This is a genomic window from Mucilaginibacter sp. 5C4, from assembly GCF_034345625.1.
Lineage (GTDB): Bacteria > Bacteroidota > Bacteroidia > Sphingobacteriales > Sphingobacteriaceae > Mucilaginibacter > Mucilaginibacter aurantiaciroseus.
Genome location: NZ_CP133775.1, coordinates 3,105,154 through 3,162,824 on the forward strand (window position 1 = coordinate 3,105,154; position 57,671 = coordinate 3,162,824).

Sequence of the window (57,671 nt, forward strand, 5' to 3'; positions counted from 1 at the left end):
GCAGGAAATACCACCCGGTTTTAAACTGGCAGATATTTCCTGTAATGGCTTGATGAAAATGTGGATCAAAACCTGACCAAATGGAAACAGTACAATTTTTACGTTCGCGATTTAGAAATTTTCAAACCCAAAGAAAAAACAGAAGAATGCTTAATGAGCTATTAAACCCTACGCTATTCCGTCATGATACCGCTTTTGATGATCTGTACCCCGAACATATCCAGGAACTGTCCCAGATGCATTGGACACCTGTGGACATCGCAAAAAAGGCAGGTGATTTTTTGTCTATTCCCAATACCAGTGTTTTGGATATTGGCAGCGGTGTAGGGAAATTCTGTATTACAGCAGGATTTTTTCACCCCGAAACATTTTTCTGTGGAAACTGGACTTTAAAAATTACGACCATTTTTATTTTTACAATCCTTTCTATGAAAATATTGAGCCCGATAGCCGGATAGATTATACGGTAAGGACTTCGTTTGAACTATATAACTTGTATAGCAGGTTTGTTTTCCAAATGCTGGAGGAAAAACCTCCTGAAACGAGGCTGGTAACTTTTCATGCCCCTGATACACAAGTTCCTCCGGGTTACCAATTGGTCAATAATTCCTATAGCAGGGTATTGAAAATGTGGATAATGAAATAGGACGGGGTGGTTTCATGCCCTGTTATAGGAATAATGATAAGTTAAAATAAAAATCATGTTTAAACCAAAGTTAATTGATACTTTAAAAAACTATCACCGGGATCAGTTTTTTAAAGATGTAATTGCCGGGGTAATTGTCGGCATTGTTGCGCTGCCCTTAGCTATTGCATTTGCTATTGCTTCAGGTGTTTCTCCTGAAAAGGGAATCTTTACGGCCATCATTGCGGGCTTGGTTATATCGGTTTTGGGAGGCAGCCGGGTACAGATCGGTGGGCCAACCGGGGCTTTTATCGTGGTGGTATATGGCATTGTCCAGCAATTCGGCATCAATGGTTTGATTATCGCCACTTTTATTGCGGGCATATTGCTGATTATTATGGGGCTAACCAAATTAGGGAGTGCCATCAAGTATATTCCTTATCCCCTGATTATTGGCTTTACTACCGGGATTGCAGTCATCGTCCTTTCATCCGAAGTAAAGGACTTGTTGGGATTAAAAATGGGGAACGTCCCGGCTGATTTTATCAGCAAGTGGGTAGCGTATGGCCGGCACCTGTCTGCTGTAAATCTATATGCAGCCGGCATAGGGGGTTTTACCTTATTGATTGCCTTTCTATGGCCCAAAATCACCCATAAGGTTCCAGGATCATTAATTGCCATTGTCCTAACTACGCTGGCTGTTTATTTTTTTAAAATTCCGGTAGAAACCATCGGCAGCCGGTTTGGTGCTATTCCCACCTCCCTACCCAAGCCTGTCATACCCGGAGTGAGCTTCGCCACTTTACAGCAGCTGATCCGGCCAGCATTTACGATTGCGCTGCTCGGCAGTATAGAATCATTATTATCCGCGTTAGTAGCAGATGGTATGATCGGTGGAAATCACCGCTCCAATACAGAGTTAATTGCCCAGGGATTTGCCAATATCTGTTCTTCCATCTTTGGTGGAATTCCGGCAACCGGGGCCATTGCAAGGACTGCTACAAATGTAAAAAACGGGGGAAGAACACCTATTGCCGGTATTGTCCATGCAATTACCTTACTCATCATTTTACTTTTTGTTGGCAAGTGGGCCGCGCTCATCCCGATGGCAACGCTTGCGGGTATACTCATCGTAGTGGCCTGGAATATGAGTGAAACAGAAAATTTTATAGATGTATTTAAAGGGGCAAAAAGTGATGCAGCAGTGTTGATAACCACCTTTGCCCTGACAGTATTCGTGGACCTGACGGTAGCTATTGAAATAGGAATGATAATGGCAGCCTTCCTGTTTATGCGAAAAATGATGCAGGCGAGTTCTGTAAAACAAGCGGTTTCTTCGGCAGATAATACTGACGAAGTGCTTATGCCGGAAAATATTCCTACAGGCGTTGACGTTTTTGAGATCAATGGCCCTTTATTTTTTGGCGCGGCTTATAAGTTTAAGGATGCCATGAAAGTTTTGGAGAGGCCTGCCAAGGTATTGATCATCAGGATGAGGAATGTGCCCGTTATCGATGCCACTGGTATCAGGGTATTAAGAGAAGTAAATAAGGAAATGAAAAGGCAAGGAACGAAATTGATCATTTCAGAAGTGGCCAACGAACAAGTCATGGGCGAACTGAAGAAAGCGCGCTTATTATTTCAAATCGGGAAAGGAAATATCAAAGATACCTTTGATAACGCTTTAAAGCGAGCAAATGACATTTCTCAACCTCGAATTATCGGAAGCATCTAAAGTAGATTCAATAAGGGTAAGCATCCCCAATCTACAGGGGTTGATACGGCTTGGCTATGGGAAACCGAAACCTAATGGTGGCTGGTATGATTTTGGTCGCACACGCCAGTATGGGCAGAGCTATCAGTTCGGGATTAAAATACCCTGATGGATTTTGGCATATTACTTTAAGCACAAAAAGATTTTGGTAGGAAATCGAATTAAAAAACGTCCGAATATCCATCCCGCTACCTATCGCTCTTTATGCGATTAAACTCCCTAATGTCTGTATATCCTCTAAAAAGCGTCCGGTTATTGATACCTTTTGGAGTACATCCGACCTCGCAAGTACAACGGTACTTGCGAGGTTTTTTATTAAAATCTATATTGAATATTATTTACGAAGCCTGAAAATCAAGGATCACATAGCCACTATTTAGCATATAGCATATTAAAGAGTGTCGACAGACGATGATTTGCAGCTACTGTTATTATCCCTTTTATGCCAATATTTTACATGGGCAAACAACAATGAAAGCCCGGTTAAAAAATAAACAACAAACAACCTAATACCTTTAGGGGCTCCGTAAAATCCAAGTCCCGCCTTAAATATATTGAGGTTAAGCATACAGCCTATACAATGATGAATGTAATTTTATAAAGGATCTTTTCCATGCCGTAGCATTTGTAAAACATAAAATAATAAACGGGTAAGATCAGGCCAAATAGCCAGGTCTTATACAGAATGAAATATACAAGGTAACTTATCAGATGTTGTAACTGCATTGTCAATGGTGAGAAATGTAGAATATTATCAACCAGATAACTATAGAGGCTTAAAAAGCTTACCCCTATGTAAACAGCCATCAGATACTGGGCTACAATTTTCATTTCATATAAATTAGTACACCGTTAAGCTTTAGGTTTAAATAGTTCCCTGCCGCGCACGACGACTTTCAAGCGTTGTCTTTTTAATGAAATGTGAGTATTTACCCGGTCATTCTCTTCGTGATAAAATTTGTATGCATTGATAATGTCTTTACAACTGATCACACCGGTTACCTTATTTTGTGCTACAACCGGCAATACTTCAACATTTCTCTCTGCCATTAACTCCACCGCCTTTCGTAAATTATCATTGCTTTTTACTGACTGATTAGACGATTGCAGGATACTTTTCAAAGGGGCAGTACCATCCATGTCATGTTTATTGATATCTGCAGCACTTACGATCCCCGAATAATTTCCCTGATCATCAGCTGCGATAAAATACTGCGTGTCGTTATTTTCAGATTTTATAATATCCCTTACCTCGCGGATTTCCAACCCGATATTGAAAATAAGGTCGTTCGCATTGCTGATTTCCGCTACTGTTAATTTACCCAGTACATCAGGTTCAAAAGAATCGGGTGTCGAAACGCCACGACGAGCAATTTTTTCCGTCATTATCGTATTTTCCATTAAAAAAAAAGATACCAGGTAAGAAGCGGTACATGCACCCAAAAGCGGCAGTAAAGCATGGAACTGTCCGGTTGATTCCAAAGCAAAGGTAATACTGGTCAGATAAGCCCTGGACGCGCCTGCGAACATAGCCGACATGCCGATCAGGGCGGCCATAGGTACACTGATACCAACGTTGGGGAAAACGTAAAGAATAATTGCCCCGATTAATGCCCCGCTTGCACCGCCAATTGTTAGTAATGGCGCTAAGGTGCCACCCGAAGTTCCGCTGCCTAAAGCAATAGCCCAAGACAAGAATTTAAAAAAGAATAACCGCAGTAACAGAATGATGGCAACTGACCCGGATAAGACACTGATAATATTGTCATATCCTACACCGAGTGTATGCGGTGCGAAATAGCCAATGAGGCCAACTGCCAATCCACCCAGAGCAGGCCACCACATCCAATGGATCGGAAGCTTTTCAAAAGCATCCTCGATGAAATAAACTATTTTGGTTACACCGATAGACAGAAATCCTATGAACAGACCTATGCCACTGTAAATGGCCAGCGCGCTGTTGGTAGGCGTATCTAAATTGGGCATCGGAAATACCGGCCCAGCTTCAAATAATAAATGATGTCCTGCCGCTCCTGTGATACAGGCCAAAGCAACCGGAAGTATCGATCTCGGGGAAAACTCAAAAAGCAATAGTTCTATCGCTAAAAAAACGGCAGCTATTGGTGTTCCAAAAATGGCTGACATGCCCGCGGTTGCCCCGGCAGCCAGGATGATTTTCCGTTCATTGGAAGTGATTTTAAATAATTGCCCGAGCGTTGACCCGAGTGCACCACCAGTAGCTATAATTGGCCCCTCCGCCCCAAAGGGCCCGCCTGTGCCAATGGCGATAGCAGAAGAAATGGGCTTTAATAAGGTAATTGATGGTTTGATCCGGCTCTGATTGGTTAAAATCTGCTCCATTGCCTCCGGTATACCATGTCCTCTAATCGCTTTTGAACCATACAACGCCATTAGTCCTACCAATACACCGCCGACAGCGGGCACAATGATGACCCATAGCCCTAAGTGATTACCCGCTGGGCTATGATAAGCCACAGCCAATTTTCCGAAGAAGGAGAGATTGGTAACGATATTGATAAGCGTAATCAAAAATTTGGCGATCAAGCTAATAGCCGCCGCCACCAGGATAGATAGGGCGGATATGCGCAACAACCTGCTTTTAGAAAAATTTGTGTTTGAGCCCGGTGAATCTGTACTTATACCGGACAATAATGGAGAAATAGGAATGCCACCTGATTGGTGTTGATTTTTCATGATTTGAAATATGGATACAATGCGAAAATATTTCGGGGCAAAAGTATGAATTATTTGAACCGATACCACAAGAAACAAAAGATTTATATTGCATGTGCAATTTTATTGTTATAAAAAAGGTTTAATTTTGCATAATTATATTGCATATAAAATCATCATTAGAAAATCTCTCAACTAATAATTACCGTTAGGGAAAGGATTTATTATTTTAGCAATTAGTTATTAAGCCCCACAAAGATCGAATGGAAAAAGCTAAATATAAGTGTGACCTTGATACCTGTTTTTTATGTAAAACCTGTGTTGGTGACTGGAAACCTGCTATCGAATTGAATAAGCAAAACTACAGGGTTAAAAAGGGCCAGGATATTTTCAAGGAAGGCGACCCGGTAACGGGGATATATTTTGTTTATGAAGGATTTGTCAAGGTCCATAAAAAATGGGATGATGAAAAGGATTTGATCATCAGGTTTGCCAAAAAGGGCGACATTTTAGGTCACCTCGGCTTAGAAGGTAATTTTATCTATCCCGTTACCGCAACCGCTCTGGATAAGGTAACCGTATGCTTCCTTCCGATGGATTTTTTTGAATCCTCCTTAAATATTAACAACGGGTTTGCTGTCAGGTTAATGCGTTTTTTTGCGGGTGAGCTCCAAAATTCAGAAAAGAGAATGCGTAATCTGGCCCATATGCCGGTTAAAGGTCGTGTTGCACAGGCTTTGATTACACTAAAAAAACAGTTTGGCGTAAATGAGGATAGGGTTATTAATATTGAATTGGCGAAACAAGATCTTGCTTCTTTTTCAGGTGCGGCCTATGAATCATTGTTTCGTACCATCAATGATCTGGTGGCCGATAATATCATATCAGTGGCAGGAAAAAGCATATCAATAAAAGATGATGGTAAGCTGTTACAATTGATTCAAAATAATGAGTATTAACTACATGCCATGCCATGCCATTAGGGAAAGGTAATATTATCTTAACATTAATCTATAAAGGCGAGAGTTATATCATCCATACTTATGCTAATGAATATTATAGCCGGATGACCCTGATTTCTGAGCGGTTGGCAATCACGGGTTTTGGTTTATGCTGTGGCATGGGAAGTTGTGGTACTTGTAGGGTTGAGTTGGGCAATCAATACACTTATATAACCAAACCTGTTTTATCTTGCGATATTCAACTGAATGACGAGCTATCAAATAAGCATATCACAATCGCCGATCAGACTTATTGACAACGCCATTCAACTCCCGTTACCACAATACGAAGAAGAGGGTATTGAAATCATGGCCAAAAGCCGCAAGCACATTTTACTTGTAGAGGATAACCAGGAGCTGCGCACCTTCTTAAAACAGGCCTTTGAAAAACATTACCATATATACGAGGCCGAAGACGGTAACGCCGGAATGCAAGTAGCGACCGAGAAGGTGCCAGACATGATCATTAGTGATGTAATGATGCCCGGGATGAATGGTATAGAGCTTTGTAAGCTTGTTAAAAATACTTTTGAAACCAGTCACATCCCTTTTGTAATTCTATCTGCTAAAGACGCCTTAGATACCAAAATTGAAGGAATGGAATCGGGCGCCGACTTTTATTTTGCCAAACCTATAAGCGTAGACCTTTTGCTGCTTACTGTACATAACATTTTTGAGCAGGGCGAAAAGCTAAAACAACGGTACACTAACGATTACCTGGCCGAAGCTACCGAATTGGTACACTCCGAAAAGGACAAAGAGTTTTTTAATAAATTATTAAAGGTAATTGAAGATAACATTCAAGACCTGAACTTGGACGTTGATTTTTTATGCAAGCACCTGTATATAAGCCGTACCAAGCTCTATCAAAAATTAAAAGGTATATCAGACCAATCGGTTGGTGAATTTATCAGGACTATCCGCTTAAAAAAGGCCATTCAGATTATGACGCATGAAGATATCGCGATGAATGAAGTAGCCGACAGGATTGGCCTGCAAAGCAACTCGAATTTTTCCAGGGCATTTAAAAAAAAATTTGGCAAATCGCCATTGCAGTTTATGCAGGCGTTAAAAAAGATATAAGCACAATTGAGACTACGCAATATCGGCAACGGATTTTGTAATTGAAACAGATGGTTTTTACCCGTATTGGGTACCGCTACATCCATTTATGACGTAAAGGGAAGTTCTCCGTGATAACGTGATTGCAGAACGGATGAATCGTGCCCTAAAGTTGGGTTGCTTGAGAAAGTGTACCCGAACTTTACTGAAGCAAGCCGGGCAGTAACATTGGCCTTTAAAAACAAATGAGGCGCTCATAGTGGAGATTCCGGAGCCATTGACACCTCGTTCCGGAATGTCAGGCAGACGATTCCGGAACACTTTGACCATATTAAATCCTTGATTATTAATTTCATTTTTTCTACCTGCTTACACAAATCGGTGCTCTGAAGCGCACGGAATCGCATGGTCAATGGATCCGGAATCTCCAGTTAATTATGAAAAGAATTGCCGCCTTTATCCTTTTCTTGACGCCCTTTTTCCTTTATGGCCAGGCGCCGGACGCCGCTTACGTAAAAGCGCTTTACAAAAAATACCCCACCCAACAATCCGACTTCTGCCCTTCCTGTAAATTGTGGGTCAATCCCTATTTCAGGTCTATCGCAGACACCCTGCAACACATGCCTGTACTTACTTTCTACATCTATACAAAAGCGCACCGGTTGGAACAGGAAGCCCTCGACCTGCCCCGGACAGGCATTTATGCGGCATGGCATGCCGCGTACGGACAGCCCGATGAAACAAAGGTTTACCGCAAAGCAAACCGTTTGATCGGAAAACCGAATTCGTCAGAAATGATCGCTAAAGGCCATTGCCAACCATGGATACTGCTTGCATATTCCGCAGATGCGGCCATACTCTCAGACACGTACACCTTTAACGCAGCCATGGAGTACCAGGGGCAGAATATCGGAACAGAATTAGCTACGGAAGACCTTTGCAGGAAACTTACCGGCCACAAAACGGTAGCTGTTACAGACAGCGTCATGATCTGGTGCGGTACTTTCGGCAGCAAGCAGGTTTATTCAAATGGCAAGCTTAACAATACTGTCCCCTCCCATTATTACAAGATCATCCGCTACTACGACGCTAACGTAGGCGGTATCATTCAATTATGCTATTGGATGCCGAATGACCCTGCTGAAAAACGATATGTTCTAAAAAAGAGGGAAATAGTATTTGACCAGCTGGTTCAAAATCTTGGCTTTGACCCGACGCTGATCTTCGGCAATTAGCCTGCTGCTCATCAAATAAATGCGCCATCTAAGGTTGGTATAGCAGTTATTTCTTCACAAGCTCGACTTCGCTAATTGCTACGTTTAATGCCTCAGCTACGTCCGATGCCTTTCTTTCATATCTGCCAAGGGAACACTCCGGCATAACTCGGCCCAGTCCCGCCTTGACAAACCATAAGTGATATAATCCTCGCAAATTTCGTTTTGGTCAGGGTAATCCAGCCAAGTGATAATTCTTTTGTAGTAGACTTTTTGCATTGAAAACAATTTTAGAAATTTGAAGATAAATTTGAAATCAAAAAGTTTTCGTCAATGAGGGAAATTGAACCGCCTTTTGAAATTGAATATCATGGCACCACAAAAGTCACAGAAGCAGAGTGCCTCGTCCTGAATTAGGTTGACCGTTATCCTTCCTGTGCACTTAGTTTACAGTGAAACAGTCTCTTAAAATATTTATTATTACAAGGATTTAACCATTGACGTTATAGTGTGTTTCATTTCCTGAAACCAGTCCATTTCCTGAATATAAAACCAATTACATTTACGATAATGCATATCCTCCCCGCAATAGCATATTGAAGTCTAGGTTTGAAAAAGTACTTTATGGATTAATAAAATTTTCGGTAGTACCGAAATACTTGTCAAAAGACATGGCAAAAACCCGGCATACTTGCAATAATGGATTCTTTTAATTTCAATGAACTTCCCGAAGTAATCCGTCTATTATTCGAAAAAGTCGAAAAGATTGAATTTATGATAATCAATCTGCAGCCCAAAGAAATAGACGAAAATGAACTAATGGACATTACAGAAGCTGCACAGTTTCTGAAGGTCACAGTTGCTTCGCTTTACACTAAAGTAAGTCGCAAAGAAATCCCTGTAAGTAAACCTGGAAAAAGGCTATATTTTAATCGTTCCGAACTTCAAAACTGGATAAAGCTTAGCCGAAAAAAACGTCGTTTCAAATCAACACTGAAGCAAATAATTATCAGAAAAGGAACCAGAAAAAGATTAATCACAATCTAGATAAGTTTAGCTAATATGGTTAACGATAAAAGCGTGTGCAAATACAACACTTAGTACCCGTACATTCTCATCCAGCTTACTTATTAACTCTTAACTTACCAAGATCAAGCTTTATCCTCCCAATCAATTGATACTTGATGAAATAATCATGAACCAAATCTACTATATACGCAACCAGAAGTATTATTAGATTTTGATTTGGCAATATTATATGAAGATCAAAGGTTCTTTAAATTATCATTAGGCATTTCGTCTATCAGTTTACCATAAGGATCAACACCCACGGATACCGGTTTGCCTTTTACAATAAGGGTAATGGTATGATTTCCGCTTTTTAATTTATGCTTTTTTATATATAAGGGGGTCATTAACATCCGCCCGTTTTTGTCCTTGGATGTTGGCCCAAATACAGCCAAATCTATATAATCATTCATGGGGGTAACTACGTAATTGCCTTTTCCCTGCAAATAAGACTTTTCTGCATTTAAATTGATAGTGACTTTGTAATTGTTATTGCCTAATGGGGAGGCTTTGGCGCTTACTATCTTATTGTTATAAAATGTTATTTTCTCCCAGGTATCTTTTAAATAGTATTGCAATGAATCCGGCGTATGCATTTTAAGATAGCGGTAAAGATCATTACTGCCTGCATAAGGCGGGGCTTTTTTAAAGGCATATTCATTTTTAAATGCTTTGAGCGCTGCGTTCATATTTTCGTCGCCGATCAGATCCCGTAACCCATATAATACCTGCGCCGCTTTTGTGTCCCATTCGTACCATTGGTTCGCCTTGATCAGCGAATGTTCTTCTTCTTCCTGGCCGCGGCTGTGCCAGAAAAGATAATTCCCGATCTCATCACGCAGCAACTCTCCAATATTATCTTTACCGTATTTATGTTCCATCAAGACAAAAGCGTCATACTTCGGCAAACCTGTAGAAATGACCTGTGCGCCGACTGTGCTATTGGGTGGTGCCTGAAATATCCACCATTGTCTTGAGATCAGTTTGGATGCATCGAAATAACAATAGTCAAATAAGCCCTTGTAACTAAAATCAGCATTCCAGCCTGTATTTTCATTATAGGTGTTTAAAGTAGGATAGGATGATGAACCGCCGCTGTAAACACTAGTTTCGGCAAGCCGCAGGTCTTTGTAAGGGTACGCGCCATAAACTTTGGAGTAATAACTTAAGCCATCTTTCACCGCTGCCATAAACCGCCCGGTATTGTCCGCGTGGGCCAGGTGATAGTAGATACTTGTTTTCACGTTATGCACGCTGTCGATTTTTAAATTGGCTGATAACACCGCATATTTTGCTGACAAAATTTTAAAAGAGGGATAGGCACGGGGTGCTTGCTGCACGTAATGATAATAGTTACGGCCGTTTTCTTTCCACTCTTTTTGCAACTCGCCCGGGGCGATTGCGATTTGATCGCCGGAAGTGCTGACGGTAATATCCAGCGTATAAATATCTGCTGCGGAACCCATGATCAACCTACTTTTTCCAACGGGATCATCCTGGGGTATTTCTTTGTCTGTTTTTGGGGCAAGCCCATAACGTTTCCGCTCATAATTACTGCCCAATTCTTCGCCTTCATCATAGCCTAACCCCGGTATGCCTCCGCTAAAGTAAGTACCGTTGTTGAGAATATCACCGCTGTAAGAGTTATTCTGAAATCCTTTACATTTTACAACGGAGGTCATTTCAACCACAATAGAATCATGCGGCGCAAGCGCTTTGGCAAAGGTGTAGATCCTAAAATCGGCGGTATCCCTTGCCGGCCTGAACCAGTTAAATTTGCCGCGGCGGTAGGTCAGGGGAACGATATAAGCCATATCTTTTCCGTCACTTTTTAGCGTATAGTCAACGCCTTCGCCATCAAGCAGCATTTGAGCGATTGGCTGATCTGTTTTATTGGTTAAGGTAAAATAGCCGTGTGTTTTAGCTTGCTGCTTATCCGGGAACAGATCTATCACCAATTTTATACCGGTTAGTTTTGGCAGGGGCAGGTTCTCGTAGCGCTTTAATGTTCTTTCGTAATCCACGGCGCGCTGGTCGGTCTCCGCACCTGTCAAATAGCTATTTAAATAGCTCACATTATAATATATAAATGACCCTACAGCCAGGAAACAAATTGTTAGCACAACGGCCATCAATTTGGTTTTGCGGTCAAAGCGTTCCCTGGCCAGTTGCCATCTTTCTTTAAAAGCCGACGAAATTCCACGATAGTAAAATAAGGCCGAAATAATAATTAATAAACCACCTGCCAGCAACCAATAGATATTAAACCATATGACCGGCGTCAGCATGTGCCCGATACCATCCATATCAGATATAGAATAATTGGGAGGGTAAGAATATAACAGCAAATTATAATTAAGCACACCGGTTACGTGAGCAAAAAACAAGATGATCCAAATGGCGATGCCCACACCGTGTGCAGCAAATTTATTGTTGATAATGACATGAATCACATAAGCAAACACCACCATTTCCAGGAAACGGGGAAGCATGAGCACAAATACTTCTAACAGGTAAACCGATATATTGAAGTGGTAATAGCCTTTAATTACCTGGATAAAAATCCCAAGGAACATGGGTACGGTGGACAGGAAAGCGCCCATTATAAGAAGGCTCAGAAGCCGGGAACCATTCAATACCCAGTTTGGTGCGGGCAATGAATCGTTAATGTAGACATATCGCGTTGTACGGTCTCGGTGAACGGTTTCGCCTGTATAAAAGATGATGATAAAAAATATGAAGAACAGGAAATTATCATAGAAGATGACCAGTAATGAAACTGTACGCGGCAGGTTGGGCACACGGTAAAAACTATCCCCCAGGTAAAATATGAAGCCAAGGAAGGTAAGCCCGCAACCAATAATGATCCAAAAGTAGTTGTCGCGGATGATGTTTGATAGTTCAGTTTTGGTGAGTGTTAGCAAAGTCCTGAAATTATAGCTGCCGGTAAAGCTGGTTGAGACTTGCGGCCGCTGGGCATTCCGGTTAACCTTTTCATCGGGGATGATTTTCTTATCCCTTTTTCCACTAAAAAAATCTTCAAAATTAAACCTGATATAGCTGAATAACAAAAGCCCGAACCCTATACCCGGCCATAGCAGGCGGTTAATTAAAAGCACACCTTCAAAGGCCACAGTAGAAATATTTTTAACATAGTCGTTAGCCTGATTGACCTGCATGCGTACACCGTTGAATGCAAATGGATCTGCCAGTTTTATTACTACCTCGTTATTGGAATGAGCAAGAAAGAACGTAGCTATTAAATAACCCAGAAACAAAATTATGCCCCCACTGTAGATCACCTTTATATTCCGAGTAAGTGCGACCAATCCGTAAAATAAGGATGATGTGAATACGAGATTGGGCACACCTATCAATAAAAAGGGTTGCAGGTAATAAGTTAATTTATTTGGTCCGTAACGTCCGGCATCATTTAGGCCAAGTAATGGCCCAAGAAAGGTGCCGATGTATGCACCAAACATCACCGCGCTACCTATAATTAACACAAACAGCAGCGAACTACAGTATCTTCCCCAAAAGTATCCCGCCTTGGTGATCGGGTAGGTGAGGTAATAATCTTTTGTATTATACTCTATATCTTTATACAAAGGCATACCCATGATGGCCGATGTGACCAGCATCATAATGATGCTTAACCATGCATAGGTACGTGCGATCATCATAGGGCTGTTAAAATGCTCTTTTTCGCCAACAGGTAATGCACCTGCTGAAAATGAGAAGGTTACAAAAAGCAATACGCCCAAAAAATAAACATAGACCGCCGGTCTCCGGAGGCGGTTCTGCGCCTCAAAAACAAATATTTTCCAAAACATAAATTTTATTTTTGTGGTAGTTTAAATGGTATTTACATCAACCCGGGTTGCAATATTGCTAAAGTATACATCTTCCAGATTTGGCGTTGCCGGTGAAAAGTCATTCCCCGGATCGCTTTCCTGCAACACTCGGATATGCAGTTGCCCCGTTTTAAGTTGGGTGGATATAACTGTAAAATCATCCTGGTAAAAACTCAGTTCCTGCTTGGATATCGCTTTCGTGAAGATCCTTCCTTCCATTTCTTTCACGGCATTATCCGGCTGGCCGGCATAAAGTACTTCACCCTGGCAAATGATCGCAAAGTTGGAGCAAAGTGTACTTACATCCTCGACAATATGGGTGGAAAGTATAACGATGGTGTTTTCGCCAAGCTGACTTAAAAGATTGTAAAAGCGGTTACGTTCGGCGGGGTCTAAGCCGGCTGTTGGCTCGTCGACAATAATAAGTTTCGGGTTGCCTATAAGCGCCTGCGCAATGCCAAATCGTTGCTTCATGCCCCCGGAGTAGGTACCCAGGCTTTTCTTTTTATCTTTTGAAAGGTTAACATTATCCAATAATGCGGCGACAAGCTCCTTTCTTTCGCTTTTGTTTCCTACGCCTTTCAGCTGGGCTATATGGTCCAGCATCCTTTCGGCAGATATCTTTGGGTATACGCCAAATTCCTGGGGCAGGTAACCCAGTAATTGCCTGACCTTTGTTTTGTCTTGTAATACATTCAGGTCGTCTAAAAAGACACTTCCGCTATCTGCCTCCTGCAAGGTAGCTATCGTTCGCATTAAAGATGATTTACCCGCACCGTTAGGGCCAAGCAAACCAAACATGCCGTTACTTAAATGAAGTGAAACATTTTTCAAGGCCTGCACGCCGTTGGAGTAGGTTTTCGAAAGGGAATTGATGGTTAATTGCATTTGATTTGGATAAGATGGTTATTGTTTTTTGAACAGGTTTTGCGATTGGGCGCCAATCGTTAATCTGGCACTATCGGCTAAATGATAATGTATATTTTCAATTCCTTCATTATTGAGCAAGAGCTCGCTTCTGTTTAAAATTTCAAAGTCTGCGTTCTTTAGCTGGTTGCCTTTCAATAAAGTAATCTTAGAACCGCTTCCTGCTCTTTTTCCTATTGTGGCAGTTACATTAGTCAAATGATTGTTTGCAAGCTCAACTGTACTGCCATAATCCTGGATGATCGTCAAGCTATCCTGTTTAAACCCATCAATCAATACCCCGCGCATGTTCCAGCTGGTATAATTTATCGTATCGGTAACTGCAATATTTTTGCTAACCGTATAGGTTGCACCGGCGTGTACAGCGGATAGTATAGGGCAGGAGATGACAATAAGGTATGGATTGGCATTCCAAAGATATTCTTTGTCATAAGCAGCCTTTATGGTTAGTTTTTTACCCTCTTGGGAAATTTTTATATTGGATAAAGCAGCAGAGTCAGCTATTATTTTAAATGGCCCCTGTACAAATTTAACATTAGCTGCGGTCGAAGACTCCAGGTCTACAACATCGAAGTCTTTATAGTTTAGCTTTACATAGTCCCTGTACGCATCCTTGTACCTGCCGCTGATAAATTCCGCCTTAAGCAGGTTATCATAACCCAGCTGTGTAAGCAGGATAAGCAGCAGCGCGCACACTATTAAACGGTTACTTGTTTTCATTGTCTTGGTTTAAAGGCTTTTTGTAATTATTTGTTATAAACGTTTCATAACGTTCCTGCAGGTCTTGCAAATCAATATCCAACAGGTATATATTGCGGAAAAATTCAGGGAGGTCCTGCGCCACGAAGCGTTCTTTCCGGTAAGCCTTTACTTTTTTAAGGCCGTCGACCGCAACAAACAGGCCGAGTCCTCTTTTATTGGTTACCACGCCCTGCTGCTGTAAGAATTCATAAGAACGCAAGATCGTATTGGGATTAACCTCCAGTTCAACAGCTAGGTCGCGTACGGAAGGTATTTTATGCTCTGCTTTCCATTTACCAAGCAAAATATGTTCGCTTATATAAGCGGCAATTTGCAGGTATATAGCTTCATTGTCTCTAAACTCCATATTTACACCTGCTTTTCTGTTAATCTAAAATACGCTGCAACCCACAAAATCAGGATGAATGCCATTACCGTGTATTGCGTTATCCAGTCATATTGAGGTGGTGTCCTGATCACGATGTTGTGCATCTGTTCGGTAAACCTCATTTCTCCGAAGGGGACATTAGGCCTTACTTTGTGGCCCGTCATCCAACCAAGCAAATACTTATTGCTTATCATGAGTACCGCAATGGTTATAAAGAAGGCAAATGCTGTTTTTATAAAGTGCAATTTATTGAAATAAATTGCCCCATAGAAAGCTACCGCTTGTAATAAGCCATAAACGATATATATCTTGAATCCCGCGGGATTATCAGAGATGACACTAAATATTCTTTCATGTTCACCACCCGGCTTTAAGCGGAGTAAAAAAATCAACACCCCATAAAAACTGGCAGTATAAACCATCACAAACAAGGGGACCGAATAAACCCATGCGACCAGGTATTTTTCGAAATGTGACGCGGGTAGGGTTAAAGTAGATATGGCTTTCTTTTTGTCTCCGTAGTCAGCAAAAAGGTTACTTGTAAAAATGGTTCCCGCTGCCAGCATCACCATAACGTATAGTGCAATTTGAAAACTGACATTCATTTCATCAGGGAGTGCGTAAATAAAAAGTATTCCCCCCAATAATAAAACACCGATAAGTACAGCCCAACTCATGAAGTAGGTTTTATAACGGTCTGCGGTGTGTTTGATGAACAGGCGGACGAAACGGATAAAACTAAATGACGGGATCATTAACATATTATTTGGATGATTTGATGAAGTCTAAAACAGATGTATTGCCGCTGATCACCGCGTTAAATAGCAGCTCCAAGTCTAACTTGCTGAATACGCCCGTTCGGTTTCGAAGGATCGCATTTTTACCACGAAAATCATGCTCTTCGTATAGCACCGATAACCCCTCCGTATCAGGGTAAACCCCGAAAGAAAGCAACTCTACAAGCTCATCAACGGAATGATTAACCACAATTTCGCGGTCGTTTAATATTAATAAAGTATCTATCAGATTATCCAGATCCCTAACTTGATGTGTGGAGATGACAATACAACGGTTTTCGGTCAATACGGATGCGATAAGCTTTCGAAACTGAACCTTGGACGGAATGTCAAGGCCATTGGTTGGCTCATCTAAAATCAGCAGTCCAGTGTTTGTTGCGAGACCAAAAGCGATTAAAGCCTTTTTTTGTTGCCCGAATGATTGCTGGTCCATCATCGCTGCCGGATCAACGTCAAACACTTTCAAATAATGGTAGAAATCTGACTTGCTGTATTTGGGGTAAAAAGTAGCAGTGCTTGCAGCGAACTGTTCACTGGTCAGCGAGGGCGTATAAAGATCCTCAGCTAAAAAATAAATGTCGGAAAGGACAGAAACCGGGCGCTTGGCAACATTAATACCATTATACAGGCAGCTGCCTTTTGTTGGGAAAGCAAGGCCGGTAATATTTTTTAATAAAGTCGATTTGCCGGCACCGTTTTTTCCCAGCAAGCCGTAGATATGGCCTTTCTCCAGTTTTAAATTAAGCCCTTGAAACAAGGGTCTCTTTTTTGCATAGCCGAATTCTAATCCTTTAACGTCTATCATATATAGTGTCTTAGTTACATAGGTCACTACAAAATTATTATATATAATTGAATTTGCAAGTAAATAAATAGGTTTATAAAAAAAGTCATGCAGTCGCTTGCTAACATGGATAAAAAAATCAAATCAGCTTTAAAAAGCTTTCAAGCTACATTAGGTTTATAGTAATTTAACGCCTTTAATAAATAAAAAAAGCAGTGCATTTTATGCAGTTAAATTTAATATACATCGCCTTTTCGTAAAATAACGCTTAAAACAAATAAACTAATGATGAAAACTGCTAATATAAATATGTACGTGTGAGCACCGATAAACAGGTGATGCCTAGCAGATAATTAACAGGGCAAGCAAGGAACCGAATTGTTTACAATAGTTCCTACACATACTCAGTTAGTTGGTGAATTAACTATGCCTTCATATGGTATAGGTAAAGTAAAGGTTGGCCAAGATGTCATTGTGAAATTAGACAGTTACCCATTTCAGGAATTCGGCACAATCCGGGGTAAGGTTAGATCAATTTCAATGACTTCTAACACGACCAGAGGACGCGACAATAGACTAATTAATAATTATTTGATACAGGTTGATTTACCTAGTGATCTTAAAACAACTTATGGCATAAAACTAAGCTTAAATTATGATTTGAAAGGTTCAGCTGATATTATTACAAATGATAAAAGGCTGATCCAACGATTATTTGATAATCTTAAGCCCAATCGATAGCTGTAAAAAAAAATATTTAGATGATACCATCATACGTTTATAAAAAGATTACTAAAATCCTCTAAAGCTATTCAAATTGAAGAAATTCCGTTATTATCAAATAAATAAAGATTTTCTTATTCCTTCACACAAAGCTTAAATTTAAATTCAAAGAGGGTAATTCTGGATAAGCCGATCAACACGTCACAACAGATTAGAGATGATTGAAAATTATTTTTTAGCTGTTATTTTACCAAAAAACGATAACGAATTCAGCATATGATGCTAACTGTCTCGTCCTGGTTTTACTTGTCGTTTTTTAATAGTATTTTGAAAAGACAGGTTAAGTACTCTGTGCCAGATGAAAAATAGAGCATCGTTTTAGGTAATATAGAAGCAGAGAACATAATAACTGTAGTTAGTAACCTTCATTGTCAACCCTGCGGTGTAACACATAAAGTCTTACATGATTGGCTTCTTAACGATCCTAACTTTCAATTGAGGATAATATTCAATGTTGCTAGCAAGGAGACTGACAGAAAAATGGCTATAATGCAGCACCTCATATCTTTAAATGAACTTGAAGATAAAAATAAAGTTAGGGACGCTCTCTATCATTGGTACTCCAATCCTAATGAAGATTATCAATATTGGATCGAGCAACACCCAGCAGATCCAAAGCCGACACAATATTACAAATTGGAAAGACAGCACAAATGGTGTGTTATGGCGGATATCAAATTTACACCGACTATATTAATTAATAATTATCGCTTACCTGATAATTACCTTATTAAAGACATTAAGTATTTAATTGCGGAGCAATTAGATACTTGCAACTAATAAAGGAACATGCACTTTGGTAATACATGTCGCTGAAGGCCGAAGCGATTATCGGTTAAATTTATAATTATGAACAATATAAAATTTGATTTCAGTAACGTCAAAAACGTTTTGAACAGAGAACAAATGAAACAAGTAAAAGGAGGAACGACAACAAAACCTCCGGGATGTGGTGCAAACTCCGGATGCAAAGAGGGATGTGTTGATGCCAATGGTTACTGTAGTACTTGCTGCATAGCATAGAAGCTATAAACTAAATGTATTAATCTGTCATTATTTGATAGATCAGTATATTTAGTTTATAATAATGAAACGGATATAATAGAATTGGTATGAAAAATAGAATTGGTACGAAGACGTTGTTATTGGTGTGCTCTTCACTTTTATCTTTCTATTTTAGTTTCGCACAAAAAGTTGAAAGAGAAAAATCTTTAATTATAGGTGAGATAACTGGAAGCACGGTGAGGGATGATTCTATATACTTTATACCAGCTAACATAAGTGATAAATATTATCAGACACCACAGTTAGCGGCACAAATATTGGATAATAAGTTTACTTTAAAAAACACTTTTAATTATCCTCAATTGTACCGGATAGTGTTCAAAAGTGATAAAAACATTAGAGCATGGAGAGGCGGTAAATATTTCCTAGATGCTTCAACAAAAAGTATAATTATTGATCTTTCTTCCGAAGAATGCAATACAATTGACGGAATAACATTTAAAGAATACAGAAGTAGTTATCATCAGTTCTTTTGTAAGAATCAGTTAATCAATTGTAAAACCGATTCATTATCCGAGATGGTTTTAAACGAAAACAATCTATATGATCAATTATTATTTGATTATACCGTTTTACATCCCGCTTCATACGTTTCTCTTTGGAGTTTAATAGAGAGGGTTGCTTTGTATGGGCACTCAAAAATAAGGGAGCGAACCTTAAATTTATTTTCAAACAGTATTAAGCGACAAATGCTATGGATTGCAATAAACGATGAAGTTAAGCAGGCGAAAATTAAAGAAGGCGGAAAGTTTCCATTAATACAACTAAAATCTGTGAATTTGACGGCCAGCAAGCTAAAATTACCAAAAGCTAAGTTTATACTAATTAATTATTGGTTCAGCAGATGCCGACCTTGTTTGGATGAAATCCCTTCTCTCAAAAAGATTTATAGTAATTTTAAGGCAAAAGGATTTGAAATCGTTGGTTTATCTACTGATAAAATAAAAGACGTCCCGATATGGCAAAGAAGGGTCAAGGAATATGAATTATCCTGGTATCAGTATATTGATGAAAATGGACATGAAGCGAATCAACTGAACGTTAAAAGTTTCCCTACTACATTTCTACTTGATAGTACGGGAACAATTATTAGAAAGAACATGTCAATGAAAGAATTAGATATTTTCCTGACTCAAAATCTTAATTTGAATAATTAATGTAGCCATGTCATTGGGCATACTGTGGCAGACAGCTTTATTTTGCTTGCACATTTTCATTTGGCACATCATTTACAATCTTACTGGGAATCAACTAAATGATTAAAATTATAGATGGGAACCGGTATTTTTTCAACTTTAATTGTTTTCAATAGCAAGGACAAAAAAAGACCCGACCGCGGTACAACAGCTAACAAAAAAACTAATGCCCAAGCCTGACAGGAGAGAAATGAATCTTGAATATAATCTTGAAGAACTATCAAGTAAACTGCTAAAGTAGCTTTGCCGCAAAGTGCTGAGCTTTATTTGTCCTAGTGACAATGGCGTCCAAATCGATCAGAAAAATTTTACTACAAAAAAGATTTTTATCAGCCATGCTTCTTCAGATTCTGCTATTGTCGAAGAAATCATTGATTTGCTTGAAAATATAGGGTTAAGCAATCCACATTGACGTTATAGTGTGTTTCATTTCCTGAAACCAGTCCATTTCCTGAATATAAAACCAATTACATTTACGATAATGCATATCCTCCCCGCAACAGCATATTGAAGTATAGGTTTGAAAAAGTACTTTATAGATTAATAAAATTTTCGGTAGTACCGAAATACTTGTCAAAAGACATGGCAAAAACCCGGCATACTTGCAATAATGGATTCTTTTAATTTCAATGAACTTCCCGAAGTAATCCGTCTATTATTCGAAAAAGTCGAAAAGATTGAATTTATGATAATCAATCTGCAGCCCAAAGAAATAGACGAAAATGAACTAATGGACATTACAGAAGCTGCACAGTTTCTGAAGGTCACAGTTGCTTCGCTTTACACTAAAGTAAGTCGCAAAGAAATCCCTGTAAGTAAACCTGGAAAAAGGCTATATTTTAATCGTTCCGAACTTCAAAACTGGATAAAGCTTAGCCGAAAAAAAACGTCGTTTCAAATCAACACTGAAGCAAATAATTATCAGAAAAGGAACCAGAAAAAGATTAATCACAATCTAGATAAGTTTAGCTAATATGGTTAACGATAAAAGCGAGTGCAAATACAACACTTAGTACCTGTACATTCTCATCCAGCTTACTTATTAACTCTTAACTTACCAAGATCAAGCTTTATCCTCCCGGCCGCTTCTATCTTCATTTTGTCTTTTACTTTAGTATAAATTAATGTTGTTTTAAGACTTTTATGGCCAAGCATTTTTGAAACAGTAAGCAGTTCAGTACCGAATTCAAGCTGAAGTGTGGCATAAGTATGCCTAAAGCTGTGAAAAGTTATGTTCTTAACTATACCGGCATCATTCAACCAAACTTTAAAACATTCACGCATACTGGAATAAGCTAGTCCTGGGAAAACTCTTTCGTTTGGTTCACCACGTTCGCCCATCACCTCAACCGCCTGATCAGATATCGGAAGAATTTCCGCTCCTTCTGTTTTTTCCTGGGTAAACTGGAGATGGTACCTGCCGGATGTACCACGCACTTCCGACCAGCATAGAGTTTGTATGTCAGAGAAACGCAGCCCTGTTAGACCTGAACAAACTGCCGCACTTTTAATTAGTTCAGATTTTGAAGGGGTGTCCACTAAAAGCTGAAATTCATCCAGTTCTAGTTGCTCCCTGTGCGTTTCTTTAAGTTTGATAGGGTCGACTTGGCTGTGCAGGTCGACTGTTAACAGACCCTGTCTACAGGCTCGTTTAAGGGCATTTCGGAATTTGGCGAAATAGCTGGCAGCAGTATTCCGTGAAATCGGCCGACCACGTCGGCTAATACCCGGTCCGCTGAGCATGAAGTTTTTATAATCATCACACATAAATTCATCAAGGTCATTAAAAATTAAATCATGACCTGCAAAAGCGACAAAATATCGGTAAGACATGGCGTTATTATCACATTCCGAACGGGTTTTGTTACTGATAAATTCTTGAAAAAAATCAACAAAACTGGAACTGCGATCCCGATTGGAGACGAAACCATACTTGCGGTTTTGAATATCTAGCAAACGATTAGCCCGAATATTTTCGATTAGTTCATTTGTTTCGGAGTTATGATTTCTTTCCCAGACATTTGAGGGTTTTGAAAAAAGGAAAATATCGAGATACTCATATCTCTGCGGCTTTCCCGTTTTCGGATTCCGTAACGGCGGTGAAAAATCTAAATAAACAGATTGTCGCCCTTTAGTCAGCGTTTTTTTTCTGATGTGTACTTTGGCCATGAATTATAGCTTCATATTGAAAATTGTATCGAGATCCGATTTAGCGACGTAGGTGTATCGACCTTCCTGAAATTTGAATAGCTCGTGTCTTTTAATCATATTAAAAAGCGTTGATTCTGAAATATTAAAAATCTTCTGGGCTTCTGCCATGGTGTAGCATTCGGAAATCGGTAGAGGTTTGAGCTCCTTCAGTTGAACTACCTGAGGCAGCTCAAATAACTTGTCGATATCTTTACGGTAGACAAGTGTTTTTCTTTTAGATAAATTAACAGCGTTTAGTTTGCCGATATTGATCAGGTGATATATCATTTTATCAGACGCGCGAAGGAGTTTAGCCGCATTTTTCACATTCAGGAATTCCCCTTCAGTCGGATCCTTAACCTGCTCACCGATTACTTTTCTAAGCATCTGATCAAGCGGAGCAATCTTTTTGTTACGGCTTCGCAACTTATTATTTTTGCTGTTGCAATCTTTACTGCAGAAGCGTGTTACCGTGGTTTTGGCTGAAAATACCTTCCGGCATTGCTCACAAATTCTGTTTACCGTGAAATTTGAACTCATAACATCATTCTTTTAAAACCGACCAATCGTTAAAATTCCGGCAAAACAATTCCTTGCGATTATTTCGCCTTTTTTAAGTCATTAATAATCAGATTATTATCACCTATTGGCGACATAACCGGCGAGTTAACAACCGATGATATTTTAAATCGATATCGGTTGTAATTTCTCCATTTTTAAGAGTAACTAAGCGTGTTTAAGACGCAATTAGAGTAAATAGGGGTAAATAAGCGCCCTAATTTCTTCCTTGATTTTAATTCTCAAAAAAAATTCATTTTGAGAACCATCTTAGAACCAAATATAAGAAATACATCGCTAATTATCCAAGAGTTTGGACAATCTAAATCACCATAACTTATTAACAATGAGTTATTTACTTGTCGTAAGTTGTCGTAACTTTTGGGTGTTTGTTGGGTCTACTTGCCGATACAAAATTTACTAAAAATATTTTCCAGTAAATCGTCGGTTGTAACCGCACCGGTTATCTCACCTAAATAATGCAGGGCTTGTTTAATGTCCATCGACAGGAAATCGGATGTTACAGTATCTATTCCGGCCAATACCCTTATCAGGGCTTCTTCGGTTTTCTGCAGGGCTTCCAGGTGGCGTATATTGGTTACGAGGGTTTCGTGGCCGGTTAGCTGGTCTTTTATTGCAGTACTATAGATCTTGCTTTTCAGTTCGTCGATATGTTGTTTTTCTTTGGCCGATATAATAATTGCCTTTTCGGTATGCGGCAGTGCCGATATTTGTTCCGCATTTAACAGGTCGGCTTTATTAGCTACAATAAGCATCGTTACGCCAGGCTTTTGCAGGCTTTCTATATCGCTGTTCAAGTCGGCAAGGCTTATTTCACCGGCATCATAAACATATATTAACAGGGCGCTTTGGCTTATCTTTTCCATGGTACGCTGCACCCCTATCTGCTCAATGGTATCTGTTGCTTCTCGGATGCCTGCCGTGTCTATCAGGCGGAAGTTGATACCTTGTATATTCAGTACCTCCTCAATTGTATCGCGCGTTGTGCCTGGGATATGGCTCACTATGGCGCGCTCTTCATTCAAAAGGGCATTTAACAGGGTTGATTTTCCAGCGTTTGGCCTTCCTGCAATAACGGTATTCACACCATTTTTAATGGCGTTACCCAATTCAAAAGACTGTATTAAGCTGCCAATAACGCGGGTGATCTCGTGGGTTAACTTTTTTAACTGATCGCGGTTAGCAAATTCAACATCCTCTTCGGCAAAATCAAGTTCCAGTTCTATCAGCGATGCAAATTGCACCAACTGATCGCGCAGTTGCTGTAACTGGTTACTAAAGCCGCCGCGCAATTGCTGTAAGGCAACCTGCTGCGATGCTTTAGAATTTGATGCAATTAAGTCGGCAACTGCTTCGGCTTGTGAAAGATCGAGCTGACCATTTAGGAATGCTCTTAAAGTAAATTCGCCTGCTTTAGCAGCGCGTGCGCCATTTTTTATAAGCAGCTTAATGATGGACTCGATAATATAATTCGACCCATGACAAGAGATCTCTACCACATCTTCGCGGGTATATGACCGCGGTGCAACAAATAACGAAGCTACTACCTCGTCAAGCTCCAGGCCGCCATCCACAATACGCCCAAAATGAAGCGTATGCGACGCCTGTTTGGTAAGGTCTTTACCTTTCCAAACCTTTTGAGCAATAGTTATTGCTTCGGGCCCCGAAAGCCTGATAACCCCTATTGCCCCTGCCCCGTTTGGTGTAGCAAGCGCTACTATAGTTTCTTCAGTATAGTTCATGGATAATGGTTCATGGTTCATAGTAAAAACCATGAACCGTTATTAATTGCGAAGTTCGTTATTTTCAGTCAATGTTATGTGCACCATATGCCATAAACAATTATCCCGCTATTCCTAAGAACTACTAACCATCAACCAAAAAGTTTTAACTTCGCCACACTATGGTAACTTTTTTTGAAGCTTCGCTCGATACAATTTCTGTACACCACGTGGGTAACCAATCTGCAGGTGAAATGTATGCCTTGTCAGAAAAACCACTGGAACTTAAGGATGAGATCATCCCCAACTTATTGATGCAATACTTTTTAAAACCATTCGAAAAAGTTAACGAGGTTTACCACCTGATGCATAGCAGCGGCGACCTTGCCCTTAACGAACTGCATAATTTTGCTACCAAAGTTTTCGATGATCAGGATAAATTTCAGGAAATGTCTGAGCAGATAGCCAAACACCTCTATAAAGTTAGCACACATCCTAACATTAAAGGCGGCGAACTTTACGTAGTGCACTTTAACAATGTACAAATAGAGGGCAATCCGTTGGATGCTATCGGCATCTTTAAATCTGAAAATAAAGAAACCTACCTTAAAGTATACCCAGACCAGGGCGGTTTCGCGGTAGATTATGAACAAGACGCCATCAACATCAATAAGTTGGATAAAGGTGTGCTCATCTTTAACATTGAGAAAGAGAATGGCTACAAAGTAGTTGTGGTTGATAAAGTAAGTGGCGGGCAGGATGCCGCCGTATATTGGAAAGATGAGTTCCTGCAGCTAAAGATCCGTAACGATAGTTTTAACCAAACCAGTAATACGCTGGGCATCTACAAAAACTTTGTCACCCAAAAGCTTGACAATGAGTTTGACATGAGCAAGGCCGATAAAATAGACCTATTGAACCGTTCGATGAAGTACTTTAAAGAAAAAGAGACCTTTGATTTGGACGAGTTTAGTGAAGAAGTTATCAATAATCCTGAAGCCATCGCATCCTTCAAAACCTTTAAAAGCCAGTATGAAGAGGAATTTGACACCCCGATAGCTGATAATTTTGAGATCTCCGGCAATGCCGTAAAAAAACAAGCCCGCATCTATAAAAGCGTTTTAAAACTTGATAAGAACTTCCATATTTATATCCACGGCGATAACAAGCTGATTGAAAAAGGCTTTGACGACGACAAGGCAATGAATTATTACAAGGTTTATTTTAAAGAAGAGGCATAGATCACTGTAATTTATCGCTGCCGGTTGTAGTTAACTGTTTACAAAGTGGTTGTATAACGCAAGTGTATGTTCACTTTTGCCGGTTAGAAAATCGGATAGATGGTGTTCTTCTGTGGTTGCCATATCATTTATATTTCACATCAAGTTCTTCTTCAATTTCAATCCAATTGCGTGCTGTGGTTTTGCCATCCAAGAAATCCTGTTTTATTTCAATCAGAGATTCTATTTCTGCTTTATAAAAAACTACTCTTTCCTTTCTTCGTTTGCGTTTACAGAATTATCCATAAATAAATATAGAATACATTGTCTTGAAATGGTAATTCTTTAAAACTCCGGCAATATCCCCTCTAATCCCCAACGCTCTTCTATACCTAAACCAAATAACGCAAAATCGTATTTAACGGGGTCGAGCGGGTCAAGTTCGCGGAGGTAGTGTGTTAGTTCGAGGGCGGTTTGCCAGTCGGTTTGTTTGCGGGTAATGAGTTTAAGTTTGCGGGCTACACGGTCTACATGCAAGTCGCACGGGCAGATCAGGTCAGCAGGTTTTAATTTATTCCAGATGCCAAAATCGACACCATTATCATCCTTACGTACCATCCATCGTAGAAACATATTCAGCCTTTTACAAGTGGATTTTTGTGATGGCGACGAAACATGCTTTTTTGTACGGTGCGGAAAATCTGGCAGGGAAAAGAAATAGGAACGGAAATGGTTGAGGGCAGCTTCGGCTTTGTTTACCCTGTCATTCTGGGCATCGCGAAGAATATACTCGCTGTTAGATCCTTCACTATCATTCAGGATGACAAAAGGCTTATTTGAAGGTAAAAACGCATCTTCCAAACTCTCAAAATTCTCATAATGCCATCTAAAGAACGAGATGAAATACAATGTATCTATATCGTTAAAGGTGCGGTGCTTAAAATGGAGTAGTTTCTTAAGGTCAGGTTCCTCGTGATTGATGATAAAATCATAAGGTGCGCCATCCATCAGGGTGATGAGCTCCTTGCATTTATTAATGATGGTAACCCTTTGTCCCCATGCCAGCGTTGCTGCCCAAAACCCCATGATCTCTATATCCTGCTTTTTACTGAACATATGCGGGATGCTCACCGGATCATTGGCAATAAACTCCGGGCGGTTGTATTGGGCTACTTTTTGGTCGAGGAAGGCTTTGAGGTTATCGTTCATGCTAATCAAAAAACGCCATTGCGACTTACGAAGCAATCTCTTAAAGCAAATCGGTTATGCAAGGTGTATAATTGTCCTGAAGAGATTGCTTCGCAATGACGCGTGGGTTTTTATTGGTCTAAGCCAACGCTTGTTTCAAATCCTCTAACAAATCCTCGATATCCTCTACCCCTACACTTAGGCGTAGCAGGTTATCTACTACACCTGCTTTGTCGCGTTCGGCTTTGGGGATACTGCCGTGCGTCATGCTTACGGGGTGGTTTATTAGCGATTCTACACCGCCTAATGATTCTGCCAAAGCAAATACTTTAAAGGATGACGCGATGCGGAAAGTTTCCTTTAAGTCTGCATCTTTTAAAACGATAGAGATCATGCCGCCAAAATCGCGCATTTGCTTTTTGGCAATGTCATGATTTTTAGAATCCGGGAAACCGGGCCAATAAATTTTCTCAACACGTGGGTGGTCTTTCAAAAACCCGGCAACCTGGCGGCCGTTCTCGCAATGCGCTTTCATGCGCAAGTGCAGGGTTTTTATCCCACGCAATACCAAAAAGCTATCCATAGGGCCTGGCGTAGCGCCGCAGGCATTATAGATAAACCAAAGCCTTTTGTAAAGTTCCTCGTCGTTCAGCATCAGGGCACCCATCACTACGTCGCTGTGGCCACCAATATATTTGGTAACAGAGTGCATTACTACATCGGCACCAAGGTCGATCGGGTTTTGCAGATATGGCGAGGCAAAGGTGTTATCCACCACAAACAATAAATTATTAGCCTTACTGATCTTGCCTATCGCCTCTATATCCACCACCTGCATGGTTGGGTTGGTTGGGGTTTCTATCCAGATCAGTTTGGTTTTATCATTCACATATTCGTTGATAATGTCTGGGTTCGACAGATCAAGAAAATGGAATTTGATACCATAGTTAGCGTAGATCTTGGTAAAGATGCGGTACGATCCTCCATAAAGGTCATTACCCGTAATTACCTCGTCGCCCGGGGCAAGCAATTTCATTACCGCATCGGTTGCGCCCATACCGCTTGAAAAGGCAAGACCGTATTTGGCATTTTCCAATGCAGCCAAACAATCCTCCAGCGCTTTGCGGGTTGGGTTTGTACCGCGCGAGTACTCGTACCCCTTATTATCTCCCGGCGATTTTTGCCAGTAAGTTGATGTTTGGTATATCGGCGTCATGATAGCGCCGGTAGTTGGGTCGGGCTCCTGCCCTGCGTGTATTGCTTTAGTTCCGAATTTCATGGGATGGTAAATGGTTGGTTATGTTAAGCGGTGAGTGGTTGTCTATATATGAATGATCGAAAATTTCAACCATCACTAATCAAGTACTCACTACCCAACTGTTTTCTACTTTTTAAATATTGAATATATCCGTTTATCAATTTCAAACAGCTTTCGTATTCTGATTTGAAACAATTGTAAAACTTCTTCTATAATAATTTCCTCATCTAACGCGATAATTAAATGATCCAGGGTTTCGGTTAATTACCCTCTTGCAATAATACAAAACCGGATGTGATCCTGATAATGAAAACGGCCATGCCCTTCTGCCAAATTATTACCAATAGAACGGGAAGAACGTATAATTTGGTCTGCTAATCTAAACTTTTCTTTACCCGGAAATTTCTTTATAAGATCAGAAACCAAGTTTCTGATCTTGCGTGACTGTTTCCTTGTTTCAAGTTCAGTAAAAGATGCAATATCGTTAAATGCTTTTGTTTGTTATACTGTTGTTGACAAGGTAAGTGCAGCTAAAAACCACTCACCACTTAACTCAATCAACCACATACCAGCAATTAATATGCTCTCGCAAACAACACCCTCTGTGTCGACGGATTACCCGTCAGGATGCATTTGCCTTCTTCCTGTTTATTGTTCAAAGGTATACAACGGATTGTAGCCTTAGTTTCATCTTTTATCTTTTGCTCGGTTTCTGATGTACCATCCCAATGGGCAGATATAAAGCCCGGCTGCTCATCTAACAGGCGCTTAAACTCGTCGTAGGTATCTACCTCGGTAGTATTCTCCGCACGGAAATTTGACGCTTTGCTGTAGATGTTCGCCTGGATCTCTTCTAATAAAGCCTCGATGTGCGCGGCAAGGCCCTCCTGGTTTACCGTTTCTTTGGTTTTGGTATCGCGGCGGGCCAATTCAACCGTACCGTTCTGCATGTCGCGGCTGCCTATGGCAACGCGCAATGGCACGCCTTTCAACTCGTATTCGGCAAATTTGGCACCGGGGCGGTGGGTATCGCGTTTATCAAATTTTATGCTGATGTCTTTAGCACGCAATTCTTTTGTTAACGCGTTTACAAACGTGGTGATGTTTTCTAACTCTTCGTCGTGCTTGTAAATCGGTACAACAACAACCTGTATTGGCGCTAATTTTGGAGGCAATACCAAACCGGCATCATCAGAATGTGCCATAATAAGCGCGCCTATTAAACGGGTTGATACACCCCAAGAGGTCGCCCAAACAAATTCCTGTACGTTTTCTTTATTAGTGAACTTTACATCAAATGCTTTAGCAAAGTTTTGCCCTAAAAAGTGAGATGTACCTGCCTGCAAGGCTTTACCATCCTGCATTAAAGCCTCTATACAATAGGTGTCTAACGCGCCGGCAAACCTTTCGTTTGGCGTTTTACGGCCTTTTACAACCGGTAATGCCATCCAGTTTTCGGCAAAATCTGCATAAATATCCAGCATTTGCTCGGTTTCTGCTATAGCTTCTTGTGATGTTGCGTGTGCGGTGTGGCCTTCCTGCCACAAAAACTCGCTGGTACGCAAAAACAAACGGGTACGCATTTCCCAACGCATAACGTTAGCCCACTGGTTAACTAAAATAGGCAGATCACGGTAACTTTGGATCCATCCGCGGTAGGTATTCCAGATGATGGTTTCTGATGTTGGGCGGATAATTAATTCTTCTTCCAGTTTTGCATCTTCATCCACAACAATATTACCTGTTCCATCGTTCTTGAGCCTGTAGTGCGTAACTACGGCACATTCTTTAGCGAAGCCCTCTACGTGGGCAGCTTCTTTAGAGAAGAAAGATTTTGGTATAAGCAACGGAAAATATGCATTAACATGCCCGGTCTCTTTAAACATTTTATCGAGCACGGCCTGGATCTTTTCCCATATAGAATAACCGTACGGTTTAATGATCATGCAACCTTTGACAGGCGAATATTCGGCCATGTCAGATTTAATTACTAACTCGTTAAACCATTTCGAATAATCTTCGTCTTTACTAATAACACCTTTGCTCATATATTGATTTTTGGAATAGAAATTGACTTTGTTATTAATATTAATAACGCCCAAATTTATAAATTTATACGTTTATTTGACCTTAGAACTTTACATCCTTACAAAATGAATAGGAATCTTATTAAAGGAATGATTTTGATTGGCGCGGTAGCGCTGAGTTCCTGCTCCGTTAACCGAACTACATCCACATCTAAAAGCAACAACGACGACGTTTATTTCTCGCACGCGACAGCTGCAGAGGAGCCTGTTTACATTACCCGGAACGACCAGTACAACCAGGATGGCGACGACCAAACCGACGAAGACGATTATTTTTACTATGACGATTATGCATCGCGCATAAACCGTTTTGGCTATTACTCACCTTTCGGTTATTATGATAACCTGTATTATGGCTATGGCGGCTACGGCGGCCTTGGTTATGGCTACGGCGGCGGCTTGAACATTGGCTTAGGCTTTGGTTACGGCAGTGGCTTTGGTTACGGCGGCTTCGGCTCGCCATGGTATGGCGGTGGCTTTGGCTACGGCGGAGGTTTTGGCTATGGTTACCCGTGGGGTGGTTATGGTTACGGCGGCTTTTACTCTCCATACTCGTTCTGGGGAACAGGCTACGGTTATGGCGGCGGCTTTGGGGGGGGTACTCTGCTTACCGCAGCAACCCACGCCCATACAGGGGCAATGGCAACCAGGGCCGTACCGCATTTGGCGGCCGCGGCGGTACCAATACAAACGGTATAGGTTATATCCCAAACAGGGGGTCTCGTGGCGTTAGCAGTAATGGTAACAATGGGTACAAGGATGCACGTGCAACACGTGGCGTACGTACCGATAGGCCTACATACCAACCAAGCGTTGAACGCTCTGCACCTTCATCATTTGGTGGCGGCGGCGGTGGCGGCCGTAGCTCTGGTGGTGGCGGCGGTGGCGGCAGACCCGCAAGGAACTAAGTATTAACATCAACCTAACTCATTTTATGAAATTTAAATATATACTAAGTGTAATTGCTATAGTAGCATTTACCCAAAATACTTTTGCCCAATACTCGCAGGATGCCGTAAGGTTTTCGCAAACTACAACTGGTACAACATCGCGTATTAAAGCAGTTGGGGGCGCAGGTACTGCCGTTGGGGGCGACTTAAGCAACGTTAGTGGTAACCCCGCAGGCCTGGGTTTTTTCACCCGTTCGGAGTTTAGCATTACCCCGGGTTATGATAATAACAAAACAGAAGCTAATTATTTAGGTAATAAAACAACTACAACCCGCAACAACTTTAACTTAAACAACGCGGCAATTGTAATTTATAATCAGCTTACCAAACCGGCCGGTGCCGATAAAAACAAAGGCTGGTTAAGCGCTAACTATGGTGTAAGTTTTAGCCGTACCAATAATTTCAACCAAAATATTCGTTATAGTGGTAATAATGGGGCTAATTCTATCAACAACTACTATGCATCGCAAGCAAACCAGTTTGGCATTGGCGCGGGCAGTTTAGCAGGCTGGGCATACGATCATCAATTGATCGATAGCTATGGTTTAGCAACAGTTCCCCCTTCGTCTGAGTACAGAGCCAATAACGTTGGATCAACTGCCCAGGAAGCTATTTTTAACCGTTCGGGCAACCAGTCGGCTGTTGATTTTTCGGTTGGTGCTAACTATAGCAACAAGTTGTACTTAGGTTTTGGCTTAAGCTTTACCGATATTAAGTATAACTCTCATAACACTTTTTATGAGGATGGCAATGCATCAGTTATAGAAGGCGGCTTACCAGTAAACCGTGCTTACAGTTCGGCTTACTCACAAAACCAGGCTACCACAGGTACAGGTTTTAGCGCTAAACTGGGTGTTATTTACAAACCGGTTGAAGCTGTGCGACTTGGTGCAACAATTACCTCGCCTACATTTTATAATATAGATGATGTTTACTACGAAGGTTTATCATCAAAAGTGGGTACAAATGCAACAAACAATAATGCATCTGATGATTACCAATTAAATTATAACCTGCGTACGCCATTAAAACTGGCAGGCGGCGCATCTGTATTCATCAAAAACTTTGGTTTTATAACCGGTGATGTGGAGTATGTTGATTATAGCACTACCCACTTAAGCAGTAATAACAACTATAATGCCGACCGCAAAGATAACCCTGACATTAAAGGGTTATACAAATCGGCCGTTAATGCACACATTGGTGCCGAGGCACGTATAAACAGTTTCTTTTTACTACGTGGTGGTTACGGCATACAGGGCGATGCCCGTAAAGACAACGGCAGCGATATTGAAACCACAAGTGGTGGTATAGGCCTGCGCTTTGGTGCATACTATGTTGATGCTACATACGCACACTCTACCGGCACACAAAACCTATTCCCTTATGATATTGGCGCGGGCAGCCCTGCAGCCATGTTAAGGAATACCGCTAATAATGGTTACTTAACTTTGGGATACCGCTTCTAAGATTTGAGACAGAATCTGCACGAAAAAAGGCGATGAGTTTTACTCATCGCCTTTTTTGTTATTCATTAGATCAGAACTAATCTCTAAACTCTAATCTTCATTAACAAAAGACCTTAGCATCCAGGTATTTTTCTCTTTAAATTGCATAAAGCGGTTCACCATATCATTGGTACCATCATCGCCTGCATCAGCGGTAATGTCTAAGATTTGGCGTTCCATTTCTATCAGGGCAGCCATATCCTCAATAAGGGCTTTAACCATGTCGGTATCTTTTAAGCCGATGGTTTGGATCTCTTTAAGGGTTGATTGAGAGATATAATCGTTAAACGTGCTATATGGTGGCTTGCCTAAAGTAAGGATCCGCTCCGCCAGTTCATCAATAGTGGTTAGGGCTACGGTGTAAAGTTCTTCGAACTTTACGTGCAATGTAAAAAAGCTTTTGCCTTTAACGTTCCAATGGCAACCCCGTAATTTTTGGTAGTGGATATGGTAGTTGGCAAGCAAGTCGTTCAGGTGGTCAACTACGGGTTTTACTTTTTTTTCTTCTAAGCTTATTTTTTCAGCGTCCATGATGTGTGTGTTTTTTTTGTTGTGATAACAGTTTTTTAGCGGTCTTTGTTTCCCAAAATTAATATGTTTTGATATAAATAGCCATATTTGCACACTTAATGACAATGCTACAACCATTTATCTCCCAAGCCTTAAATGGCACCGTTTGGCGCCTGCAAATTGATGGGTTAACAGATACCATGGCCATCGAGATCCGTAACGAAACGGATAAGCAAACGAGCTTCACATCGCTTAATTTAGAATCCGGCGAAGTGCATTTCACCTCCTTTACCCTACCCGAGCGCTGGCTCACCGGCATCGAAGCTGTTTATAATAGCGTGATACTTTTACACTACTACAAACACGAAAGCGGCCCCGAGCACAAAGCCATTATTGCCATTGATGCCACCACTTCAAAAGAACTTTGGAGTAACTACAGTCTGGCGTTTGATCATCTTTCTATCAATGGGCCGGTTGTTTATAATACCAGCTTCCAGCCAAAAAAATTAATACTGATAGATGTGCTTACCGGGCAAATTGTAAGGGCTTCTGATGTAACTCAGGATAAACCTTTGGAGAATAATATAGTCGTACCTGTGATGATCCCCCCCGCAGACATGGTTCCGGGCACTTTGCCCGATGAGCCTTACGGAAATATGGTGCATTACCTAAACCATAATACTTACAGAATTGTATCTTTGCACACTTTAAAAAACGGGGCTTTACAACAGCACCTGTATATTATGGATGGTACTGATGTGGTTTACCACGATTTATTGAACCAGGATATACAAAAATTACAACCCGAGGCGTTTGTATTACATAAAAACGCACTGGTTTATATTAAAAACAAAGCCGAAATAAAGGTTTTAAAAATATAAATTACTGAATAAGAATTTATTATGAAATTTAAAATACTAATATTATCCACCGTTCTGCTCAGCATAAGCTCTACATTATTTGCATCAGCCCTGCCCGATTCCGTTGGTGTTGAGAACCTGAATGGTAAAAAAGTTATCCTGCATAAGCTCGATCCTAAAGATAATTACTACTCGCTTAGCCGTAAGTATGGTGTTAGCCCAAAGGTTATCCAAACGTTTAATAATAATGCCAAAATGCAAATTGGCCAGATCATTAAAGTACCTACCGAGCGTTCTATCATGGAAACAACCAAGCCTGTAGTTACAGCGCAGGCCCCCGTAGTGCAGCCGCAAACTAAACAGGTACAACAAGCACCGGTTGCCACCAAACCGGTAGAGCCGGCACCTGCTAAAACGCCCGTTTTAACCCAACAACAACCGGTTCAAAAAGACGAGCAGAAAGCCGTTCAAGCGCCTGCTAAAACCCCAGGCACACAGGAATATAAAGTATCGGCGCATGAAACCTTGTATTCTATAGCCAAGCGTTTCAATACAACCGTTGAAGCGCTTACCACCCTAAACAAATTAAAATCGACTACGCTATCACCCGGACAGGTTTTGAGTGTACCGAATGGCACAACTGCCGCTCCGCAAGTGCAGCCTGTTGTTGCAACTGACGCCCATGTTGATACCGTTAAACGCGATTCAACTTATGTTGCTTCTCCTATCGATAGCGCAGCGCACAAACCGGGTAGTAACAAATACGGCCTATTCGAGAAAAACGAAAAAGGCGTAGCCACCTGGATAGATGACGCCAGCCTTGACCCTAATAAGAAACTAGTTTTACACCGCACAGCCCCTATAGGCACTGTTATGCGCATAACCAACCCAATGAATAACCGCACCACCTTTGCTAAAGTAGTTGGCCGCTTTACAGATAGCCAATCTACCAAAGACGCGATAGTAGTGATGACCAAAAATGTTGCTGAAGCATTAGGCGCGCTAGACAAACGTTTTCATGTAAATATCAGCTACGGTACACCTAATGAATAAACCTTATGTAATTGGCGTTGCCGGTGGCAGCGGATCTGGTAAAACATTCTTTTTAAAATCCTTCCTGGAACACTTCAGCGATGACGAGGTTTGCCTGGTATCGCAAGATGATTACTACTTCCCCGTGGCGCATAACATGACCAAACTGGAGAACCGTGATTATAACTTCGATTTACCATCAACTATAGATCATGACCACTTTGAAAATGACATTTTTAAGCTATTGAAGGGCGAATCATTTATGAAGCAGGAGTATACTTTTAATAACCCTTACGCTATCCCCAAAATGCTGGAGATAAAGCCCGCATCTATTATTATTGTGGAAGGCCTTTTTATCATGCACTTCGGCAAAATTAAGGATGTACTTGATATGACCATATTTATTGAGGCCGACGAACACATAGCCCTGCAGCGCCGCCTAAAGCGCGACCTGGAAGAACGAGGCTACTCTAACGAAGATGCATACTATAAATGGGTAAACCACGTTGTACCGGCTTATAAAGAATACCTGTTACCCTACCGAGATATCTGCAATAAGATCATTATTAACAACACCCAGGAAGCGGCTGATATCATTAAAATAACGGACGAGATCTCGCAGGAACTGCGTGATAAGGTTTTAAGATGAGTGAAAGGTGAAAGGTGAAAGGTGAAAGGTGAAAGGTGAAAGGTGAAAGGTGAAAGGTGAAAGGTGAAAGGTGAAAGGTGAAAGGTGAAAATCGCTTTGCGATTTTCCTTATCAATCGCTAAATCAAAAATTCACTAACTCACTAATTAAGTATCAATCGCAGTTGAGCAGCAGATCGTAATACTTTTTCATTAACACGGTATCGTAATTCACAAGGGAGTTGTAAGCTTCGGTAACCAACTCATTCAAAATAGATGAGCCGAGCTGCCCCGCGCCATTTGTAATGGAATCGTAATAGGTAATAAGCTCTTTAACCCTAATAATTTCGTACAATAACTTTTGGATCAGATCAGTTTGCGCACCGGTCTGTATCCCATGAGAGTTATTGAGAAAATCTAAAGGATCGTTGGTGGTATTTGTCATTTGCAAAATTAGGACCGGCTTTAGTGTTTCTCGAAACTTTCTATTCTTAACTTAAGAAGACAACCAAAGGCTATAACTTGTTTTAATATTTTTTGACTAAATAGCAAAACCCTCTAAAAGAGGGCTTTGCATTATAAAAAAAGTCTGATTAGTTGTTATCAGTAGGCTTGCTATCCGGGCGAGGCAATAAAGCCTTGCGCGATAGTTTCAATTTACCTTGCTTATCAACATCAAGTAGTTTAACACGTACTTCGTCGCCAACGTTAAAGATACCATCCATGGTTTCGATACGGTGGTGGTCAATTTCAGATATGTGTAACAAACCATCTTTACCCGGCATAATCTCAACAAATGCACCAAACGGCATAATTGATTTCACTTTACCTTCGTATATCTCGCCAACTTCCGGTTTAGAAGCAATAGCGCGAATACGTGATAAAGCCGCGTCGATAGCGTCCTTGTTATCACCAAAGATCTGAACAATACCTTGTCCGTCTTTTTCTTCGATAGAGATAGTAGCACCTGTTTCGCGCTGCATTTCCTGGATAATTTTACCGCCGGGGCCAATAACCGCGCCAATAAATTCCTTGTCTATCTTGATCATTACGATACGCGGAGCGTGTGGTTTGTAGTCCTCACGTGGTGCGGTAAGCGTTTTGGCCATTTCGCCAAGAATATGTAAACGGCCATCTTTAGCCTGGTTTAACGCATTGGTTAAAACCTCGTATGATAAACCGTTTATCTTCAAGTCCATTTGTACAGCAACAATACCGTTTTTAGTACCTGTTACTTTAAAGTCCATATCACCTAAGTGATCTTCATCACCCAAAATGTCAGAAAGGATAGCATATTTAGTACCCATTTCGTTTGTGATCAATCCCATTGCAATACCAGATACCGGGTTGCTGATCTTAATACCTGCATCCATCAAAGCCAATGTACCGGCACAAACCGTAGCCATTGATGATGAACCGTTAGATTCTAAAATATCAGAAACGATACGAATAGTGTATGGGTTTTCTGCCTCGGCAGGTAAAACACGTTTTAACGAACGCATAGCTAAGTTACCGTGCCCAATCTCGCGACGGCCTGCACCCCTGTTAGGGCGAACCTCACCGGTTGAAAAACCAGGGAAATTGTAGTGTAACAGGAATTTTTGGTAACCATTGATGAACGCGCCATCAATCATTTGCTCATCATCCTTAGCACCTAAAGTAACGGTGGTTAATGATTGTGTTTCGCCACGGGTGAACACGGCAGAACCGTGTGCAGATGGTAAGTAACCAACTTCGCTCCATATCGGGCGGATCTGGGTAGTAGTACGGCCATCTAAACGTTTGCCTTCGTCTAATACAAGGTTACGGATAGCATCATACTCCACATCGTGGTAGTATTTTTTAGCTAATGATTTAGTGATATCATCAATCTCGCCTAAAGTAGCGATGTAAGCATCTCTAACTTCTTTAAACTTAGCGGTACGCTCATCTTTACCTGATGCCGCACCTGCAATAGCGTAAACCTGGTCATAAGTAGCAGCATAGATGGCTTTTTCAAGCTCGTCGTTACTATGCTCATGGCTGTAAACGCGTTTAACAGTTTTGTTAAGCTCGGCAGTTAATTCTTTTTGCGCTAAACATTGTACTTTAATAGCAGTGTGTGCAAATTTAATAGCTTCAACCAATTCGGCTTCCTGTATCTCTGCAGATTCGCCTTCAACCATGTTGATATCGTGCTCGCTACCGGCAACAATAAACTCTAAAGTTGCAGTCTGTAACTGGGTTAAAGTTGGGTTGATAATTAGTTTACCATCCACTTTAGCAACACGTACTTCAGATATAGGGCCATTGAATGGAATGTCTGAACAACTTAAAGCGGCAGAAGCAGCTAAACCAGCAAGGCAATCCGGCATAATATCTTTATCGGCAGATATCAATGATATCATTACCTGTGTATCCGCATGATAATCATCCGGGAACATTGGGCGCAATGCGCGGTCAACCAAACGAGAGATCAAAACCTCATAGTCTGACAAACGTGCCTCGCGGCGTAAAAAACCACCCGGGATACGACCCGTGGCAGCGTATTTTTCTTGATAATCAACAGAAAGAGGTAAAAAATCGATACCTTCTTTTGCTTCCTGCGATGATACTACCGTAGCTAATAACATGGTATCACCCATTTTAATTACTACAGAGCCATCGGCTTGTTTGGCCAGTTTACCGGTTTCGATCTCAATGGTGCGGCCGTCACCTAAATCAATTACCTTTTTAATTACGTTTAAACTCATCTTGTTTGTTTTGTGGTACGCTTTTCATCTTTCGGAGCGCACCGGTTTTTATGTGTGTGTATAATAGTTTCAAAAGTAAAAAAGCCATCCTGCAAATGCGGACGGCTTTTTTTAAAAAAATAAGAAAAGTTATTTGATGATATCCCTAAGCGCTAACGCTTTGATGATAGCACGATATCTTTCAATGTCTTTTTTGAACAGGTATGCCAACAAACCGCGGCGTTTACCTACTAATTTTTGAAGCGATAACTGGGTTGAAAAATCATGTTTGTTCTTTTTCAAGTGACCGGTTAAATGCGCGATGCGGTAAGTGAATAATGCTACCTGACCTTCGGTTGAACCTGTGTCGGTTACACTTTTACCATGTTTTGCAAAGATCTCTGCCTTTGCTTCTTTACCTAAATACATTACGTGAATAATATTAAAGCGTTAATAACTTAATTAATTGGGTGCAAAGATACGGTTTTAATTGAAAAGTAAAAATGATTTTTGAGAGGTTGGTGAGTGGTTGATTAAGTTAAGTGGTGAGTGGTTTAATAGCTCAACAAACCGTTATACCAAACTTGTTTCGGCATCTCATAAGCAAGGTTTTATTGACCATGGCGTTCCCTTCGGTCGGGCTTTCCGCTGCAAGTTCTCGCCTGCCCCGTAACAGGCCGCCACACGCTGTGGGATTTCCACTGCACTCCCTAACGCAAAACCTCAGTAAAGTAAATTATAAATCTTGTCGCAATTGCCCCCTACTTATGGCATTTTTACACAGTAATAGGCAATGGCATTACATATAACTTTGTATGAGTTACTATTTAATACATTATTACCTAAAGGCTGTATATTTAAGCGCCTGTTAATTTAACCTGTTATGTCACAAGCCGCCAAGTCCCCTAGCAAGGTATATTCATTTTTCAGCGTTTTAAAACAATCTTTAAAAGGCGGGCGTGTGGATCTTACCGCTATCAGCATCAAACGGGCTATTGTATTGTTAGCAATACCCATGATGCTGGAGATGGCAATGGAATCTATTTTTGCCCTGGTGGATCTTTATTTTGTAGGCCATCTGGAAAACAGCAGCCACGCCATCCAAACAGTTGGCTTGACAGAATCTGTGCTTACGGTGATATATTCCCTTGCTATAGGTTTAAGCATGGCTGCCACCGCGGTTGTTGCCCGCCGTATTGGCGAGAAAAACCCGGAGGCGGCCTCGAAAGCGGGGATGCAAACCATTGTTATAGCTGTATTTATAAATGTAGTCATCAGCATTGCCGGTTTGCTCCACGCCCGCGACTTGCTCCTATTAATGGGTGCATCAACAGAAACTGCAAACCATGGCACCCGCTTCGTTCAAATTATGATGGGTGGCAGCCTCATTATTGTATTGCTATTTTTGATAAACGGGATATTCAGAGGTGCAGGGAACGCAGCCGTTGCCATGCGCAGCCTTTGGATAGCCAATATCGCCAACATTATTTTATGCCCCATATTTATCAGGGGCCTTGGCCCTATCCCTGCCTTTGGTTTAACCGGGGCTGCTATAGCTACCACTATTGGTCGCGGGCTTGGGGTTTCGTACCAGGTTTATAATTTGTTTAATAACAAAAATGCCTTAATAGTACGCTTAAGCTATTTTATCCCCAACTGGCAGCAGATCAAAGCCATCATCAAAGTGGCGGCACCGGGCATCCTACAATTTGTAATAGCCAGTTGCAGTTGGATCTTTTTGGCGCAGCTGGTTGCCACCACAGGCGGCGACCAGGGTTCGGCAGGGTATCAAACCTCGTTGCGGTTAATGATGTTCTTTTTGCTGCCCGCCTGGGGGCTTAGTAATGCCGCTGCTACACTGGTGGGGCAAAACCTCGGCGCAGGCCGGGTGGACAGGGCCGAGCAATCCGTTTATCAAACCATCAAATACACAGTTGTTTTTTTAGGGATAGTGAGCATCTTGTTTTTAACCTGCGGCCATTTATTCGCATCGTTTTTTACCGATGATTTAGCTGTAAAAAAGGTAGCTACCCGGTCGTTACAAATCTTAAGCGGGGGCTTTATTATTTTTGGTATGGGGATGGTATTTACCAGTGCCTTCAACGGGGCCGGCGACACCTGGACACCCACCAAGATCAACTTCTGTACATTCTGGTTATTCCAGATCCCTTTTGCTTATCTATTGGCCAAGTATTTTAAAATGGGCCCTACAGGCGTTTTTATAGCTATCCCCGTTGCCGAAATTGGGTTAACCATAGCCGCCTATATACTGTTTAAAAAGGGCAAGTGGAAAAACACGTTGGTGTAGGAGATTTTATGCAAAAAGACGCGAGGTATCGCGTCTCTACGAACACAGGCAATGTGGAGAAGCGATACCTCGCGTCTCCCAACAGACATGCGCAGAAAAACAATTGTAACAGGTATAATCCATTTATAATTTTGAATTTTTACTTTTGACTTAATGAGTTACGCCACCTTTGAGACCGAACTGCGGGTACGCCCCGACGATATAGACATGTTTCACCATGTGCACAACAGCAAGTATTTTGATTATGTGCTTGCCGCCCGTTACGACCAGATGGAACGCTGCTATGGAATGGCCATGGAGAAATTTATGGAACGTGGCTTTGGCTGGGTGGTGCGCACCGCACATATAGATTATAAACGCGCCCTCACCATGGGCGACTACTTCATTGTAAAAACCGGCATTGAAACCATTAACGACAAAGGCTGCCGCGTAGCGTTCACCCTAACCAACAAGGCCACCAACAAAATCTGCTGCGACGGCTACTTCGATTATGTAATGATAGACATGGCAACCGGTCGCGGCGCCAAAGTGCCCGAGGATGTGATTGAGCATTACCAGATATAACTATCATGAAAAAGTTATTTGTTTTTTTAACGATTTGCCTTTCATCTGCAGCAACATTTGGACAGCATTTCAATGTTAAATATGGGTCACCGATTGTTGTATTTACAAAAACAAATCCATGGTTGATGGTATTAGGATCTGACGTACCGTCATTTGTTGCTTATCAAAATGGACAAATAATTTATAATGCTAAAACTGGCAAAACTTCAAAATACTTTCAGGTTAAGCTATCGCCTGAAGAATTAAAAAAAACCTTATCAAAATTGGGGATAACAGATTCCTTATTAAAATTACCAAAGCAAATAGATGCGTCCTCGGCATCAGACCAACCTACAAATGAGTTGCTATTAAACTTTGATACGCTAACTAAAATCAGTGTATATGGAAATTTAAGAGGAGACGAAAAAGCAAGATCGCAAACCCCTAAACCATTTCTTAATGTTTATGATAACTTGATAGGCTACAAAAACAATTCGGCCACGGATTGGATGCCCGACAGTATTGAAGTTATGGCTACAGGGTACAGTTATGCTCCTGAGAAGTCAATGCCCTGGCCTAAGGACTGGCCAAATCTTAAAAATACCACAACTGTCAAACGGAGCAATAATTTATACAGTATTTATCTCGACAAAAAGTATTATGCCGACTTTATCAGATTGCTTTTCTCGTTAAAAGAAAAGCAAGCGATAAAAATTAGCGGTAAAAAATTCTCACTTTCTTACCGTTTACCTTTCCCAAATTTAAGGTGATATTTCAGAGGATGTTTACCCCCTAAAAACCCACACTATACCTTACAGCCAGCCTTACATACGGGTACCGTTTGTTCACATCCGGGTGGTCATCGTAATTTCCCCGCAAAAAGAAATAACCCGATTCGCCAACAACGGATAGTTTTTTAGACCAGGCATAACGCAGCTCACTATTTACCGTGTGCAAATAGTACTGTGATTTATTGCCGTTAACCGTATAGAGGAATGCGCCGCGATAATCCAGGCTGGCAAAAAATCTATCAGTTACAACAACCCCTACCCCACCATTTATGCCAAAGCCCGATGTATAATCGTAATTACGGCCGTTGGATGAATAAGTGCTTGGCACTGCGGCTAACAGCACCGGGCCGGTACCTATATTGGTATTGATTTTCACTTTTGTACCTGCCTCGAATTGAGAGAACAGGTTCATCTTAACACTCTCCCCGCCGTAAAAAAAGGCTTCGTTGCTGATGTAATCGTAATTCGCGCTCAGGATAACCAGATGCTTAAGGTCCCGGTTCGATTCCAACTCCCACCCTGCCAGCGAACCATACACATTTATCGCGTTCACTGCCGAGCTATCATCCTTACCCACCTCCACATTGATCATGATATTACTGAATGGTGTATGATAATCCTTATATCTGCTACCGTACAATAATTTCGCGCGGCCAAATATGCCGGTTTTTTTATTGCCGCCAACCTTACCGGTTAAGCTGTTAAATGTGCGCAAACCAAGGTCAAACTCCGCAGATAACTGCGATGAATCCCTGTCTTTGGGGTTACCGTATACTTTACCCCATTTACCATCAAGCAAACGGTTAAGGCCGTTCATAGGGTTGGCTAAAAAAGCGGCTACTTCTTCCATTTGCCTGCCAAACCCACGGTGGCGGTTATTTACAATTTTGTTTGATAAGCGATAGGTCATCTCCCCCAAAACTATACCGCCAAAGCTTGTATTGATAAAGTCGTTAGGCGATGGGTGCTCGTTCTCGCCAAAGGTTTCCCAAAAATAACTACCCGCAACAGCCGCCGGTGCCGACTGCCAAAAGCTATAGCCGTTACTACGGAACGAACTAAAGTATAAACTACCCTGGTATGGGTGCCCAAACTGGTTGGTACGAAAAATATCCTTATCCCACTGCCAACTGCCCGGGTTTAAGTTACGCCAGATTGTGGCGCCGGTTACGTTTGAGTAAGGTGCATGCACTATAAACTTACCGTAACTAAATGGTATGGCCTGTGCAAGCCCCCACTCGGCGGCGGCGCGGCCAAAGCGCTTGGTTTCGGGCGGTACGGTGCCAAAAAATGGCGTACCTGCACGGTGGGGTTTGGGTTTCGCCAACGTATCTACAAGTAGTCTGTTAGCATCTTGGGCGGTTTGTGCGATTAAGGTAATGGGGAAACATAAACCTATTACAAAAACCAATAGGGTAAACTGGTAAGGTAAAAATTTCAATATGCGTTCTTTTAAGGTTAAGTCATCAACAACGCCATGATAAGCGTAGTGGCTACAGCATTACTAATATTTTCCGTCCCCAAACACTCGGCTTCTGTTTATATTTACATGCTACAAAATTAAATATTCCTGCCGGATATTTTACAAGCAGCGTAACATTACACTTGCTGCATATCCATCACAAAGTAAAAAGTAGCTCCTTCATCTTCACGGCTTTCTACCTCAATTTTACTCTTGTGGTAACGCAATAGTTCTGATACCAGGTAAAGCCCTATACCAAAGCCAGATATGGTTTTCACCTTTTCATTCTTCACGCGGTAAAACTTGTCGAAAAGCTTTTTCTGGTCGGCGATGTTAATACCCACACCTTCGTCTTTCACAAATATTTTTACTTTATCCTCAAGCTTTACACAGCCTATAACGATAGTACCGCCCCGTGGCGAATATTTGATGGCATTGCTAAGCAAATTCATCAACACCTGCCCTATTTTATCCCTATCGGCACAGATGATGATATCCTCGCAATCGTGCAGTTTAACGGTATGTGTCGAAGTTAAGAACTGCGCGTCGTCTGCAACCTCTTCTATCAGGGTATGCAGTTCAAATACTTCTTTATTCAACTGGATCTTCCCTTCTTCCAGGCGGGCCAGGCTCAGGAAATCCTGGATCATCGAGGTCATCTTTTTGGTTTGCACCTCGGCCCTCGATAGTGCACTTATCTTAAAGGCGTCGCCTCCATTTTTTTCTTTTGCAAGCAGGATCTGGATGTATGATTTTACGGCTGTTAGTGGGGTTTTAAGTTCATGGCTAACCATGGCTATAAAATCGTTCTTTCGTAATTCCTCCTGTTTCTTCCCGGTGATATCACGCGCTATTTTAGAAAACCCTATGGTTTTGCCGTGCTCATCCTTAATTGGCGAAATGGTTAAAGATACATTCAGCAGCCTTCGGTCTTTAGTGATTCGCACGGTTTCGAAATGCTCAACCCGTTCGCCATTTTTTAAACGGGAAAGTATCATGGGCTCTTCATCCTGCCTATCCTCGGGTATTATCATTAGAATCGAGTGTCCTATAACTTCTTCGGGGGTGTAACCGAACGTGCGTTGTGCCGATGCATTCCAGCTGGTGATGATCCCGTCAAGGGTTTTACTGATGATAATATCGTCTGATGATTCTACAATGGCAGCCAGTTTGGCACTTTTCTCAGCAGCTATGCGGCTTTCGGTAATATCAATTACTGTACCTATAAAGTGTTCTACTTGCCCGTTAACATCAAAGTATACTTTACCCTGCGCCCTAACCCAGCGTGTGGCGCCATCATCAAAACGGATAATACGTAATATAATATCGTATTCCCCGCCGGATACGGCATCCATGCTATCCTGTATCTCTTGCAACACTCTTTCCTTATCGTCGGGGTGCAATTGCTGTGCATATATTTCAAAGGTAACGCCCTTATCTAAAGGCAGGCCGTAGATCTTTTTACATTCATCGCTCCAAGTGAGCAGGCCGGTTTTAGGTTCCCAATCCCAGGTGCCTAAATTAACAGATGCGATCACCATTTTTAGTTTGGCTTCGCTTTGTTCAAGCTCCTGTAAAATGGTATCCCTGTGCATACCTGCCTCCTTAAGTTCAGTAATATCACGTGTAAAACAGCGTGTATGCACAAACACACCATCTTTATTTAAAACGTTTGAGTTGATGAGCACATGCTTTATACTACCGTTTTTACATTTAAGTTTTGCAGGATAATTCTGGAGTGTTTCGTTATTAACAAGGCGATTTAAAATATCTGTAATAACGGTTTCATCAGCATGGAAATCGGTTATCGGGAAGCCTAAATATTCTTCTTTTGTATAGCCTAAAAGGTCAAGCTCGGCCTGGTTAGCCCATATTATAATGCCATTACCATCTACCCAGTGCAGTGGTAAAGAAGCGTTCTCTACAAAATCGGTCAGTTTTTCTAACTTGAGTTGCAGTTCTATTTCTTTTTGTTGGTAGTAAGCGAGTTTATTATCAGGATCTGAAGTATCTTCCATTCGTCATCTAAGTTACCTTAATAATGCCACTATTAAGAATATTTACTTTTAAGAAATATATTAGGTTACAATTCACCAAAATTATCGGAGAACTAATTAAGCGGCATTTTAAAAGTAAAGGCCGTAGAATGTTCGTCGGACTTGACAGTTAAGGTACCGCTGTGGGCGCGGGCAATTTCGGCAGCTATGTACAGGCCGAGGCCAAGGCCATCCTTACCCTGATCATCTCCACGGGAGAACGGCTCGAAAAGTTTTTCCCTGACAGCATCCGGGATCTGACTGCCGTAATTGGTAACCGATATGGAAAAATCATCGGCATCGCAAACTACATCAACATTTACCGGTGTGTCTTTTGAACCGTGAGCAATGGCGTTACCCAGTAAGTTTGAAAGCACTTGAGATACCCGCCTTCCATCGCAGTTTATAGCGCATTTTACCCAGAAATTAGTATTGATCGTTCTATCGGGCCAAAGTATCGCCAGCTCTGCAATTACCTGCTCCAGCATTTCTGCTATAGGTTCGTTATCGTTACGTTTAAGTATAATACCCTCGCCAAGGCGGCCGCGGGCAAAGTCAAGTATGTTTTCTATCAGCGCCTTCATCCGATACGATGAATTTTGCAGAATGTTTGCCAGCCGCTTGGTGCGTTCGTCTAATGGCATGCGTAATAATAGTTGCGATACATTGAGTATCGCGCCCACCGGGTTGCCCAGGTCATGGCCTAAAATAGCGATAAACTGATCGCGCAGCTGGGAGGTTTTACGCGCTTCTAAAAGTTCCATTTCCGTTGAAGCTATCTTTTCTTGCGCATCCAAATGGAACGCGATCAAATCAGCAAAAAGCTTAAACATGCCCATTACCTGGGTGTTTTTTAAGTGTGCCGGGTTGGGATCTATGGCGCAAAGGGTACCAAAAAAGCTACCATTTTTTAAAGTAATTGGGAACGAGATATAGCTTTGAAAGCCGTAAATGGCCGGGGTATGGTGATGGGCAAAATCTACATCTAAAGCCACATGATCTATCACTACAGGGGTATGATGCTGGCGGATCTCGTTACATATCGTGGTTTCAAGCTTTAACTCGCTACCGGGGACAAGGCCAAAGGCAATCTCGTCGCGCACGGCGCAGGTTATCCACCTATCATCGGTAACACGGGCAACTGCCGAAAAACCCATGCCTGTTGTACGGCATACCACTTCTAAAATTGAACTAACCGCATCAATGCGGCCAACTGCATCTATATCTTCCTGAATCTCTTTCAATTTTTAATTAGTTGGGTATAAATACTAATACAAAGTAAACTTTTCATGTTATAAATACTCATAGCGCTACTTTTAATTATCTTAATAAGGTATGATCATATTATTTTTGCGTCATCGATACCCACGTTATTAATAAAGCGTACCTTTGCAAAATTATTTTCCTTGAATAAAGTTTCATCGACAATAAACATTACAATAGAAATACAATGAAAAAAATTGTCGATTACCGCAAACTTTTAAACGTAACTGAAGCTGCCGAGCTTTCTGAATTAAAATCTACCTACCGTGGCCTGATGAAGGAATGGCACCCGGACAAATTCCAGGATAGCGAAGAAAGCAAGCACACAGCCGAAGAAAAAAGCAAGACCATTATTGAGGCTTACCACTTTTTAGTAAGTATAGCGCCAGAAACACGCACCCAATCATTAGCTGAATATACCGCGACTACCGGTACAGCTGCCATTGTTGATTTTGAATACAAATCACAAGTATTACGTGTTGATTTTACCGACGGTAACTCATACGAATACTTTGACGTGCCTAAAGCCGTTTACGTAAAACTGGTTAATGCAGATTCGCCGGGCAGGTTTGCACGCAGGCACATTTATAACGAATACGTTTACCGCAGCACAAGTAAACTGGTAGCCACAGCCTAATTAATTTTTTTAATTGTGTTGTACCGATGACACGCAGTATTAACCGGATAATTAAATTTGTTAGGTAACTTCCTGCTGCATTTATGTTTAAAAAAACATTATTCGCTTTATTGCTTTTACTGGTTATATCCTATAACGCTTCCGCCCAATATAAATGGGCGTTAAAAAGCAATAAGGATGGTATTAAGATCTACACAAGCGAGATTGTTAACTCTAAACTTAAAGCTTTAAGGATAGAGTGCAATTACGAAACCACCCTTACACAAATGGTGGCAACGTTGCTTGACCTTAAAACACGCCCCGAGTGGATCTACCATACTAAATCTATCCGTTTGGTTAAACAGGTATCTCCTTCCGAACTTTTTTATTACTCGGAAATAAGCTTACCCTGGCCGGCACAAAACCGCGACTTTGTGGCCCACCTGATAACCACCCAAGACGAAGAAACCAAAATAGTAACGCTTGATGGCCCCGTGGCCCCTACCATGGTACCCGAGCGGGATGGCATTGTAAGAGTAAAAAACTCAATTAGTAAATGGTTGATAGTCCCTGTTAACAAAAACGAGGTAAAAGTTGAATACACCATCCAGCTCGATCCCGGAGGTGCTATCCCCGCCTGGCTAAGCAATATGTTTGCATCTGAAGGGCCAACGGAAAGTTTTAAGGCGTTAAGATCGCAGCTCAAAAAGCCCGGGTATAAAACGGCACATGTGCCGTTTATTAAGAACTACTGATTAATATAATTTGTAATGCTGAACGATAGTGAAGCATCTAATCGCCGACATACATATGGCGAGGCACAGTTCGCGAATAGATCCTTCGCGATGCTCAGGATGACAAATGGTTAAAATAAAGCCCTCTCAAATTGGACTGCCCCCAATAAGTGTCTAACTTTTGGGGGGCAGTCCACAAGCCGGGCTTTGTTATTCATCTATAAATTTTGCGGTTAAGGCAATACATTTTATACAGCCTCAGATTTTGAACGACTATAACAGATTTGTGACTGTTAATTTATCGCAGAATTTTCATCGGTTTGGTTCAGCTTCCTGATCACCACAGCAGGGTTGCCCACCGCCAAAGAATCATCGGGGATATTTTTGGTGACCACCGCCCCTGCGCCAATCACACAACGGTTGCCAATGGTAACACCCGGGCAAATGATGGCCCCGCCGCCTATCCAGCAGTCGTCGCCAATTACAACCGGCTTTGCATTCTCTTTACTGCGGCGTAGCACAGCATCTAAAGGGTGCGTGGCGGTATAAATTTGCACACCCGGCGCGCAGAAGACATTGCTGCCCAGCTTTACTTCCATCACATCCAGCACCACGCAATTCACGTTAAAATACACGTTCTCGCCACAGGTTATGTTATAACCATAATCGCAATGGAATGGCGGCTCTATATAAAGGCTTTTCGGCGCGTTGGGTATCAGCTCTGCTAAAACAGCGGCGGTGCCCTCGCCTACCACGTGTTCATCAACATTCAGCCTCTTTAGTAATTGCTTGCAGTGTTTACGTTCGGCAGCTAATGTTTCTTCATTAGCCAGGTAATATTCGCCGGTAAGCATTTTTTCTTTTTCTGTTTTCATGGTAGCTGTATGGTTTCAGCAGCAATATCAGTAAAATGTAATGCTTTTAAAAGGCTTGTAACAATTGCAGTAAAGCCCCGTAAATAAACAGCAGACCACATTTTAATGTAATTTATAGCTAAACATAAAGCTGCAGCCCCGTTGTGGGGGATAACATTTGGCCTGTTATTTGTATTTATCAATACATCTACAACAACTAACACCATGAAAAACAACATATTATCCGCCACCATAATCGCTTTGTTAAGCATCCCTATCTGCACCTTCGCGCAGCAAAAAACTGCCTGGGCCATGGTTAGTGCCAAAAAAGAAATAATAATTGAACTGCCAAAAGCACCAACCGACGGCAAATCGCCATACTGGATCATCGTATCTAACGAGAAAGAATTTCAGATAGATACCCTAAGCGCTATCAAATACCTCGATCCGCAATGGATGTCGGCAGTAGATTTCCCCGACCTTGATGTAGCCAAAGCCAAGTATGGCAAAGCAACTTTGGATGGTTTGGTGATCGTCACCATCGATGATAAGAAATTCTCAAATGCTTTTGAAGAGTTAAAAGAGCATATGGCCTTTATTGACGATTACGAAGAATTGCCTTTTTACGATTTTACAACATTACCGTAAGTAAAAGCGTAGGCCTTGTGTGTGCTGTTCTAAAACCGCAGGGTACTTTCCAAGAGACCCTGTGGGGACAAAAAGTGCGGCGACAAAAAGTTTAAAGATTTCTTTCAAAACAATATAGCTGCCCTATAAAAACAAAGTCCGACATTTTGCCAGACTTATTTAAACGTATTTTAGATAATTTATATCTATCCCTCTTTAAGACTAATGTCATCTAAAACGATTTTAACTCCGTTAATATTCAGTTTATTTAAAATCTGTCTTAGGTTATCTCGTTGAGTCATAGAATTAATTACAAAACGAGATTGAAATATTTCATTTGAACAACCGTATATTTTTATTTGATTACCACTACCATCGCTAGATCTTGCCCCTCTAAAATCATTCGCATTTATCTCGATTTTTTTTATATCGGTAATTGGAATTGTCAACGATTTAAAAGTTATTGATTTCGTTGACATACTGATTTCCCCATCTTTAACGTACATTTTGATGAGATTAGTTCCAGTGAGTATCATATTCACAACTATTAAAGTTAAGCATATTCCAAATAATGCAATTAAATAGGGGGGGAATTTTAAAGGCAATTTTAAATTAATTATTTTAGCCACTACAAGAAAGATAATTGTCAATATACTTACCGTTTGTAAAGTATAATATAGCTTATTTTTTTTTGTATAAGTGTCAAAAACTTCAACCATAATATTATTAATAAATCAACCTAACTTTTCTTTTAAGATTTCCCAATCTGCTAAAACTAAGGAAGCCTTTCGAATTATTGCTACTACTAAATTATTTTTAGAAAGTACAATTCTATCATTCACAACTGAGGATTTAAGTTCACTAATAGTATAGTTTGCCTCTGGCTTCTTAAAGAAAAATTGTTGAAATAGACTAATGCTATTTTTTCATGATCAAGTTGAACTTGTTCCGGTTCATTTCTATTTAAGTAAAATACTATTAATGTTCCAACAGAAACAAATAGCATACTCAAAAAATAAGCATATTCGGTCGCTAAGTTTAGTGTTAGAAATAGCATCAAACTCATAAGAATGCCAATAACTATTAACCACAAAATACTCTTATTTAAATAGGATGCCTTAAATTTTATTACTTGCATATCAAAAAGTTAATTATTTCTATTCTGTTTTTCTTTCTTAAAAAAGGCCAAAACATTCTTCCTTGACTGATCTGGGTTTTTATCAACAAATTTGGGAGCCACTTTTGAATTTGTTATGTCGCCGCAGGGTCTCTTGAAAAGGACCCTACGATGCATGTCACACCCAATAGATACGATAATCCGTAATCTCCACAGATTCGTTTAGTACACCGTCAATATAAAACGCTGCGCTACTGTGCGGATAGTCGGTGTATTCTTTCGCTAAATTCCATTTCCCCTGTACCGGATTGTTATGTATGTAATCTATTTTCTGGTTTAAAAATCCCACGCTATAAATTTCTTTAGCATCAAACGATGGTTCAAAAACTTTATGCTTTTGACCTTTTGCTTTCTCCTTTTCACTACAACCCGCAGATAGCTTATCCAATAATAAGTTTTGATTACTGGCCTTGAGCCGCTTTATAAATTCGTAAGCCATAAAACGCTTGCCATTGCTTAATAATGTATTCAGATTAATATTAAGCTCCGTTAAATAAATAAGCACATGGGCATGATTCGGCATAATTACATATGCCAGCGTTTTAATCTGGTATTTGCCATCTATTAACTTTAGCCAATTATAAATTAGATCGTACGAGTCGGTAATTTCAAATAGCGGTAACCAATCGTAACAGGTAAAAGTGATAAACCATGTATTATCTGTTATTTGGTGTGATGTGCGGATCGACATTAGGCTAAATTATTATTTATTTAATTATAATGCTCGTTACCTGTCCTAAAGCCGCAGGGTCCTTTCCAAGAGACCCTGCGGGGACAAAGCATCATCTGTTGCAAATCTTTCAGAAAACTCTATTATGTTTACTCCTTACGTCGCCGCAGGGTCTCTTGTAAAGGACCCTGCGATGCATGTGGGCTAACCTACAAGTTATCCGCCCTTTGTTTACCTATCGTTATGAGAAAAGATGCGCACTGTTTTCACATAACGCCCCTGGTAATAGCTATTGAAAGGGGTTTCGGTAACCCCGTTGGCTTTACCGGATGTGGAGTGGATAAAGGTTAGTTCTTTTCCGGGAGCTTTGATGATGATTCCCATGTGACCCACCACCCTGATGGTGCTATCGGTGCCGGTAAACAGGATAAGGTCGCCGGTTTTGGCATCTTTTAGGTTTATCGCTTCGCGGATATTAGTAAAATCAACAGATCGCCTGGGTACAGCTATATTAAAATGGTTGAACACAAAAGTGATAAACCCCGAGCAATCAAAACCCCTGGCAGGATCTATTGATGCGTATTTATATGGGATGCCTTTTAGGGTATTTGCAAAAACGAGCAATTGTTCCGGCGTGGTGCTACCCGTATTGATCCGGGTGAACAACCCAGCGCTATCGGGTGCGGGCGGCGGTAGGGTATCTTGTTTAGCAACCATAACGGTATCTCCCTTGCCGGTAATTATATAGGTGGGTTTGCGGGCGTCTGAACAAGATAAAAACAGACCGGCTAAAACAGTAAGTATCGGGATGTAGCGCATATCTAATACTACATTACATTGGTTGTTAAGTTTTTATCACTTCAATAAAACACCCTGGTCGAAGTTTTCAACTTCGACCTAAAATGCCACAAGCTTTCAGCTTGTGAAATACGCAAGCTGAGAGCTTGCAAAATTACAGGACGAAGTTACGCTATCGCTAAACTTCGACCAGTAGGGTTTACCACATTTTAGGTCCAAGTTACGCTAAAACTTCGACCAGTATTTGGATATTTTCATTTACAAATCAAGACTTTTTTGAAAATCACTCGCTGCGTAAACTTTTTACAGGGTTAGCTATAGCAGCGCGTACAGCCTGATAACTAATAGTAATCAATGCAATTGTTATTGCTGTGAGGCTACCGTTTACAAACACCCACCATCCTATTTCTATCCTGTAGGCAAATGCTTGTATCCATTTGCTCATTATAAATAAGGCTACAGGGCAGGCTATTACAATCGCAATAATTACTAAACTAACAAATTCTATAGACAGCAACGCCGTGATTTGCACTACAGATGCGCCGATAACTTTACGGATCCCTATTTCTTTTCTGCGTTGTTTAACGCTAAAAAGAGCCAATCCAAATAGCCCAAAACAAGCTATTCCAATGGCCAGCATGGTAAACAAACCAAATAATTGACTAAATTTTATTTCGGCCTGGTATTGCTGATTAAATTTTTCGTTTAAAAAGCTGTATTCTAACGGGCGCTGTGGTACAATCTTCTTCCATAGCGTTTCAATATCTACTACTGTTTTTTTAACGTCGGTGCTGCTTATTTCAACAGAAAACACCCGGAATTTATTGGGGATCACCCGCATAGCCAGCGGCCCAATTGCTTTTTGTAATGATTCGAAATTAAAATCTTTATAAACGCCTATGATCCGGCCATCATTAGGATACATGCCCACTTTAACGCCAATAGCATCGTCGGCATTTTTAAATCCAAGTTTACGTAATGCGGCTTCATTAATAATCATTGACTCAACTGTATCTGCTGCAAATAAAGGCGATAAGCCACGACCTGCTACCATTGGAATATGGTACTGCTTCATGAAATTAAAGTCGGTTAAGTAAATTGGTAATTCTGCATGTACGGTGTCACCTGTTTTTTTTGCAAACTCCATAGACCACGCTCCGGAAGTTAAATTACCCGGAACATCTGAAGAAGCAGTAACTGCCTTAACCCCATTTATGTGCAGCAGTTCATTAGTTATAAATGAAAGTTGATTTTTAACAAAACCATCGCCCTCAAAATTTAAAATGAGTGTTTGTGATGGCTTAAAGCCAAGATCGTGCTTTTGCATAAATTGCAGTTGGCTGTAAACAACAATGCTACTTATAATGAGTATAATTGATATGGCAAACTGAAAAACTACCAACCCTTTGCGAACACCAACACTAAATGAAGAAGACCTTAAAGTACCCTTTAGCGCTGCGATAGGATTAAAACCCGACAATACAAACGCCGGGTAACTTCCAGACAAAACGCTCACAACCATCAGGATACTTAATAACAATGCAAGATGCAATGGCTTAAACACTTCAAATACGATACTTTTACCTGCAAACGTATTAAACGCCGGCATAAGCAGGCAGGCTGCAAATACGGCTATAATTAAAGCGACACCAACCGTTAAAAATGATTCGATAAAAAACTGCGTAATTAACCCGCTTCGGTTAACCCCGTTAACTTTCTTTATACCAATTTCTTTGGCACGTTCAGCAGAACGGGCTGTTGAAAGATTAATAAAGTTGATACAGGCAATTATTAAAACAAATAGGGCGATGGCAGAAAACACACATAGATTTGTAATATTTCCTACTTTACCTGCTTGGTTTTCTCTATCGCTATGCAGATAGATGTCTGTCAGCTTTTCTAAATTATAGTGATGCCTGGTACTTGCCGTATTTGCTTTATGCCTGTCGGCAAAAGCATCAAATTGCTTAGTTAGGTTTTTAGCGTCATAATTTGGTGGCAATACAACATAGGTATAAAAATTATTCGAATACCAGTTAGTAAACATCCAATCGTAACCAGAGTCTTTTTTTATGGCGGTAGCCATAGATACCAAAATATCGAAACTAATATGCGAGTTGGCAGGCAAATCCTTAATTATCCCTGTTACTTTAAGGTTTTCGCCGTTTATTAACAGCGATTTACCAACAGCATCAACCTTACCAAAATATTTGTTTGCAACCGATTCTGTAATTACAATGCACATAGGGTTTACAAGAGCAGTAGCCCCGTTTCCGCTGATCATCGGCAAATCAAAAACTTTAAATATTGCAGGGTCTGCAAAGTATAAGTGCTTTTCTTCAAATAGCTTGTCCTCATATTTCACCAGGGCCTCTCCACTTATAATGCGCACCGCCTGTTTCACCTGCGGAAAATCATTTAACATTAACGGCGCCATTGGCCCGGGGGAACCTGCTCCGTGTTGCGTTAATGCATTAGTTTGCTTGTCATCAACAACCCGGTAAATATCATTGGCTTGCTTATTATATCTATCGTAACTCAGTTCGTTTTCAATGTACAACGACATTAGTATAACCGCAATTAAGCTAACCACTAAACCGCAAATGTTGATAGCCGTAAAGATTTTGGTACGAATCAAATTCTTAAAAGCGAATTTTAATTGATTGATAATCATATATTTAATACTATTAAATCAAGCTGTAAAACCAATTCAACTAACTTAATGCCAATTTACAAATAACTTATTATCAATTAGTTATAAAAAAAATAAAAATAAGTACTGTGCAAAAACGTACATATTGTGTGCGAAGACGATACAAAAAAAGGCGGATATCCTTTCAGATATCCGCCTTCAAAATAAATTATTCTTGCTTACAGCGTTGCAATATCAATTACAAAACGGTAGCGTACATCACCTTTTACCATACGTTCGTAAGCATTGCTGATGTCTTTAATGTCTATCATTTCAATATCTGAAACTATGCCATGCTCAGCGCAAAAATCAAGCATTTCCTGAGTTTCGGCAATACCGCCAATACCCGAACCGGCAAGGCTTTTACGGCCGCCCAGTAGGCTAAACGCAGCTACTTTTGCAGGCTCTGATGGTACACCCACGCAAATCATGGTACCGTTGGTACGTAACAGGCTTAGGTACATGTTAAAATCGTGCTCGGCAGATACTGTGTCCAATATAAAATCGAATGTGCCTGTAGCAGCTTTGATCTGCTCAGGGTCGCTGGTTACCACAAAGTGGTGTGCGCCTAATTTTTTTGCATCTTCTTCTTTCTTTGGCGAAGTACTCAATACCGTAACCTCGGCACCAAAAGCAACACCAAATTTAACAGCCATGTGGCCAAGCCCGCCTAAACCTAATACGGCTAATTTGTGGCCTTTTCCAACTTTCCAATGCCTAAGTGGCGAATAAGTGGTGATACCGGCACACAATAAAGGCGCGGTGGCGGCAAGGTCAAGCTTATCTGAAATGTGCAGTACAAACTCTTCGCGCACTACAATGCTATTACTATAACCACCGTAAGTAGGTGATGAACCATCGCGCTCCATACCGTTGTAGGTTGCAGTATTACCTTCCAGGCAGTATTGCTCCAGATCCTGCTTGCAGTTTTCGCAAACCTGGCAAGAATCTACCATACAGCCGGTACCGGCAAGGTCGCCAACTTTAAAGTTTTTAACGTGGTCGCCTACCTTGGTAACACGGCCAACAATTTCGTGACCAGGCACCATCGGGAAAATTCCCGGGAACCAATCGTTTTTTATCTGGTGAAGATCTGAGTGGCAAACGCCACAAAATAGAATTTCGAATTGCACATCATGAGGGCCAACGTCGCGGCGCTGAAAGTCCCATGGTGCAAGGTCGGTTTGCGGGTCTAGTGCCGCGTATCCTTTTACTGGTATCATGTTTTTTTTGGTTTTTATTGTTAGTTTTTCACTGCGTCAAATATGAGCAGATTATGTATCTGTTCGTGTAATTTCCCTGTAATAATATCGGGCTTAATGGAAATCCCTTATACCCTCCATATTTATCATTTCTTGGTTTACCAGGTCCACATTTTTTTTAACGCCTGTAATTTGCATCACTACGCTTAGGCCAGCCGGAGATTTATAAAGCTCCAATCGCTTGCCTGTCGACTTGTTTTAATACTCCCGTTCGAAACCGATAATGCCACCGCACAGTACCGACATTAACATGCTGATGATATCCGGCAGTTCAATTGAGAAACCCATATTGCAGCAACACAAAAAGCGGCGAGTTGTTCAATCTCATTTTAAGAAGCAAGCAACTTCCTCTATTGGGGAAAGAATTTTTTAAAATCCGGTATTGGTTCATCGCTTAATTCTTCCAGGCTGCCCACCAGGCCATAGTCCGCATTGTTTACCACCACATCTATCTTACCAAACAGGCTGATGGTTTGGCTGATGGCATCGTTAACACTTTTTTCATCGGTGATGTTTACTGCCAATGGTAAAAAGCTTTCTGCTTTATCTACTGCATTTGCAAGGTCGGCTATGTTGCGCGATGTTGCGGCACGTTGTAGCCTTTTTCTAATAATTGTTTTACGAGGCTTAACCCCAGGCCTTTTAAGGCACCGGTTACAAACCATACTTTTTAATTATTCATTGTTTTAGTTTTTGTTGGATATTTGATTGTTTTTTCGTGTGCTATTTCAGGTAGATAGGGTGCTTTTTGAAGGCATGCCAAAGGCGTTTCAAAGTCGGTTTTTGGTGATTTTGAGACGGTTTTTGGTCTTTTTTTTAGGTAAAAATTACAAAATTCAAACAATTACAACCGACTTGAATTTATGCCCCATAAGCCATTGCCTTGCTTAATTCTTCGTTAAAGCAGAACTCCTTTTCCAGTTTCTCTAATTGTACCATGGCACGGTCATAGGCATCGGCACCTAAGAGTAAATGCAGTGGCGGGTTTTCGTCGTACGCTACGTTGATGATGGCTGTGGCGGCCTTTTCAGGGTCGCCGGCTTGCTGGCCGTGGTAACCCAGGTATTTGTTTAATGACGCGCCAACCACTTTGTAATCTTCAATGCGGTTTTTTGCGATGGCGAGTGATTCCTGCGTTAAAAAGCTGGTACGGAATGCGCCCGGAGCCACTACGGTAACCTTTACGCCAAACTCGCGCACATCCTCGGCCAAAACAGTGGATAGCCCTTCTACAGCGAATTTTGTAGCCGCGTAAACCGACCACCCAATGCCCGGTGCAAAGCCGGCGATAGAGGAGATGTTAATGATGTGGCCGCACTGCTGGTAGCGCATATAAGGCATAACCATACGAATAACGTTTAGCGTGCCAAATACATTAACATCAAAACTACTGCGGCTTTCCTGATCGGTAAGTTCTTCGATGC

The 57,671-nt window shown here is 41.1% G+C and carries 53 protein-coding genes (2 of these 53 only partly in view); 24 read left to right on the forward strand and 29 right to left on the reverse strand.

What is annotated here, in order from left to right; genetic code table 11:
* From RHM67_RS14565 to RHM67_RS20675, 4 genes are all read left to right on the forward strand, one after another.
* Positions 1-76 carry the 3' end of a hypothetical protein gene (locus RHM67_RS14565; protein ID WP_322227546.1) on the forward strand. Its footprint begins 326 nt before the window's first position, so 76 of the gene's 402 nt are visible here — the last part of the coding sequence; the start codon falls outside the window, past its left edge; it ends in the stop codon at positions 74-76.
* A 4-nt stretch (positions 77-80) separates the two neighbouring features.
* Positions 81-458 carry a hypothetical protein gene (locus RHM67_RS14570; protein ID WP_322227548.1) on the forward strand — a complete coding sequence of 126 codons (378 nt, stop codon included), beginning with the start codon at positions 81-83 and terminating at the stop codon, positions 456-458.
* 243 nt (positions 459-701) lie between these two features.
* A complete protein-coding gene (locus RHM67_RS14575) occupies positions 702-2,360 on the forward strand; it encodes a SulP family inorganic anion transporter (protein WP_322227549.1) in 1,659 nt (552 codons plus the stop codon).
* A 56-nt stretch (positions 2,361-2,416) separates the two neighbouring features.
* Positions 2,417-2,551: a DUF4260 family protein gene (locus RHM67_RS20675; protein WP_369124769.1), complete on the forward strand. Its 135-nt coding sequence runs from the start codon at positions 2,417-2,419 to the stop codon at positions 2,549-2,551.
* Between the two features lie 700 nt (positions 2,552-3,251).
* On the opposite strand, the gene RHM67_RS14580 is transcribed toward RHM67_RS20675, so the two are convergent.
* The gene (locus RHM67_RS14580) at positions 3,252-5,114 is read right to left on the reverse strand and encodes a chloride channel protein (protein ID WP_322227550.1); all 1,863 of its coding nucleotides are present in this window, start codon (positions 5,112-5,114) and stop codon (positions 3,252-3,254) included.
* Positions 5,115-5,356: 242 nt separating this feature from the next.
* On the opposite strand from RHM67_RS14580, the gene RHM67_RS14585 reads away from it, so the two are divergent.
* The 4 genes from RHM67_RS14585 (at position 5,357) to RHM67_RS14600 (ending at position 9,417) form a co-directional block, all read left to right on the forward strand.
* Positions 5,357-6,052: a Crp/Fnr family transcriptional regulator gene (locus RHM67_RS14585; protein ID WP_322227551.1), complete on the forward strand. Its 696-nt coding sequence runs from the start codon at positions 5,357-5,359 to the stop codon at positions 6,050-6,052.
* Between the two features lie 249 nt (positions 6,053-6,301).
* Complete coding sequence (locus tag RHM67_RS14590; protein WP_322227552.1) at positions 6,302-7,177, forward strand: response regulator; 876 nt, start codon at positions 6,302-6,304, stop codon at positions 7,175-7,177.
* A gap of 416 nt (positions 7,178-7,593) precedes the next feature.
* Entirely contained in the window at positions 7,594-8,391 is a 798-nt protein-coding gene (locus RHM67_RS14595) for a DNA/RNA non-specific endonuclease (protein WP_322227554.1), read from the forward strand.
* A 678-nt stretch (positions 8,392-9,069) separates the two neighbouring features.
* Positions 9,070-9,417 carry a helix-turn-helix domain-containing protein gene (locus RHM67_RS14600; RefSeq protein ID WP_322227556.1) on the forward strand — a complete coding sequence of 116 codons (348 nt, stop codon included), beginning with the start codon at positions 9,070-9,072 and terminating at the stop codon, positions 9,415-9,417.
* Between the two features lie 218 nt (positions 9,418-9,635).
* Here RHM67_RS14600 and RHM67_RS14605 read toward each other — a convergent pair whose 3' ends face one another.
* From RHM67_RS14605 to RHM67_RS14630, 6 genes are read right to left on the reverse strand one after another with little or no spacing between them, the layout of a single operon-like run.
* The gene (locus tag RHM67_RS14605) at positions 9,636-13,271 is read right to left on the reverse strand and encodes a hypothetical protein (RefSeq protein ID WP_322227557.1); all 3,636 of its coding nucleotides are present in this window, start codon (positions 13,269-13,271) and stop codon (positions 9,636-9,638) included.
* A 21-nt stretch (positions 13,272-13,292) separates the two neighbouring features.
* A complete protein-coding gene (locus RHM67_RS14610; protein ID WP_322227559.1) occupies positions 13,293-14,180 on the reverse strand; it encodes an ABC transporter ATP-binding protein in 888 nt (295 codons plus the stop codon).
* 18 nt (positions 14,181-14,198) lie between these two features.
* Positions 14,199-14,939 (reverse strand): hypothetical protein, encoded by a 741-nt coding sequence (locus tag RHM67_RS14615; RefSeq protein WP_322227561.1) that lies wholly within the window; start codon positions 14,937-14,939, stop codon positions 14,199-14,201.
* Positions 14,926-15,327: a GntR family transcriptional regulator gene (locus RHM67_RS14620; protein WP_322227564.1), complete on the reverse strand. Its 402-nt coding sequence runs from the start codon at positions 15,325-15,327 to the stop codon at positions 14,926-14,928. Before RHM67_RS14620 ends, RHM67_RS14615 begins: the two co-directional genes overlap by 14 nt.
* A 2-nt stretch (positions 15,328-15,329) precedes the next feature.
* Entirely contained in the window at positions 15,330-16,109 is a 780-nt protein-coding gene (locus RHM67_RS14625) for a hypothetical protein (RefSeq protein ID WP_322227566.1), read from the reverse strand.
* A 1-nt stretch (position 16,110) separates the two neighbouring features.
* Complete coding sequence (locus RHM67_RS14630; protein WP_322227567.1) at positions 16,111-16,950, reverse strand: ABC transporter ATP-binding protein; 840 nt, start codon at positions 16,948-16,950, stop codon at positions 16,111-16,113.
* A 357-nt stretch (positions 16,951-17,307) separates the two neighbouring features.
* On the opposite strand from RHM67_RS14630, the gene RHM67_RS20680 reads away from it, so the two are divergent.
* The 4 genes from RHM67_RS20680 (at position 17,308) to RHM67_RS14645 (ending at position 20,946) form a co-directional block, all read left to right on the forward strand.
* A complete protein-coding gene (locus RHM67_RS20680) occupies positions 17,308-17,670 on the forward strand; it encodes a hypothetical protein (protein ID WP_323520435.1) in 363 nt (120 codons plus the stop codon).
* Between the two features lie 531 nt (positions 17,671-18,201).
* Entirely contained in the window at positions 18,202-18,492 is a 291-nt protein-coding gene (locus RHM67_RS14635) for a hypothetical protein (protein WP_322227568.1), read from the forward strand.
* A gap of 332 nt (positions 18,493-18,824) precedes the next feature.
* Positions 18,825-19,934: a TlpA disulfide reductase family protein gene (locus RHM67_RS14640; protein WP_322227569.1), complete on the forward strand. Its 1,110-nt coding sequence runs from the start codon at positions 18,825-18,827 to the stop codon at positions 19,932-19,934.
* Positions 19,935-20,583: 649 nt separating this feature from the next.
* The gene (locus RHM67_RS14645; protein WP_322227570.1) at positions 20,584-20,946 is read left to right on the forward strand and encodes a helix-turn-helix domain-containing protein; all 363 of its coding nucleotides are present in this window, start codon (positions 20,584-20,586) and stop codon (positions 20,944-20,946) included.
* Positions 20,947-21,008: 62 nt separating this feature from the next.
* Here RHM67_RS14645 and RHM67_RS14650 read toward each other — a convergent pair whose 3' ends face one another.
* From RHM67_RS14650 to mnmE, 3 genes are all read right to left on the reverse strand, one after another.
* Entirely contained in the window at positions 21,009-22,142 is a 1,134-nt protein-coding gene (locus RHM67_RS14650; RefSeq protein WP_322227571.1) for a site-specific integrase, read from the reverse strand.
* Between the two features lie 3 nt (positions 22,143-22,145).
* The gene (locus RHM67_RS14655) at positions 22,146-22,703 is read right to left on the reverse strand and encodes a helix-turn-helix domain-containing protein (RefSeq protein ID WP_322227572.1); all 558 of its coding nucleotides are present in this window, start codon (positions 22,701-22,703) and stop codon (positions 22,146-22,148) included.
* Positions 22,704-23,119: 416 nt separating this feature from the next.
* Positions 23,120-24,484, reverse strand: a complete 1,365-nt coding sequence (gene mnmE, locus RHM67_RS14660; protein WP_322227573.1) for a tRNA uridine-5-carboxymethylaminomethyl(34) synthesis GTPase MnmE — start codon at positions 24,482-24,484, stop codon at positions 23,120-23,122.
* 161 nt (positions 24,485-24,645) lie between these two features.
* On the opposite strand from mnmE, the gene RHM67_RS14665 reads away from it, so the two are divergent.
* On the forward strand, positions 24,646-25,704 hold the full coding sequence (locus RHM67_RS14665; RefSeq protein WP_322227574.1) for a nucleoid-associated protein: 1,059 nt from the start codon (positions 24,646-24,648) through the stop codon (positions 25,702-25,704).
* Between the two features lie 324 nt (positions 25,705-26,028).
* Here RHM67_RS14665 and RHM67_RS14670 read toward each other — a convergent pair whose 3' ends face one another.
* The 4 genes from RHM67_RS14670 to proS form a co-directional block, all read right to left on the reverse strand.
* Entirely contained in the window at positions 26,029-26,892 is an 864-nt protein-coding gene (locus RHM67_RS14670) for a TIGR02757 family protein (protein ID WP_322227575.1), read from the reverse strand.
* Between the two features lie 118 nt (positions 26,893-27,010).
* Positions 27,011-28,150, reverse strand: a complete 1,140-nt coding sequence (locus tag RHM67_RS14675; protein WP_322227576.1) for a cystathionine gamma-synthase — start codon at positions 28,148-28,150, stop codon at positions 27,011-27,013.
* A 243-nt stretch (positions 28,151-28,393) separates the two neighbouring features.
* Entirely contained in the window at positions 28,394-28,609 is a 216-nt protein-coding gene (locus tag RHM67_RS14680) for a four helix bundle protein (RefSeq protein ID WP_322232199.1), read from the reverse strand.
* 95 nt (positions 28,610-28,704) lie between these two features.
* Positions 28,705-30,177 (reverse strand): proline--tRNA ligase, encoded by a 1,473-nt coding sequence (proS, locus tag RHM67_RS14685; protein ID WP_322227577.1) that lies wholly within the window; start codon positions 30,175-30,177, stop codon positions 28,705-28,707.
* Positions 30,178-30,282: 105 nt separating this feature from the next.
* Between proS and RHM67_RS14690 the strand changes: the two genes are divergently transcribed.
* Positions 30,283-30,915: a hypothetical protein gene (locus RHM67_RS14690; protein ID WP_322227578.1), complete on the forward strand. Its 633-nt coding sequence runs from the start codon at positions 30,283-30,285 to the stop codon at positions 30,913-30,915.
* A gap of 235 nt (positions 30,916-31,150) precedes the next feature.
* Complete coding sequence (locus RHM67_RS14695; protein ID WP_322227579.1) at positions 31,151-32,635, forward strand: hypothetical protein; 1,485 nt, start codon at positions 31,151-31,153, stop codon at positions 32,633-32,635.
* A 90-nt stretch (positions 32,636-32,725) separates the two neighbouring features.
* On the opposite strand, the gene RHM67_RS14700 is transcribed toward RHM67_RS14695, so the two are convergent.
* Complete coding sequence (locus tag RHM67_RS14700) at positions 32,726-33,205, reverse strand: DNA starvation/stationary phase protection protein (RefSeq protein ID WP_322227580.1); 480 nt, start codon at positions 33,203-33,205, stop codon at positions 32,726-32,728.
* Positions 33,206-33,309: 104 nt separating this feature from the next.
* Between RHM67_RS14700 and RHM67_RS14705 the strand changes: the two genes are divergently transcribed.
* The 3 genes from RHM67_RS14705 to RHM67_RS14715 are packed head-to-tail and all read left to right on the forward strand — an operon-like array spanning position 33,310 to position 35,725.
* The gene (locus tag RHM67_RS14705) at positions 33,310-34,065 is read left to right on the forward strand and encodes a DUF4905 domain-containing protein (RefSeq protein ID WP_322227581.1); all 756 of its coding nucleotides are present in this window, start codon (positions 33,310-33,312) and stop codon (positions 34,063-34,065) included.
* Between the two features lie 21 nt (positions 34,066-34,086).
* Positions 34,087-35,097: a LysM peptidoglycan-binding domain-containing protein gene (locus tag RHM67_RS14710; RefSeq protein ID WP_322227582.1), complete on the forward strand. Its 1,011-nt coding sequence runs from the start codon at positions 34,087-34,089 to the stop codon at positions 35,095-35,097.
* Complete coding sequence (locus RHM67_RS14715) at positions 35,090-35,725, forward strand: uridine kinase (RefSeq protein ID WP_322227583.1); 636 nt, start codon at positions 35,090-35,092, stop codon at positions 35,723-35,725. The genes RHM67_RS14710 and RHM67_RS14715 overlap by 8 nt, the downstream gene beginning before the upstream one ends.
* A 153-nt stretch (positions 35,726-35,878) precedes the next feature.
* Here the strand turns inward: RHM67_RS14715 and RHM67_RS14720 are convergent, their stop codons facing one another.
* The 3 genes from RHM67_RS14720 to rpsO form a co-directional block, all read right to left on the reverse strand.
* Positions 35,879-36,148 (reverse strand): hypothetical protein, encoded by a 270-nt coding sequence (locus tag RHM67_RS14720; protein ID WP_322227584.1) that lies wholly within the window; start codon positions 36,146-36,148, stop codon positions 35,879-35,881.
* A gap of 148 nt (positions 36,149-36,296) precedes the next feature.
* Positions 36,297-38,435, reverse strand: a complete 2,139-nt coding sequence (gene pnp / locus RHM67_RS14725; RefSeq protein WP_322227585.1) for a polyribonucleotide nucleotidyltransferase — start codon at positions 38,433-38,435, stop codon at positions 36,297-36,299.
* A gap of 129 nt (positions 38,436-38,564) precedes the next feature.
* Positions 38,565-38,843 (reverse strand): 30S ribosomal protein S15, encoded by a 279-nt coding sequence (gene rpsO / locus RHM67_RS14730; protein ID WP_322227586.1) that lies wholly within the window; start codon positions 38,841-38,843, stop codon positions 38,565-38,567.
* Between the two features lie 532 nt (positions 38,844-39,375).
* On the opposite strand from rpsO, the gene RHM67_RS14735 reads away from it, so the two are divergent.
* From RHM67_RS14735 to RHM67_RS14745, 3 genes are all read left to right on the forward strand, one after another.
* Complete coding sequence (locus RHM67_RS14735) at positions 39,376-40,722, forward strand: MATE family efflux transporter (protein WP_322227587.1); 1,347 nt, start codon at positions 39,376-39,378, stop codon at positions 40,720-40,722.
* A 153-nt stretch (positions 40,723-40,875) separates the two neighbouring features.
* Complete coding sequence (locus tag RHM67_RS14740; protein WP_322227588.1) at positions 40,876-41,286, forward strand: acyl-CoA thioesterase; 411 nt, start codon at positions 40,876-40,878, stop codon at positions 41,284-41,286.
* 5 nt (positions 41,287-41,291) lie between these two features.
* A complete protein-coding gene (locus RHM67_RS14745) occupies positions 41,292-42,035 on the forward strand; it encodes a hypothetical protein (RefSeq protein WP_322227589.1) in 744 nt (247 codons plus the stop codon).
* A gap of 22 nt (positions 42,036-42,057) precedes the next feature.
* On the opposite strand, the gene RHM67_RS14750 is transcribed toward RHM67_RS14745, so the two are convergent.
* The 3 genes from RHM67_RS14750 to RHM67_RS14760 all read right to left on the reverse strand — a co-directional run bounded on the left by RHM67_RS14750 (position 42,058) and on the right by RHM67_RS14760 (position 46,798).
* Positions 42,058-43,497 (reverse strand): DUF3943 domain-containing protein, encoded by a 1,440-nt coding sequence (locus RHM67_RS14750; protein ID WP_322227590.1) that lies wholly within the window; start codon positions 43,495-43,497, stop codon positions 42,058-42,060.
* Positions 43,498-43,655: 158 nt separating this feature from the next.
* Complete coding sequence (locus tag RHM67_RS14755; protein ID WP_322227591.1) at positions 43,656-45,536, reverse strand: PAS domain S-box protein; 1,881 nt, start codon at positions 45,534-45,536, stop codon at positions 43,656-43,658.
* A 92-nt stretch (positions 45,537-45,628) separates the two neighbouring features.
* Positions 45,629-46,798: a GAF domain-containing sensor histidine kinase gene (locus RHM67_RS14760; RefSeq protein ID WP_322227592.1), complete on the reverse strand. Its 1,170-nt coding sequence runs from the start codon at positions 46,796-46,798 to the stop codon at positions 45,629-45,631.
* 206 nt (positions 46,799-47,004) lie between these two features.
* On the opposite strand from RHM67_RS14760, the gene RHM67_RS14765 reads away from it, so the two are divergent.
* Both RHM67_RS14765 and RHM67_RS14770 read left to right on the forward strand, forming a co-directional pair.
* Positions 47,005-47,454 carry a KTSC domain-containing protein gene (locus RHM67_RS14765; RefSeq protein WP_322227594.1) on the forward strand — a complete coding sequence of 150 codons (450 nt, stop codon included), beginning with the start codon at positions 47,005-47,007 and terminating at the stop codon, positions 47,452-47,454.
* A gap of 83 nt (positions 47,455-47,537) precedes the next feature.
* Positions 47,538-48,188, forward strand: coding sequence for an START domain-containing protein (locus tag RHM67_RS14770; protein WP_322227595.1), 651 nt, complete (start codon positions 47,538-47,540; stop codon positions 48,186-48,188).
* Positions 48,189-48,460: 272 nt separating this feature from the next.
* Here RHM67_RS14770 and RHM67_RS14775 read toward each other — a convergent pair whose 3' ends face one another.
* Complete coding sequence (locus RHM67_RS14775; RefSeq protein ID WP_322227596.1) at positions 48,461-49,042, reverse strand: sugar O-acetyltransferase; 582 nt, start codon at positions 49,040-49,042, stop codon at positions 48,461-48,463.
* Positions 49,043-49,246: 204 nt separating this feature from the next.
* Here RHM67_RS14775 and RHM67_RS14780 point away from each other — a divergent pair, with 204 nt between their 5' ends.
* Positions 49,247-49,669: a hypothetical protein gene (locus RHM67_RS14780; protein WP_322227597.1), complete on the forward strand. Its 423-nt coding sequence runs from the start codon at positions 49,247-49,249 to the stop codon at positions 49,667-49,669.
* Between the two features lie 185 nt (positions 49,670-49,854).
* Here RHM67_RS14780 and RHM67_RS14785 read toward each other — a convergent pair whose 3' ends face one another.
* The 7 genes from RHM67_RS14785 to RHM67_RS14815 form a co-directional block, all read right to left on the reverse strand.
* Positions 49,855-50,367, reverse strand: a complete 513-nt coding sequence (locus RHM67_RS14785; protein WP_322227598.1) for a hypothetical protein — start codon at positions 50,365-50,367, stop codon at positions 49,855-49,857.
* Between the two features lie 576 nt (positions 50,368-50,943).
* Positions 50,944-51,516 carry a transposase gene (locus RHM67_RS14790; protein ID WP_322227599.1) on the reverse strand — a complete coding sequence of 191 codons (573 nt, stop codon included), beginning with the start codon at positions 51,514-51,516 and terminating at the stop codon, positions 50,944-50,946.
* Positions 51,517-51,726: 210 nt separating this feature from the next.
* Positions 51,727-52,314, reverse strand: a complete 588-nt coding sequence (locus RHM67_RS14795) for a C40 family peptidase (RefSeq protein ID WP_322227600.1) — start codon at positions 52,312-52,314, stop codon at positions 51,727-51,729.
* 262 nt (positions 52,315-52,576) lie between these two features.
* Positions 52,577-54,967, reverse strand: coding sequence for an ABC transporter permease (locus tag RHM67_RS14800; protein WP_322227601.1), 2,391 nt, complete (start codon positions 54,965-54,967; stop codon positions 52,577-52,579).
* A gap of 197 nt (positions 54,968-55,164) precedes the next feature.
* Positions 55,165-56,208, reverse strand: coding sequence for an NAD(P)-dependent alcohol dehydrogenase (locus RHM67_RS14805; RefSeq protein WP_322227602.1), 1,044 nt, complete (start codon positions 56,206-56,208; stop codon positions 55,165-55,167).
* 389 nt (positions 56,209-56,597) lie between these two features.
* Entirely contained in the window at positions 56,598-56,912 is a 315-nt protein-coding gene (locus tag RHM67_RS14810; protein WP_322227603.1) for an SDR family NAD(P)-dependent oxidoreductase, read from the reverse strand.
* A gap of 196 nt (positions 56,913-57,108) precedes the next feature.
* Positions 57,109-57,671: the 3' portion of an SDR family NAD(P)-dependent oxidoreductase gene (locus RHM67_RS14815; protein ID WP_322227605.1), read on the reverse strand. It continues 295 nt past the right edge of the window; 563 of the gene's 858 nt are visible here — the last part of the coding sequence; the start codon falls outside the window, past its right edge; the stop codon is at positions 57,109-57,111.

Bases quoted from the DNA above. Each gene is read 5' to 3' on its own strand.
- RHM67_RS14615 (WP_322227561.1), bottom strand. From the start codon at position 14,939: ATGAAAACAAGTAACCGTTTAATAGTGTGCGCGCTGCTGCTTATCCTG.
- RHM67_RS14720 (WP_322227584.1), bottom strand. From the start codon at position 36,148: ATGACAAATACCACCAACGATCCTTTAGATTTTCTCAATAACTCTCAT.
- rpsO (WP_322227586.1), bottom strand. From the start codon at position 38,843: ATGTATTTAGGTAAAGAAGCAAAGGCAGAGATCTTTGCAAAACATGGT.
- RHM67_RS14625 (WP_322227566.1), bottom strand. From the start codon at position 16,109: ATGTTAATGATCCCGTCATTTAGTTTTATCCGTTTCGTCCGCCTGTTC.
- RHM67_RS14635 (WP_322227568.1), top strand. From the start codon at position 18,202: ATGCAGCACCTCATATCTTTAAATGAACTTGAAGATAAAAATAAAGTT.
- RHM67_RS14705 (WP_322227581.1), top strand. From the start codon at position 33,310: ATGCTACAACCATTTATCTCCCAAGCCTTAAATGGCACCGTTTGGCGC.
- RHM67_RS14810 (WP_322227603.1), bottom strand. From the start codon at position 56,912: ATGGTTTGTAACCGGTGCCTTAAAAGGCCTGGGGTTAAGCCTCGTAAA.
- RHM67_RS14640 (WP_322227569.1), top strand. From the start codon at position 18,825: ATGAAAAATAGAATTGGTACGAAGACGTTGTTATTGGTGTGCTCTTCA.
- RHM67_RS14805 (WP_322227602.1), bottom strand. From the start codon at position 56,208: ATGATACCAGTAAAAGGATACGCGGCACTAGACCCGCAAACCGACCTT.
- RHM67_RS14590 (WP_322227552.1), top strand. From the start codon at position 6,302: ATGACGAGCTATCAAATAAGCATATCACAATCGCCGATCAGACTTATT.
- RHM67_RS14795 (WP_322227600.1), bottom strand. From the start codon at position 52,314: ATGCGCTACATCCCGATACTTACTGTTTTAGCCGGTCTGTTTTTATCT.
- RHM67_RS14570 (WP_322227548.1), top strand. From the start codon at position 81: ATGGAAACAGTACAATTTTTACGTTCGCGATTTAGAAATTTTCAAACC.
- RHM67_RS14790 (WP_322227599.1), bottom strand. From the start codon at position 51,516: ATGTCGATCCGCACATCACACCAAATAACAGATAATACATGGTTTATC.
- RHM67_RS14800 (WP_322227601.1), bottom strand. From the start codon at position 54,967: ATGATTATCAATCAATTAAAATTCGCTTTTAAGAATTTGATTCGTACC.
- RHM67_RS14595 (WP_322227554.1), top strand. From the start codon at position 7,594: ATGAAAAGAATTGCCGCCTTTATCCTTTTCTTGACGCCCTTTTTCCTT.
- RHM67_RS14610 (WP_322227559.1), bottom strand. From the start codon at position 14,180: ATGCAATTAACCATCAATTCCCTTTCGAAAACCTACTCCAACGGCGTG.
- mnmE (WP_322227573.1), bottom strand. From the start codon at position 24,484: ATGAACTATACTGAAGAAACTATAGTAGCGCTTGCTACACCAAACGGG.
- RHM67_RS14770 (WP_322227595.1), top strand. From the start codon at position 47,538: ATGTTTAAAAAAACATTATTCGCTTTATTGCTTTTACTGGTTATATCC.
- RHM67_RS14630 (WP_322227567.1), bottom strand. From the start codon at position 16,950: ATGATAGACGTTAAAGGATTAGAATTCGGCTATGCAAAAAAGAGACCC.
- RHM67_RS14745 (WP_322227589.1), top strand. From the start codon at position 41,292: ATGAAAAAGTTATTTGTTTTTTTAACGATTTGCCTTTCATCTGCAGCA.
- RHM67_RS14580 (WP_322227550.1), bottom strand. From the start codon at position 5,114: ATGAAAAATCAACACCAATCAGGTGGCATTCCTATTTCTCCATTATTG.
- RHM67_RS14655 (WP_322227572.1), bottom strand. From the start codon at position 22,703: ATGAGTTCAAATTTCACGGTAAACAGAATTTGTGAGCAATGCCGGAAG.
- RHM67_RS14765 (WP_322227594.1), top strand. From the start codon at position 47,005: ATGAAAAAAATTGTCGATTACCGCAAACTTTTAAACGTAACTGAAGCT.
- RHM67_RS14700 (WP_322227580.1), bottom strand. From the start codon at position 33,205: ATGGACGCTGAAAAAATAAGCTTAGAAGAAAAAAAAGTAAAACCCGTA.
- RHM67_RS14665 (WP_322227574.1), top strand. From the start codon at position 24,646: ATGGTAACTTTTTTTGAAGCTTCGCTCGATACAATTTCTGTACACCAC.
- RHM67_RS14600 (WP_322227556.1), top strand. From the start codon at position 9,070: ATGGATTCTTTTAATTTCAATGAACTTCCCGAAGTAATCCGTCTATTA.
- RHM67_RS14645 (WP_322227570.1), top strand. From the start codon at position 20,584: ATGGATTCTTTTAATTTCAATGAACTTCCCGAAGTAATCCGTCTATTA.
- RHM67_RS14695 (WP_322227579.1), top strand. From the start codon at position 31,151: ATGAAATTTAAATATATACTAAGTGTAATTGCTATAGTAGCATTTACC.
- RHM67_RS14710 (WP_322227582.1), top strand. From the start codon at position 34,087: ATGAAATTTAAAATACTAATATTATCCACCGTTCTGCTCAGCATAAGC.
- RHM67_RS14775 (WP_322227596.1), bottom strand. From the start codon at position 49,042: ATGAAAACAGAAAAAGAAAAAATGCTTACCGGCGAATATTACCTGGCT.
- RHM67_RS14650 (WP_322227571.1), bottom strand. From the start codon at position 22,142: ATGGCCAAAGTACACATCAGAAAAAAAACGCTGACTAAAGGGCGACAA.
- RHM67_RS14715 (WP_322227583.1), top strand. From the start codon at position 35,090: ATGAATAAACCTTATGTAATTGGCGTTGCCGGTGGCAGCGGATCTGGT.
- RHM67_RS14675 (WP_322227576.1), bottom strand. From the start codon at position 28,150: ATGAAATTCGGAACTAAAGCAATACACGCAGGGCAGGAGCCCGACCCA.
- RHM67_RS14690 (WP_322227578.1), top strand. From the start codon at position 30,283: ATGAATAGGAATCTTATTAAAGGAATGATTTTGATTGGCGCGGTAGCG.
- RHM67_RS14575 (WP_322227549.1), top strand. From the start codon at position 702: ATGTTTAAACCAAAGTTAATTGATACTTTAAAAAACTATCACCGGGAT.
- RHM67_RS14740 (WP_322227588.1), top strand. From the start codon at position 40,876: ATGAGTTACGCCACCTTTGAGACCGAACTGCGGGTACGCCCCGACGAT.
- RHM67_RS14585 (WP_322227551.1), top strand. From the start codon at position 5,357: ATGGAAAAAGCTAAATATAAGTGTGACCTTGATACCTGTTTTTTATGT.
- RHM67_RS14755 (WP_322227591.1), bottom strand. From the start codon at position 45,536: ATGGAAGATACTTCAGATCCTGATAATAAACTCGCTTACTACCAACAA.
- RHM67_RS14620 (WP_322227564.1), bottom strand. From the start codon at position 15,327: ATGGAGTTTAGAGACAATGAAGCTATATACCTGCAAATTGCCGCTTAT.
- proS (WP_322227577.1), bottom strand. From the start codon at position 30,177: ATGAGCAAAGGTGTTATTAGTAAAGACGAAGATTATTCGAAATGGTTT.
- RHM67_RS14785 (WP_322227598.1), bottom strand. From the start codon at position 50,367: ATGGTTGAAGTTTTTGACACTTATACAAAAAAAAATAAGCTATATTAT.
- RHM67_RS14670 (WP_322227575.1), bottom strand. From the start codon at position 26,892: ATGAACGATAACCTCAAAGCCTTCCTCGACCAAAAAGTAGCCCAATAC.
- RHM67_RS20675 (WP_369124769.1), top strand. From the start codon at position 2,417: ATGGGAAACCGAAACCTAATGGTGGCTGGTATGATTTTGGTCGCACAC.
- RHM67_RS14780 (WP_322227597.1), top strand. From the start codon at position 49,247: ATGAAAAACAACATATTATCCGCCACCATAATCGCTTTGTTAAGCATC.
- RHM67_RS14605 (WP_322227557.1), bottom strand. From the start codon at position 13,271: ATGTTTTGGAAAATATTTGTTTTTGAGGCGCAGAACCGCCTCCGGAGA.
- pnp (WP_322227585.1), bottom strand. From the start codon at position 38,435: ATGAGTTTAAACGTAATTAAAAAGGTAATTGATTTAGGTGACGGCCGC.